At 70.6% G+C, this 56,186-nt stretch carries 51 protein-coding genes, 1 pseudogene and 1 riboswitch (1 of these 53 running past the window's edge); of the genes and pseudogenes, 26 read left to right on the top strand and 26 right to left on the bottom strand.

Annotation, left to right across the window (positions count from 1 at the left end; all coding sequences use genetic code 11):
* From ACWIFB_RS14125 to ACWIFB_RS14165, 9 genes and pseudogenes are all read left to right on the top strand, one after another.
* Positions 1-195, top strand: a pseudogene (locus tag ACWIFB_RS14125) (glucose-6-phosphate dehydrogenase (coenzyme-F420)); the annotation flags it as partial.
* Positions 192-830, top strand: coding sequence for a suppressor of fused domain protein (locus ACWIFB_RS14130; RefSeq protein WP_454058591.1), 639 nt, complete (start codon positions 192-194; stop codon positions 828-830). The pseudogene ACWIFB_RS14125 and the gene ACWIFB_RS14130, both read left to right, overlap by 4 nt.
* Before the next feature lie 13 nt (positions 831-843).
* Complete coding sequence (locus tag ACWIFB_RS14135) at positions 844-1,389, top strand: methylated-DNA--[protein]-cysteine S-methyltransferase (RefSeq protein WP_454058592.1); 546 nt, start codon at positions 844-846, stop codon at positions 1,387-1,389.
* Positions 1,390-1,545: 156 nt separating this feature from the next.
* Positions 1,546-2,901: an ergothioneine biosynthesis protein EgtB gene (gene egtB, locus ACWIFB_RS14140; protein WP_454058593.1), complete on the top strand. Its 1,356-nt coding sequence runs from the start codon at positions 1,546-1,548 to the stop codon at positions 2,899-2,901.
* A 23-nt stretch (positions 2,902-2,924) separates the two neighbouring features.
* Entirely contained in the window at positions 2,925-3,887 is a 963-nt protein-coding gene (gene egtD / locus ACWIFB_RS14145) for an L-histidine N(alpha)-methyltransferase (RefSeq protein ID WP_454058594.1), read from the top strand.
* A 223-nt stretch (positions 3,888-4,110) separates the two neighbouring features.
* A complete protein-coding gene (locus ACWIFB_RS14150; protein ID WP_454058595.1) occupies positions 4,111-4,893 on the top strand; it encodes a hypothetical protein in 783 nt (260 codons plus the stop codon).
* A 59-nt stretch (positions 4,894-4,952) separates the two neighbouring features.
* Complete coding sequence (locus ACWIFB_RS14155; RefSeq protein ID WP_454058596.1) at positions 4,953-6,233, top strand: DUF222 domain-containing protein; 1,281 nt, start codon at positions 4,953-4,955, stop codon at positions 6,231-6,233.
* A 194-nt stretch (positions 6,234-6,427) separates the two neighbouring features.
* Positions 6,428-8,785 carry a phosphate acetyltransferase gene (pta, locus tag ACWIFB_RS14160; RefSeq protein ID WP_454058631.1) on the top strand — a complete coding sequence of 786 codons (2,358 nt, stop codon included), beginning with the start codon at positions 6,428-6,430 and terminating at the stop codon, positions 8,783-8,785.
* A complete protein-coding gene (locus ACWIFB_RS14165; protein WP_454058597.1) occupies positions 8,782-9,999 on the top strand; it encodes an acetate kinase in 1,218 nt (405 codons plus the stop codon). The genes pta and ACWIFB_RS14165 overlap by 4 nt, the downstream gene beginning before the upstream one ends.
* A gap of 70 nt (positions 10,000-10,069) precedes the next feature.
* On the opposite strand, the gene ACWIFB_RS14170 is transcribed toward ACWIFB_RS14165, so the two are convergent.
* The 3 genes from ACWIFB_RS14170 to ACWIFB_RS14180 form a co-directional block, all read right to left on the bottom strand.
* Positions 10,070-12,568: a tetratricopeptide repeat protein gene (locus ACWIFB_RS14170; protein WP_454058598.1), complete on the bottom strand. Its 2,499-nt coding sequence runs from the start codon at positions 12,566-12,568 to the stop codon at positions 10,070-10,072.
* Complete coding sequence (locus ACWIFB_RS14175; protein ID WP_454058632.1) at positions 12,565-13,611, bottom strand: glutamate ABC transporter substrate-binding protein; 1,047 nt, start codon at positions 13,609-13,611, stop codon at positions 12,565-12,567. Before ACWIFB_RS14175 ends, ACWIFB_RS14170 begins: the two co-directional genes overlap by 4 nt.
* Positions 13,612-13,703: 92 nt before the next feature.
* Positions 13,704-15,101, bottom strand: coding sequence for a hypothetical protein (locus ACWIFB_RS14180; RefSeq protein ID WP_454058599.1), 1,398 nt, complete (start codon positions 15,099-15,101; stop codon positions 13,704-13,706).
* A gap of 164 nt (positions 15,102-15,265) precedes the next feature.
* On the opposite strand from ACWIFB_RS14180, the gene ACWIFB_RS14185 reads away from it, so the two are divergent.
* A complete protein-coding gene (locus ACWIFB_RS14185; protein WP_454058600.1) occupies positions 15,266-16,348 on the top strand; it encodes an NUDIX domain-containing protein in 1,083 nt (360 codons plus the stop codon).
* A gap of 142 nt (positions 16,349-16,490) precedes the next feature.
* Positions 16,491-18,395, top strand: a complete 1,905-nt coding sequence (locus tag ACWIFB_RS14190) for an alkaline phosphatase D family protein (RefSeq protein WP_454058601.1) — start codon at positions 16,491-16,493, stop codon at positions 18,393-18,395.
* A gap of 164 nt (positions 18,396-18,559) precedes the next feature.
* Here the strand turns inward: ACWIFB_RS14190 and ACWIFB_RS14195 are convergent, their stop codons facing one another.
* Positions 18,560-19,363: a thiamine phosphate synthase gene (locus ACWIFB_RS14195; RefSeq protein ID WP_454058602.1), complete on the bottom strand. Its 804-nt coding sequence runs from the start codon at positions 19,361-19,363 to the stop codon at positions 18,560-18,562.
* Positions 19,364-19,402: 39 nt separating this feature from the next.
* Here ACWIFB_RS14195 and thiO point away from each other — a divergent pair, with 39 nt between their 5' ends.
* The 3 genes from thiO to thiG all read left to right on the top strand — a co-directional run bounded on the left by thiO (position 19,403) and on the right by thiG (position 21,763).
* Positions 19,403-20,617, top strand: coding sequence for a glycine oxidase ThiO (thiO, locus tag ACWIFB_RS14200; protein WP_454058603.1), 1,215 nt, complete (start codon positions 19,403-19,405; stop codon positions 20,615-20,617).
* Between the two features lie 41 nt (positions 20,618-20,658).
* The gene (thiS, locus tag ACWIFB_RS14205; RefSeq protein WP_295647725.1) at positions 20,659-20,859 is read left to right on the top strand and encodes a sulfur carrier protein ThiS; all 201 of its coding nucleotides are present in this window, start codon (positions 20,659-20,661) and stop codon (positions 20,857-20,859) included.
* Positions 20,860-20,992: 133 nt separating this feature from the next.
* Positions 20,993-21,763: a thiazole synthase gene (gene thiG, locus ACWIFB_RS14210; RefSeq protein WP_295647757.1), complete on the top strand. Its 771-nt coding sequence runs from the start codon at positions 20,993-20,995 to the stop codon at positions 21,761-21,763.
* Positions 21,764-21,858: 95 nt separating this feature from the next.
* Here thiG and ACWIFB_RS14215 read toward each other — a convergent pair whose 3' ends face one another.
* Positions 21,859-22,539: a DUF1707 SHOCT-like domain-containing protein gene (locus tag ACWIFB_RS14215; protein ID WP_454058604.1), complete on the bottom strand. Its 681-nt coding sequence runs from the start codon at positions 22,537-22,539 to the stop codon at positions 21,859-21,861.
* Between the two features lie 127 nt (positions 22,540-22,666).
* Between ACWIFB_RS14215 and ACWIFB_RS14220 the strand changes: the two genes are divergently transcribed.
* Genes ACWIFB_RS14220 through ACWIFB_RS14230 form a run of 3 tightly spaced genes read left to right on the top strand, consistent with a single transcriptional unit; the run spans position 22,667 to position 24,942 of the window.
* Positions 22,667-23,218 carry a hypothetical protein gene (locus tag ACWIFB_RS14220; RefSeq protein ID WP_452099866.1) on the top strand — a complete coding sequence of 184 codons (552 nt, stop codon included), beginning with the start codon at positions 22,667-22,669 and terminating at the stop codon, positions 23,216-23,218.
* 48 nt (positions 23,219-23,266) lie between these two features.
* A complete protein-coding gene (locus ACWIFB_RS14225; RefSeq protein WP_454058605.1) occupies positions 23,267-24,181 on the top strand; it encodes an ABC transporter ATP-binding protein in 915 nt (304 codons plus the stop codon).
* Complete coding sequence (locus ACWIFB_RS14230; RefSeq protein WP_452099864.1) at positions 24,178-24,942, top strand: ABC transporter permease; 765 nt, start codon at positions 24,178-24,180, stop codon at positions 24,940-24,942. Before ACWIFB_RS14225 ends, ACWIFB_RS14230 begins: the two co-directional genes overlap by 4 nt.
* Positions 24,943-25,324: 382 nt before the next feature.
* On the opposite strand, the gene thiC is transcribed toward ACWIFB_RS14230, so the two are convergent.
* Complete coding sequence (thiC, locus tag ACWIFB_RS14235; protein ID WP_454058606.1) at positions 25,325-27,157, bottom strand: phosphomethylpyrimidine synthase ThiC; 1,833 nt, start codon at positions 27,155-27,157, stop codon at positions 25,325-25,327.
* Positions 27,153-27,268: riboswitch (TPP riboswitch) on the bottom strand. Its footprint overlaps the gene before it by 5 nt.
* Positions 27,269-27,346: 78 nt before the next feature.
* On the opposite strand from thiC, the gene ACWIFB_RS14240 reads away from it, so the two are divergent.
* Positions 27,347-27,643 (top strand): GNAT family N-acetyltransferase, encoded by a 297-nt coding sequence (locus tag ACWIFB_RS14240; RefSeq protein WP_230928530.1) that lies wholly within the window; start codon positions 27,347-27,349, stop codon positions 27,641-27,643.
* An 88-nt stretch (positions 27,644-27,731) separates the two neighbouring features.
* Positions 27,732-28,196 carry a CD225/dispanin family protein gene (locus tag ACWIFB_RS14245; protein WP_454058607.1) on the top strand — a complete coding sequence of 155 codons (465 nt, stop codon included), beginning with the start codon at positions 27,732-27,734 and terminating at the stop codon, positions 28,194-28,196.
* An 81-nt stretch (positions 28,197-28,277) separates the two neighbouring features.
* Here the strand turns inward: ACWIFB_RS14245 and ACWIFB_RS14250 are convergent, their stop codons facing one another.
* From ACWIFB_RS14250 to ACWIFB_RS14275, 6 genes are all read right to left on the bottom strand, one after another.
* Positions 28,278-30,668, bottom strand: a complete 2,391-nt coding sequence (locus ACWIFB_RS14250; protein WP_454058608.1) for an arylsulfatase — start codon at positions 30,666-30,668, stop codon at positions 28,278-28,280.
* 109 nt (positions 30,669-30,777) lie between these two features.
* Entirely contained in the window at positions 30,778-31,194 is a 417-nt protein-coding gene (locus ACWIFB_RS14255; RefSeq protein WP_454058609.1) for a CoA-binding protein, read from the bottom strand.
* A gap of 286 nt (positions 31,195-31,480) precedes the next feature.
* Positions 31,481-32,374 (bottom strand): polyphosphate kinase 2, encoded by an 894-nt coding sequence (gene ppk2, locus ACWIFB_RS14260; protein WP_452099859.1) that lies wholly within the window; start codon positions 32,372-32,374, stop codon positions 31,481-31,483.
* Between the two features lie 62 nt (positions 32,375-32,436).
* The gene (locus ACWIFB_RS14265; protein WP_454058610.1) at positions 32,437-33,237 is read right to left on the bottom strand and encodes an exodeoxyribonuclease III; all 801 of its coding nucleotides are present in this window, start codon (positions 33,235-33,237) and stop codon (positions 32,437-32,439) included.
* Between the two features lie 105 nt (positions 33,238-33,342).
* Positions 33,343-34,440 (bottom strand): GNAT family N-acetyltransferase, encoded by a 1,098-nt coding sequence (locus ACWIFB_RS14270; RefSeq protein ID WP_454058611.1) that lies wholly within the window; start codon positions 34,438-34,440, stop codon positions 33,343-33,345.
* Positions 34,433-35,107: a peptide deformylase gene (locus ACWIFB_RS14275; RefSeq protein ID WP_454058612.1), complete on the bottom strand. Its 675-nt coding sequence runs from the start codon at positions 35,105-35,107 to the stop codon at positions 34,433-34,435. The genes ACWIFB_RS14270 and ACWIFB_RS14275 overlap by 8 nt, the downstream gene beginning before the upstream one ends.
* Positions 35,108-35,267: 160 nt before the next feature.
* Between ACWIFB_RS14275 and ACWIFB_RS14280 the strand changes: the two genes are divergently transcribed.
* The 3 genes from ACWIFB_RS14280 (at position 35,268) to ACWIFB_RS14290 (ending at position 36,877) form a co-directional block, all read left to right on the top strand.
* On the top strand, positions 35,268-35,630 hold the full coding sequence (locus ACWIFB_RS14280) for a DUF3263 domain-containing protein (RefSeq protein ID WP_452099855.1): 363 nt from the start codon (positions 35,268-35,270) through the stop codon (positions 35,628-35,630).
* Between the two features lie 15 nt (positions 35,631-35,645).
* The gene (locus tag ACWIFB_RS14285) at positions 35,646-36,398 is read left to right on the top strand and encodes a LytR C-terminal domain-containing protein (RefSeq protein ID WP_452099854.1); all 753 of its coding nucleotides are present in this window, start codon (positions 35,646-35,648) and stop codon (positions 36,396-36,398) included.
* A 122-nt stretch (positions 36,399-36,520) separates the two neighbouring features.
* Positions 36,521-36,877, top strand: coding sequence for a hypothetical protein (locus ACWIFB_RS14290; RefSeq protein WP_452099853.1), 357 nt, complete (start codon positions 36,521-36,523; stop codon positions 36,875-36,877).
* A 140-nt stretch (positions 36,878-37,017) separates the two neighbouring features.
* On the opposite strand, the gene ACWIFB_RS14295 is transcribed toward ACWIFB_RS14290, so the two are convergent.
* The 8 genes from ACWIFB_RS14295 to ACWIFB_RS14330 all read right to left on the bottom strand — a co-directional run bounded on the left by ACWIFB_RS14295 (position 37,018) and on the right by ACWIFB_RS14330 (position 44,914).
* On the bottom strand, positions 37,018-37,386 hold the full coding sequence (locus ACWIFB_RS14295; RefSeq protein WP_452099852.1) for a cation:proton antiporter: 369 nt from the start codon (positions 37,384-37,386) through the stop codon (positions 37,018-37,020).
* Positions 37,383-37,676 (bottom strand): monovalent cation/H+ antiporter complex subunit F, encoded by a 294-nt coding sequence (locus ACWIFB_RS14300; protein ID WP_452099851.1) that lies wholly within the window; start codon positions 37,674-37,676, stop codon positions 37,383-37,385. The genes ACWIFB_RS14295 and ACWIFB_RS14300 overlap by 4 nt, the downstream gene beginning before the upstream one ends.
* Positions 37,673-38,302 carry a Na+/H+ antiporter subunit E gene (locus ACWIFB_RS14305; protein WP_452099850.1) on the bottom strand — a complete coding sequence of 210 codons (630 nt, stop codon included), beginning with the start codon at positions 38,300-38,302 and terminating at the stop codon, positions 37,673-37,675. Before ACWIFB_RS14305 ends, ACWIFB_RS14300 begins: the two co-directional genes overlap by 4 nt.
* 1 nt (position 38,303) lies before the next feature.
* Positions 38,304-39,926, bottom strand: a complete 1,623-nt coding sequence (locus ACWIFB_RS14310) for a Na+/H+ antiporter subunit D (protein WP_452099849.1) — start codon at positions 39,924-39,926, stop codon at positions 38,304-38,306.
* Entirely contained in the window at positions 39,926-40,516 is a 591-nt protein-coding gene (locus tag ACWIFB_RS14315; protein WP_452099848.1) for a Na(+)/H(+) antiporter subunit C, read from the bottom strand. Before ACWIFB_RS14315 ends, ACWIFB_RS14310 begins: the two co-directional genes overlap by 1 nt.
* Positions 40,513-43,557: a Na+/H+ antiporter subunit A gene (locus ACWIFB_RS14320; RefSeq protein ID WP_454058613.1), complete on the bottom strand. Its 3,045-nt coding sequence runs from the start codon at positions 43,555-43,557 to the stop codon at positions 40,513-40,515. Before ACWIFB_RS14320 ends, ACWIFB_RS14315 begins: the two co-directional genes overlap by 4 nt.
* A gap of 105 nt (positions 43,558-43,662) precedes the next feature.
* A complete protein-coding gene (locus ACWIFB_RS14325; protein WP_452099846.1) occupies positions 43,663-44,244 on the bottom strand; it encodes a hypothetical protein in 582 nt (193 codons plus the stop codon).
* Between the two features lie 175 nt (positions 44,245-44,419).
* Complete coding sequence (locus tag ACWIFB_RS14330) at positions 44,420-44,914, bottom strand: TetR/AcrR family transcriptional regulator (RefSeq protein ID WP_452099845.1); 495 nt, start codon at positions 44,912-44,914, stop codon at positions 44,420-44,422.
* A 45-nt stretch (positions 44,915-44,959) separates the two neighbouring features.
* Between ACWIFB_RS14330 and zapE the strand changes: the two genes are divergently transcribed.
* Positions 44,960-45,943 carry a cell division protein ZapE gene (gene zapE, locus ACWIFB_RS14335; RefSeq protein ID WP_452099844.1) on the top strand — a complete coding sequence of 328 codons (984 nt, stop codon included), beginning with the start codon at positions 44,960-44,962 and terminating at the stop codon, positions 45,941-45,943.
* Positions 45,944-45,945: 2 nt separating this feature from the next.
* Here zapE and ACWIFB_RS14340 read toward each other — a convergent pair whose 3' ends face one another.
* From ACWIFB_RS14340 to ACWIFB_RS14350, 3 genes are all read right to left on the bottom strand, one after another.
* Complete coding sequence (locus tag ACWIFB_RS14340; protein WP_454058614.1) at positions 45,946-48,309, bottom strand: AAA family ATPase; 2,364 nt, start codon at positions 48,307-48,309, stop codon at positions 45,946-45,948.
* A 101-nt stretch (positions 48,310-48,410) separates the two neighbouring features.
* Entirely contained in the window at positions 48,411-49,637 is a 1,227-nt protein-coding gene (locus tag ACWIFB_RS14345; protein WP_454058615.1) for an alpha/beta hydrolase, read from the bottom strand.
* A 130-nt stretch (positions 49,638-49,767) separates the two neighbouring features.
* The gene (locus tag ACWIFB_RS14350) at positions 49,768-51,231 is read right to left on the bottom strand and encodes a M20/M25/M40 family metallo-hydrolase (protein ID WP_454058616.1); all 1,464 of its coding nucleotides are present in this window, start codon (positions 51,229-51,231) and stop codon (positions 49,768-49,770) included.
* Positions 51,232-51,312: 81 nt separating this feature from the next.
* Here ACWIFB_RS14350 and ACWIFB_RS14355 point away from each other — a divergent pair, with 81 nt between their 5' ends.
* Complete coding sequence (locus tag ACWIFB_RS14355) at positions 51,313-51,999, top strand: hypothetical protein (RefSeq protein WP_454058617.1); 687 nt, start codon at positions 51,313-51,315, stop codon at positions 51,997-51,999.
* A 68-nt stretch (positions 52,000-52,067) separates the two neighbouring features.
* Here ACWIFB_RS14355 and ACWIFB_RS14360 read toward each other — a convergent pair whose 3' ends face one another.
* Genes ACWIFB_RS14360 through ACWIFB_RS14370 form a run of 3 tightly spaced genes read right to left on the bottom strand, consistent with a single transcriptional unit; the run spans position 52,068 to position 53,869 of the window.
* A complete protein-coding gene (locus ACWIFB_RS14360) occupies positions 52,068-52,790 on the bottom strand; it encodes a hypothetical protein (protein ID WP_454058618.1) in 723 nt (240 codons plus the stop codon).
* A 7-nt stretch (positions 52,791-52,797) separates the two neighbouring features.
* Positions 52,798-53,271 carry an SRPBCC family protein gene (locus ACWIFB_RS14365; RefSeq protein WP_344993834.1) on the bottom strand — a complete coding sequence of 158 codons (474 nt, stop codon included), beginning with the start codon at positions 53,269-53,271 and terminating at the stop codon, positions 52,798-52,800.
* 52 nt (positions 53,272-53,323) lie between these two features.
* A complete protein-coding gene (locus tag ACWIFB_RS14370; RefSeq protein ID WP_452099838.1) occupies positions 53,324-53,869 on the bottom strand; it encodes an SRPBCC family protein in 546 nt (181 codons plus the stop codon).
* Between the two features lie 254 nt (positions 53,870-54,123).
* Here ACWIFB_RS14370 and groL point away from each other — a divergent pair, with 254 nt between their 5' ends.
* Together groL and ACWIFB_RS14380 are read left to right on the top strand one after the other, a co-directional pair.
* Positions 54,124-55,746: a chaperonin GroEL gene (gene groL / locus ACWIFB_RS14375; protein WP_452099837.1), complete on the top strand. Its 1,623-nt coding sequence runs from the start codon at positions 54,124-54,126 to the stop codon at positions 55,744-55,746.
* A 426-nt stretch (positions 55,747-56,172) separates the two neighbouring features.
* A protein-coding gene (locus tag ACWIFB_RS14380) for a hypothetical protein (protein WP_452099836.1) crosses the window boundary here: on the top strand, positions 56,173-56,186 show its 5' end (the start). The gene runs 139 nt beyond the window's last position; only the first 14 of its 153 coding nucleotides appear in the window; its start codon is at positions 56,173-56,175; its stop codon lies beyond the right edge, outside the window.

Consider the following 56,186-nt stretch of genomic DNA (forward strand, 5'->3'; position numbering starts at 1 on the left):
GACGAGTTGCCCATCGAGCAGGTCGCCAAGCGCTGGATCGTCGCCTCCGACCCCGACGACGCGGTCGAGCAGGTCAAGCAGTACGTCGACGCCGGTCTGAACCACCTGGTCTTCCACGCCCCCGGCCACGACCAGAAGCGCTTCCTGGACCTGTTCAAGACCGATCTCGAACCGCGATTGAGGAACCTGGCATGAGCGAAGAGAACGAACTACCCGGCCCGGTGTCGGCCGACCTCGCCGGCCTCGAGGGCATCCTCGGCGGCAAGGCCTCCGTCCGCGTCCTGCGCTATCCGCACGAGACCGAGCCGGATGAGGAGGGGAACACCACCGAGTGGCACTGCGACATCGTCGTCGTCGACGACATGCCCGCCCCCGGCTTCTCCACCTACGCCACCATCGGCGCGCGCGAGCTCCCCACCAACGTCACCACGCCCGAGGGGCGACAGATCCGCAGTGAGTTCGTCACCGTCGGTCGCACCGAGCACCGCGCCATGGCCGACGTGCTCGACGCCTGCGCGCTTGCCGTCGCCACCGGCTCCATCCACGTCGCCCCCGGCGCGGTGATCCCCAACGCCGTGGGACTCGTCGACTCCGGGCGACGCTGCGAGCACCTCGTCCTGTCCCCGCCGTTCCTGTGGCCCGACCTCGAGGTGGTGGACGAGTCCGGCGGCTCCGACGGCACCGGGCCGCTCCTCACCCGGCTGCAGGCCGTGCCCATCACCACCGCCGAGATGTCCGCGATCGTGAAGGAGGGTGCCGACGCGCTGTTCGAGAAACTCGACACCGCGGACGCCGACGTCACCAACCCCGACCGGCCCAGCGTCGTCTGACGAGGCGACGGGCATGAGCGCCGCGCTGGTGCGCGTCGTCGACACCCTCGCCGGGCGCCTCGTGGTGGAGGCCACCGCGCGGGGCATCGTGCGGATCGACCGCGTCGGGTCGGACGTGGTGGTGGGGGACGACGACGACAACGCCGGCCGACCCTCCACCGACCCGGCGGCGGACCATCTCGCCCGCCTGGCCGAGCACCTCGACGGCTACCTCGCCGGGACCCGGCGCGATATCGATGTCCCGCTGGACCTCGAGGCCGCCGGGGTTCACGACGAGTTCTCCCGCGAGGTGTACCGGGAGATCCAGCACATCCCGTACGGCGAAACCAGCACGTATGGGCAGATCAGCGTGGACGCCGGGCGCCCGCGGAATGCGCGTCGCGTCGGGCGGTTGTGCAGCCTTGTGCCCGCGCAGTTCCTCATCCCCGTGCACCGCGTCATCCGCGCCGACGGCGGGCTCGGCGCCTGCCCCGAGCACCGGTTGCAACTCCTCGAACACGAACGGCGCAACCTCCACGCGGGCCGGCCCGTCGCGTTCCCGCGGGGCTATAGCGACTAGCGGCGTGGCCAAGAGCAATGCTGTGCCTACGGGACTCCCGGCAAATCTGATGCTCTGCCGGGGTGGACCCGTTAGCGGTGTGACACCCGCCGCGGTGTGGTTACGGTGGCCCCAACGCACGGGCCCGCCCGCCGTCCACAACGCACAGGGGAGCACATGACCGTCGGATCAGTGACCAACGCGCCGCGCACGCAGAGCGCCGCCGACAGATTCCTGCAGGTCCGAGGCCTGACCGACCTGCTCGCCTCGCGGCTGAGCGCGGAAGACCAGGTGCCGCAGTCCATGACCGCGGCCAGCCCCGCCGCCTGGCACCGCGCCCACACCACCTGGTTCTTCGAGGAGTTCGTACTCGGCCGCGTGCCCGGCTACGAGTCGCCCGAACCGATCTTCCGGTTCCTGTTCAACTCGTACTACGAGGCCGTCGGCCCGCGGCAGCCCCGGCCCGAGCGTGGGCTCATCACCCGCCCGTCGGTGGCCGAGATCGGCGACTTCCGGGCGCGCATCGACGAAGCCGTCGTGGACGCCCTCGAGGCCGGTCGTATCGACGAGCGCGGGCTCGAACTGCTCGAACTGGGGTGCCACCACGAGCAGCAGCACCAGGAGCTGTTGCTCATGGACATCAAGCACCTGTTCTCCCACAACCCGGCCGATCCCGTTTATGTGGCCCGGGACGTCGACCCCGCAACCGCGACGCCGGGGGAGACGGACTGGCTCGTCGTCGTCGAGGGCGTCGCCCAGATCGGTGCCGAGGGCGACGGCACCACCCGCGTCGGCACCCATCCTCACGGCGGCACCCATCCCGCCAGCGCCGCCGCTGCCGGCGGCTTCTCCTACGACAACGAACGGCCCCGTCACCGGGTGTGGATCCCCGGCGGCGAGGTCGCCACCAGGCAGGTCACCGTCGGCGAGTGGAAGCAGTTCATGGCCGACGGCGGGTACTCCCGCCCCGAACTGTGGCTCTCCGACGGCTGGGCCACCGTGCAGGCCGAGGACTGGGACGCGCCCGGCTACTGGCGGCGCGAGGCCGAGGACGGGTCGGACCGGCCACCCGGAGCCGCCGGCCAGGTCGACACCGAGTGGACCACCTTCACCCTCAGTGGACGGCGGCCGGTCGTCGACGCCGAGCCGGTGGTGCACGTGTCGTTCTACGAGGCCGACGCCTACGCGCGCTGGGCCGGGGCGCGGCTGCCCACCGAGTTCGAATGGGAGACCGCTACCGTCGGCTGGGAGGTGCGCGACGAGCTCGACCCGGCGCGCTGCCACCCGCGACCCGTGACCGAGCGCACGATCGGCGGCGTGTGGGAGTGGACGTCCAGCGCCTACCTGCCGTATCCGGGGTTCGTCACCGAGGAGGGCGCGGCCGGCGAGTACAACGGCAAGTTCATGTCCGACCAGCACGTCCTGCGCGGCGGGAGCGCGCTGACCCCGGCCGGCCACACGCGCCACACCTACCGCAACTTCTTCCCCGCCGCGTCGCGCTGGGCTGCGGCCGGCCTGAGGCTCGCGCGGTGACGCGGGCGCGTGAGGCCGGGAGGATGACGACGACGAAGCCCGTCGCCGACCCCGCGGACACCGCGGCCCTGGAGGCTGATCTGCTCGCGGGGTTCTTCGACGATCCGCCGACCGTGCCGCCGCGCTGGTTCTATGACGAGAAGGGCAGCGTGCTCTTCGATCGGATCACCCGGCTGGAGGAGTACTACCCCACGCGGGCGGAGGCGGAGATCCTGCGCGAGCGGGCGGCCGAGATCGTCAGCGACACCACCACCCTCGTCGAGCTGGGGGCCGGTACGTGCGAGAAGACGCGCGTGCTGCTGGACGTGCTGGCCGGCCGGGAGGGCGGCGCGACGTACGTGCCCGTGGACATCAGCACCGAGATGCTCGAGGACTCGGCGCGGTCGCTCGCCGCCGACTACCCGGGTCTGAGGGTCGAGCCGGTGGTCGGGGACTTCCTCGCGCTCGACGGGCCGTTGCCGGGGGAGCCAGGTGGGAGGCTGGTGCTGTTCCTCGGCGGTACCGTCGGCAACTTCACCGAGGCCCAGCGCGCCGAGTTCTTCGCCATGCTGCGCGGCGTCATGGATCCGGGCGATCGGTTTGCGGTGGGCTTCGACCTGGTCAAGAAGCCGGAGAGATTGGTCGACGCGTATGACGACGCCGACGGCCTCACCGCCGAGTTCAACCTCAACATGCTCGACGTGATCGCCGCGACCGTGCCCTGCGAGGGGCTCGATCCCCGCGACTTCCGCCACGAGGCCGTGTGGAACGAGCGCGAGAGCCGGATCGAAATGTGGCTGCGGGCCGTCCGCGACGTGCGGATCGAGTTCCCCGGTCTCGGGCTCGCGCGGACATTGGCGGCCGGGGAGGGCATCCGCACCGAGATCGCACGGAAGTTCGGGGCGAGAGGTCTGGTCGAGGAACTCTCCGGGCTCGGGTTCGGTCGCCCGAGTGTCTGGACCGACCCCGCGGGCGATTTCGGGGTGGGCGTGGTCGTCGTCGACTAGGTGCTGGCTTCGCGCACACCCGCACTGAACTGCGGTTCTCCCCGCGGCGGCGAGGTGGTGTCGTACCCGCGGCGTAGGTTGTGGGCGTTCGGATCGCTGTGACCTCAGGCGGTTCCGGCATGTCATGCTGGGCGTCGACACCTCGTCGCCCGCACCGCTGTCGGCGCTGTGTCGCCGGCCCCGTCGTGCCACCTGCTGCGACGGCTGTCGAAGGGGGTACTCCATGACGTCTCCGGACAAACCTGATCCCGGCGAGCCGGATCGCCCCGATAGCCCAGATCGCTTTGATCGAGCCGAGCGCTCCGAGCGCTCCGATCGCTCCGATCGACCCGATCGGCTTGATGGCCTCGGCCGTACCTCCCCCGGGCACAACCTGCACACGACCTACGGGCACCCCGGCCCGGGCGAGGCGCCGGGGCTGGCGCGCGAGCTTCTCGCTGAGGCCCAGAACCTCGAGGAGGTGATCGAGGACGTCGGGCGGGACGTCCTGGCCATCGCCCAGAGGATCAGTAGGGCCACCGACCGGCGTAGAGCGGCGCTGTACGCACCGGCGCTCCTGGCGGGCCGGGACGTGCTGGACTCGTTCCTGGAGGACCTGACGGCCATCGCCGACTGCGTCGAGGCGCTGTCCACCGCGCTCGGGCCGCTGACCGATGACGATGAGCCGGACGCCGCGGACGCCCGCATCGCGCTGAGCGCCGTCCGCTGCATCGTGAAGACGGCCGGCGACCAGGGGCGCGAGCATGCGCACATCGGCCGGCTCGCGACCGAGCGGGTCAGCGATTTCGCCGAGTTCGAGATGCTCTACCAGCAGATGATGCGAGACCTGGGGCGGCGGGATCTCGCGGCGGTCGACGCGCGGATGCCGCGGTTCGCGGAGGTGGAACGGAATCTGGTGACGAAGCGGGCCTCGGCGATGTTCGTGGACGTGCGGCGCCGGCGGGAGGAGCTGGGCGTAGTCGGGCGTGAAGACCGGGGCGACGACGACAACGACTTCATCATCTGACCTGCACTGATCGCGCTGGCGATGAGGTCGTGTCGTACGTGTGTTCTAGGTTGTGGGGCATGACACAGGGAGTGCGGGACACCAGCGGGCCGGGCGCCGTCATGGCCCCGTTGGACGACGTACTCGCGTTCCTGGAGGCCTCCATCGAGACGCTGTGTGCCGTGGACTGGGCGGGCTACGACGCCGACCAGTTGGCGGATGCGGTGACGCGGACCGAGATCGTGGCCAGGCGGCTCGAGTCGGCGGGGTCGCGGGCCACGGCCGAGTTGGCCGGGTTGCACCAGCAGAAGGGGCGCAGCCCGGGCGGAATGGCCGCGCTGCTCGCCGCGAAGCTGGGGCTCGCTCGGGGGACGGTGCACGGCCGGATCGAGGCCGGAGGTCGGCAGGCCACGCCGGCCGGACGGGCGGCCGCGCGTGGAGTGATCTCGTGCGAGCACGAACGGATCATCGCCAAGGCGGTCGCCGGGCTGCCCGGGAAGATGGGCGGCGCGGCCAAGACCAGGTTCGCCGAGGAGCTCACGCACTTCGCGCGCACCGCTGCGCCTGCTGATCTACGGGCCGAGGCCGCCCGCCGGCTCGCGGAGCTGTGCCCCGATCGCGGAAAGGACCGCGAGAAGCACCAGGAGCGTCAGCGCTCGGCGCGGCTGGGTGCGGTGCGGTCGGACGGCACCAGCATGCTGACCATGACCCTCACCCCGCGGGGGCGGGCCCTGGTGGAGCGGGCGCTGTGCGACTTCGGCGGGCCCGGCGGGGCGGTGGGCTGCGAGCCGGGCTCGGACGAACGGGCTCCCGAGCAGCGTGCCCACGACGCGCTTGTGCATCAGTGGGCCCTGGGCTCGACCGTCGACCCGGCCCGGCCCAAGGGCATCGCGACGATTGTGATCCGGCTGACGCCCGAGCAACTCGAGGATCCCCACGCGCTCGTCCGCACCGACTCCGGCACCCAGCTCAGCGTGCGCCAGGCCGTCTCGATGGCCGGCGGCATGCCGTGGTTCGTCTCCGTGCTGCGTGACGGCCGCGAGGAGCTGCATCGCATCGACGTGGACGCCCACCCCGGGCGCAGGCTGGCCTCGGCCATCCAGAGGTTGGTCCTCTACGCCGCCCACGGGGGGTGCACCTTCCCGGGTTGCACGGTCCCGGCGAGGCGAAGCCAGTTCCACCACGTGCTCGAATGGTCCAGAGGTGGGCCGACGACCATCGCCAACGGTGCACTCGGATGTCATGTCCACCACGGGTTCGTCGGCGGTGGTCCGTCCAGTTGGAAAACCATCGCGAACCCGGACAGTCCCGGCCGCTGTACCTGGCTGCCACCCGGCACCGATCGACTCACCGCCGCCTGATCCGCGTCTCCGCGGCGGTCACACCTGGTGATTCCCCGTTCGTCGGGTGTGCTTGTGTGGTAGTCCGAGCGGTACAAGGTGTGGGAGTTCGCGAGCGCTGACACAATGCCCTCGTGCCCGAATCCAGCAAGTCCGATTCCCGCCCGACCGCATCGACCGACGCCGACGCGCCCGACCAGGACGCCGCGGCACTCATGATCCCCGCCCAGTCGAGCGCGGCGCCGCTCTCGTCGTCGGCGGTGTTCGTCGCCGCTCCCGAGGGTGACACCGGTAAGTCCACCGTCGCGCTGGGGCTGCTGCGCATCCTCGCCGGCACCGTGCAGCGCGTCGGTGTCTTCCGCCCGGTCACCGTCGCGCCCCGCGCCAACGGTGAGGAGCCGACCCGGGACCGGATTCTCGAGATGCTGCTCCAGCACACCACCGTCGATCTCGACTACGAGGACTGCATCGGCGTCACCAACGCGCGCGTCCACGAGGACCGCGACGCGGCGCTCACCGAGGTCGTCGACCGGTATCAGGTGGTGGCCCGCGAATGTGACGTCGTGGTGATCCTCGGAACCGACTACACGGGAGTGCCCAGTCCTGCCGAGTTCGATTTCAACGCGACCCTCGCGGTGAATCTCGGCGCCCCCGTCCTGCTGGTCCTCCGCGCTTCGGGTCGCGAGCCGGAGGAGATCGCCACCAACGCCCGCCTCACGCTCGATCAGCTCCGGGCCGACCATGCCCACCCGATCGGCGTGGTCGCCAATCGGTGCGATGTCGACGATCTCGAGGCGATCCAGTCCGAGCTCGACTCTCTCGACGTGCCCGCCTGGACTCTTCCGAACCTGCCCTTCCTCACGGCGCCCACGATGGGTGAGCTCATGGAGGCGGTGGGCGGCTCGCTGTACTCGGGCGATCCCGCGCTGCTGGACCGCGAGGTCATGGCGGTGATGGTCGGCGGCATGACCGGTGACCGGATTCTCGAGCGTCTCGTCGACGGCATGGTGGTGATCGTCCCCGCCGACCGCACGGATGCGGTGCTGGCGATCATGGGCGCGCACGCGGCCGAGGGCTTCCCCGCGCTGGCGGGGATGATCTGGAACGGCGGGCTCCGGCCGAACGAGGCCATGGATCGGCTGGTCCACGGCATGCGGTCGACGCTGCCCATCGTCTGCACCGAACACGGCACCTACGACACCGCGCGCCTCGCCGCGGACACCCAGGGCCGCGTCTACTCCGGTTCGGGCCGCAAGGTCGAGACGGCGCTGAGTCTGATGGAGAAGCACGTCGACACTGAGGAGTTGCTCGCCCGCCTGCGCGTCGACACCCCCGACGTGATGACGCCGCAGATGTTCGAGCACCAGCTCCTCGAGCGTGCGCGTGCCGATCGTCGTCACATCGTTCTTCCCGAGGGCGACGACGACCGCATCCTCCACGCGGCCGGCCGTCTGCTCCGTCGTGACGTGGCCGACCTGACGATTCTCGGAGATGTGGACGCCATCCGGCGCCGCGCCGACGAGTTGGGCATCAACCTGTCGGGGGCGCAGCTCCTCGACCCGCGCACGAGCGAGCACGCTGAGAAGTTCGCGGTCGAGTACGCCGAGCTGCGCAAGCACAAGGGCATGACGATGGACGTGGCCCGCGACCGCATTCTCGACATCTCCTACTTCGCCACGATGATGGTCCACACCGGGCTCGCCGACGGCATGGTCTCGGGCGCCGCCCACACCACCGCGCACACCATCCGTCCGGCGCTGGAGATCATCCGCACCCGCCCGGGCGTCAAGACCGTGTCGAGCGTGTTCCTCATGTGCCTGTCGGATCACGTGCTGGCCTTCGGCGACTGCGCGGTCGTGCCCGATCCGACGGCCGAGCAGCTCGCCGACATCGCGCTGTCGTCGGCGGAGACGGCGTCCCGGTTCGGGATCGATCCCCGGGTCGCGCTGCTCTCGTACTCCACCGGTGATTCCGGCAGCGGTGCCGACGTGGACAAGGTCCGTGACGCCACCGCCATCGTGCGCTCGCGTATCGCGGAGGCCGCGGCCGACGGTGACTCCGCGGCCGACGGCGAACCAGCCACCGACTCGGACCCCGGCTCCGAACCCGCCACCGACCCGGACGCCAGCTCCGACCCCGCCACCGACCCGGACGCCAGCTCCGACCCCGCCGCTGCCGCGATCGCCGCGGCGGGCGACTCGTCCGCCTCCGCGGCCGACCTCCTCGTGGACGGTCCATTGCAGTTCGACGCGGCCATCGACCCGACCGTCGCCAGGAAGAAGATGCCGGACTCCCCGGTCGCGGGCCGCGCCACGGTTCTGGTTTTTCCGGACCTCAACACCGGTAACAACACCTACAAGGCCGTACAGCGTACGGCGGGCGCGGTGGCGATCGGCCCGGTCCTGCAGGGCCTGCGCAAGCCGATCAACGACCTGTCCCGCGGCGCGCTGGTCGAGGACATCGTCAACACGGTCGCCATCACGGCAGTCCAGGCCCAGGGCGTCGCCGAGAACCCCGCCCCCTCCGGTGACACCTCCTCCGGCCCCGCCGACAAGAACGGAAGCCGCTCATGACCCGCGTGCTCGTCATCAACTCCGGATCGTCCTCGCTCAAGCTGCAGATCCTCGACACCGCCGGGGAAGACGAGCTCGCGTGGGCGTTGGTCGAGCGGATCGGTGAGCCGACCGGCTCCCTCACGGTTCGCCGCACCGCGATGACCGGGGAGTCGGCCGACGAGCGCACCGCCGAGGGGGCGTTCCCGGACCACACCGCCGCCCTCGGCCGCGTCCTCGAGCTCGCCGGGGAGTTGCACGTCCACCCCACGGACCTGGGCGTCGAGGCGATCGGCCACCGCGTGGTCCACGGCGGGCCGGAGTTCCACCAGCCGGTCCTCGTGACCCCCGAGGTCGAGGCGGACATCGAGAAGCTCGAGCTCCTCGCCCCGCTTCACAATCCGGCCAACCTGCGTGGCATCCGCGTCGCCCGAGAGCTGCTCCCGGGCCTGCCGCACGTGGCGGTGTTCGACACCGGCTTCTTCCACACCCTGCCGGCCGCCGCCCACACGTACGCGATCGATCGCGAGACCTCCCGCCGCTGGGACCTGCGCCGCTACGGCTTCCACGGCACCAGCCACGAGTTCGTCTCCCGTCGGACGGCCGCCGTCCTCGACCGTCCCTACGACGAGCTCAACCAGATCGTCCTCCACCTCGGTAACGGCGCCTCGGCGTCGGCGATCGCTGCGGGCCGCGCCGTCGACACCTCCATGGGCCTGACGCCGCTGGAGGGCCTGGTCATGGGCACCCGCCCCGGCGACCTGGACCCGGGCCTGATCATCCACCTGATCCGGGACCGCGGGATGTCGCCGGGCGATGTCTCGACCCTGCTCAACCGCCAGTCCGGGTTGGAGGGCCTGTCGGGCGCGCGTGATTTCCGCGAGCTGCTCTCCCGTGTCGACGACAACGACGACGACGCCGTCCTCGCCTACGACGTGGTGATCCATCGCCTGCGCCGCTATATCGGCGGCTACTGGGCGGTGCTCGGTCAGGTCGACGCGATCACGTTCACGGCCGGCGTCGGCGAGAACGTCGCCCGGCTCCGCGCGGACGCGCTGTCCACGATGGGGGACTGGGGGGTGCAGATCGACGCGGAGGCCAACGAGAACGGTTCCGGCGAACGCCTCATCTCGGCTCCGGACAGCCGCGTGAAGGTGCTCGTCGTTCCCACTGACGAGGAGCTGGCGATCGCCCGCGCCTGCGACGACGTCCTCGGCCTCGGCCCCGACGCCTGACACCCTGGCCTGACCCGCCGACCTGGCCCCGGCCAGGTCGGCCCGTCGAACGTCGACACGTCCGAGGGCTCTAGAACAGGGTGCGCGGCCGGATGCTGTTGGCCTGATCCACCAGCCGGAACCGCTGCTGGCGGGTCTCGGTGGACCTGGCGAGCGTGCGCAGCACGGTCTCGGCGCCGCTGCGCAGCCCGAAGTCGGTGAACGGCACCCCCCGCATGAGCGGCGACGGCGACGGCTCGTTACCCGGCAGTTTGGTCCAGTCCAAGGCCGTGGTGAGCACGGTGAGCCGGATCTGGAAGGCGCGGTGCTCGCCGGCGGGCAGCGAGTTGACCCGCCGGGCGGCTTCGCGGAGGTGCGATTCCTCGGTCTCCTCCAGCGGCCGTCCCTGGCACAGCAACAGGATCGAGGTCAGGCTGGCCAGTGAGGAATAGCGGGAGCTGGGCGAGACCCGGTCGAGTTCGGCGATGGCGGCCGCGACCTCGCCGCGTCGCTGCAGTTGCCGGGCCAGGCCGAATGCGGAGCTGATCACCGAGCGATCCACCGACCACACGGTTCGGTAGAAGTGCTCGCTGGAGCGGGCCCAGCGGTTGCGGTCGCTCTCGGGGCACACGTCGAGGATCAGCTCGGCGGTCGCGGCCAGTGCGAGCTTGGGGCCGTTCTCGCCCGGCATGGCGGTCAGCACCTGTTGGAACTTCGGGTAGGCCCCCACCGGGTTGCCCTTGAGGAGGTCGATCACCCCGACGTACCAGATCAGCCGCCATTCCGATGCCAGTCGGTCCGAGTTCGACTCCAGCAACGCCTCGGCGGCCGCGAGGTCCCCGCTGTCGAGGTAGGCGCGGGTGAGGGACATGATGACGCCCACGCTCTCCCGCGCCTCCGAATCTTCGGCGGAGTACAGCTCGAGCAGTGTGTCGATCCGCTGCTCGACGGAGGTGTACGAGGTGGCGGCGAGGATCCGGCTCGCGGGGTCGGTGGATTCCATGAGCGGCACGGGTAGGGCATCGACGAGCTCGGCCCCGGTGAGGGTCGTGTCGCGGGCGTGGCCGTCGACGAGGAAGTCGGTCGGCTCGACGGTGAACAAAGTGCCGAACGTCGATCGCTGGGGCGAGAACACCTGCGAGAACGCAGGGTGCGGAACCCCGGTACGCAGCGCCAACACCTCGCGCAGCACGCCCATGAGCTGCCCGGCCATGCCGGTCGCGCTGCGGAACCGCATGGTGGGGTCGTCGTTGGTGGAGCGCAGCAGGAACCGGTACAGGGAGTCGTACCGGCTGAAGACGGGCTCTTCGACGGGGGAGGGGATGCCGTGCGCGTACCGGCCGTCCACCACGGGCAGTCTCACGATCAGCGACGCCAGGGTGCGGCCGACGGTGTAGAGGTCGGAGGCGATCGTGGGGCCGGTCTCGGGGATCTCGGGCGCCTGGAAGCCGGGGGTGCCGTAGATGTGACCGTAGTCGCCGACACCGGAGACGGCACCCATGTCGATCAGCTTCACGTGATCCTCGGTGAGCATGATGTTCTCGGGCTTGAGGTCGTTGTAGACCAGCCCCACCGAGTGCAGGTACGAGAGGGCCTGGAGGACCTCGAGCACGTACGCGATGGCCTTCTCGACCGGCAGCACCCGCCCGGGCGCGGACCGCCGAACGTCCCGCAGGCTGGGGCCGCCGACGTACTCCATGACGATGTAGCCGCCGTGGGAGGGTGAGGTGGCCCAGTCGTCGTGGATGAAGTTGTAGATTCGCACGATCGACGGGTGGGACAGCTCGGCGAGGATCTCCCGCTCGGCGACGGCCACCTCCTGCGCCTCGGCCTGATCGGCGTGGAGCAGGCCCTTGAGGACGACCCACCGGTCGGAGACGTTGTGGTCGACCGCGAGGTAGATCCAGCCCATCCCGCCGTGTGCGAGCGCGCCGCGGACTTCGTACTGGTCGGCCACCAGGTCGCCGTAGCGCAGCTCGGGGCGGGGGAGACGACCGTTCGAGGCAACGCATTCGGCTTCGATCTCTTCGGGCGTGAGCATGGCCGAGGTGGGGTCCACCGGGATGATGTACGGCAGGTCGACCAGACCCTCGGCGGCCAGACTGGGCTTGTCCTCCGGCTTGTCGGGGTGGCGCAGCCGGAAGGGGCCGGTGCTCGACCGCTCGCCGGGGCTGGTGTCGGTCGTGCGGCTCGACGACGCCGGGCCGGGCACGGCTTCGGTGAGGGGCTCGGGGTCGTCGTCCTCGTGCCGGCGGCCGGGGTCGGTGTCCCCGAGGAAGCCGGTCATGGAGACCGCGCCCGTGACGTCCACGGTGCCGGTCGAGGGCATCGCGCCGGTGTGTTCCATCCCGCCGGTGGACGGCATCCACCCGGTCGCCTCCATCGCGCCGGTGTGTTCCATCCCCCCGGTGGACGGCATCCCACCGGTCGACGCCATTCCGCCCGACGCCCCGGCGCCCCCGGTCGCCGCTGTGCCCCCCGTGGCCTCGACGGAGCCGGTCACGGTGACGGCCTCCGTGTGCATCGTGGCCTGTGTGCCGACGCTGGGCTCGTCGCCCTCAGGCCCCTCATCCCACTTGCGGTAGCTCATTGCTGCGGCTCCGGGAGGTAGGTCGGCGCCGGCATGCCGGGGCTCGAGCCCAGGCCGGAGAGCCACGTCGAGTACATGCGGTTCCACGTGCCGTCGGCGCGGATCCGCGCGAGGGTCGAGTTGACCTGCCGGACCAGCCCGTCGGTGTTGTGGCTCGGCGTCGACTTGGCGATCCCCACCCCGTACGGCTCGGCCGCGAGCTGCGGGCCCACGATCTCCAGGTACGGGTCCTGGGCGGTGATGCCCACGAGGATCGCGTCGTCGGTGGTGATGGCGTCGACCTGGTTCTGTTGGATCGCCACCAGGCAGTCCGCCCACGTGTTGACCGACAGCACCGTGATCCGGTCCAGCTCCGCCCACAGCCGCGCGGCGGACGTGGTCCCGGAGGCCACGCAGACGCGCTTGCCCTCGAGATCCTCGAGGTCCTCGATCCCGGACCCGCGCACCGCCAACACCCGCTGATAGGCCTGGTAGTACGGGGCGGAGAAGGCCACCTGCTCTCGCCGCTCACACGTGATGGACATCGACCGGATGACCAGATCCACCTGGTTGTCCTCGAGCGCCTCGATGCGGTTCGCCGACGTCAGCGACCGGAACTCCACCTGGTCGGGATTGCCGAAGATGTCGTCGGCGATCTCGCGCGCCAGGTCCACGTCGAAGCCGGTCAGCTCGCCGGTGGCGGGGTCGCGGAAGGAGAACAGATTGGATCCCTGGTCCAGGCCCACGATGAGCCGCCCGCGCTCGATGATCTTGGGGACGCGTTCCTCCGGGTCGGCGTCGTCGGGCCGCAGGCTGGCGAGGGGATTACAGGAGTCGTCCTCCGCCGGCAGCTCACCCGGGATTCCGGTGCTGATCACGGCCCCCGCGGGCAGCGGCATCACCGCGTCGACCTCGGGGATCCCCGCGTCGGCCGAGTCGATCGACGTCGAGTCCGCGGGGGCGTCGGGGAGGCCGCCCTCGTCGTCGTCGACACCACAGGCGCTCGTCACCGCCAGCGCCGCCACCAGCGCACTCCCGACCAGCCCCCGCACGGCGCGGCCCACCACGACGCGGCCCCGCGCCGCGCCGCCCAACACATCGCCAACCCGCACCGCGCCGCCCCGCACTGCGCCGGCCCGCACCCCACCCCGCCGACTCACAGGTACTCCCTGATCCGCGGCGCGACCCCCACCACGACCGCGAACGCGGCGAGCGTGGACAGCGCCATGATGAGATCCGGCCCGGCCGACGACGTGCGGCGCGCCTTGTCGATCCGGGTGCGCAGCGTCTCCCGCGCCTCCTCGATGGCCTCCTGCATCGACTGGTCGAACTCGTCGAACGCCGCGCCCGAGTCGCCGGCCTCCTGCCCGGACGAGATGCTGATCGCGCCCTGGTAGTCGCCCTGCTGGTACAGCGAGTCGGCCCGGTTCTGCGCGGCCACCCACTGGTCGAGGAACTCGATCGCCGCGGTGACCGCACCGTTCTCGTCGAGGCTGATGTCAGTGCCGCCGCCGGGCTCGTCGTCGCCCAAATAGACCGTGAGCGTGTCCCGCACACCGCCCAGCGTGGCGGCGCGTTCGGCGGCCGAGCCCTCAGGATCGGTGCGCCGCACCAGGTTGAGCGTCTCCTGCGCGCGCACCTTCTGCGCGTTGATCCGCTGCCGGGTCAGCTCGTTCATCGGCGCCGCCCCCTCGGACAGCCCGCGCGCGTTGTCGTTCGCGGCGAGGAACCCGGCGATCATCGTCAGCAGCATCGTCGCCACCATGAGCAGCGACGCGAGCGCCAGCGCCGGATTGATCCGCCGCCCGGTGAGCCGCCACAGCCACTGCTGCAGCACCACCAGCACGGTGATCGCCAGCCCCAGCAGGAAGAACGACCCCCACGGCGGCGATGACCACTCCCGGTCCGACTCTCCCACGGATGTGGACTGCCGGTCGTACAGGTCGGCGGCGGCGGGCAGGATCGTGTCCTGCATCAGCGATGACGCCGACGCCAGGTACGCCGAGCCGACCGGATTGGCGACGCGGTTGTTGGTGCGCGCGGTCTCCACGAGCCCGGTGTAGGTGGCCAGCTGCGCGTTGATGTTGGCGAGTTGGTCGATGGATTCGGAGTCGGTGCGGTCGAGGCCCTGGGAGGCGGCGATGATCGCGGCCGACGAGGAGGCGATGGCCTGCAGGTAGCGGTCGCGCAGCTCGGCCGGCTCGATCCCGCCGGTGATGAACGCCGTGTTGGCCGCGGAGTCGGCGATGGTCAGCGAGCTGTACAGGGTCTGGGAGGCGTTGGCGACCGGCTCGACCTCCGCGAGCAGCGTCTCGTGGTGGCTCTGCCGCTGCGTGATGGTGCCGGACGCGACGATCCCGCCGGCCAGCACCGCGATGAGCGCCAGCACCGCGAACACCGACATCCGCCCCGGCGTGGTGAGCACGTCCGACCACATCCGGGCCGCACGCCGGCGCACGTGGCGGCGGGGTTGGACGAGCGTGGAGGACTCCGCTTCCGCGCCGGAACCGGTGCCGACGGGGTACTTGGCTCGGGGCAGGGTGGGGGCGCTCATCGCGTGGTTCACCTCCCCGGTCCCGGCCCGCCGGGACGCGGATCCGACGGGAGTGTGTCCCAGGTTAGTGAAGTGGCGGCGCCGCGTCGGGCAGACTGGTCGGCGAGTAGGCAAGGTCGCGCCCGAACAGTGGGGCGGGCAGCGCGCAGGAAGGTGGTCGGCCGGTGGTCGTGCAAGAGGGAGACGGCAACGGCTGGGTGGTGTCCGACGCGGGCGACCGCCGGTGGGGGCGCTTCGGCGCGGCCGGGTTGTTGCTGCGCGCCGCCGACCCCACCGACCCCGACATCCCGCTGGTGTTGCTGCAGCACCGCGCGGTGTGGACGGCGTCGGGCGACACGTGGGCGCTGCCGGGCGGCGCGCGGGATTCGCACGAGGACGCGGCCGTGGCCGCGCTGCGCGAGACCGAGGAGGAGGCGGAGATCCGCCCCGCCGACGTGGTGGTCCGCGCCGAGCGGGTGACCTCCCGGATGCCGGGCACGGTCTGGCACCGCCCGGGGCTGGACATGCGGCATGTGGCGCGGATGTTGAGCCGCCTGCGCCCGGATCAGAACCACCCGGAGTCCGACGACGACAACGCCACCACCGACACCCGGTCCACGTCCGGGGCCGCGGCGCAGGCCTCCTCCGGGCAACCCACGCGGGGCGGTCCACGGATCCCGCCGCTCGTGCAGATCTCCGAGGACCGGGTGGAGTGGACGTACACGACCGTCGTGGCGGATGCGCCCAGCGCGCTGGAGACGGTGCCGAACAACGAGAGCCTCGAGCTGCGCTGGGTGCCCGAGACACTGGTCTCGGAGTTGCCGCTGATGCCCGCGTTCGCCGCCGCCTGGGCGGACGGATTGCGCACCGAGCCGGTCGAGCTGGTCGTGGACGTGGCCAACGTGCTGGGCTCGCGGCCCAACGGCTGGTGGAAGGACCGCGCCGGCGCCACCGCCACACTTCTCGACGAGCTGGGGGCCGGAATGCCCCGCACGATCGAACTGCCGGCGGACGGCGACGCCCCCGTTCGCTTCGGCTGGGTGGCCCGCGCGCACGCCGTGATCGAGGGCGCCGCCCGTGCGGCCGAGCACTCCGGGCCGTTCGTCGTGCACCGCGCCACCGGCGAGGGCGACGACTCGATCGTCGGCCTGGCCACCGAGCTGGACGGCGGGCCCCGACGAGTGGTGGTCGTGACGGCCGATCGGGGACTGCGGGCCCGGTTGCCGGAGGGTGTTGTCGTCGTCGGGCCCCGCGCCCTGCTCGGCTGACCCGCGCCCGCTCACCCGCGCTCGTTCCACGCCGACAACCCACCGCCTGCGCCGCCCGTCGCGCGCCGCTCACCTGTCCGGGCCGTCGCCTCCCACCCCGATCCGAGGGCCGTCCGCGTCGCGCGCGTGCACACTGGTCGTCATGAGTCCGAGTCCCGAGATCCTCGTCGGCCCGCTGCTGCGGTACGTCGACGCCACCGATGCCACGGTGTGGGTCGAGGTGTCCGACCCGTGCAGGGTGACGATCCGTGCCGGCGGCGAGGAGGTCACCGAGGCGAGCTGGGGCGTGTTCGGGCATCACTTCGCGGTTCTGCACCTGCGGCAGCTGCGCGCGGGCGTCGAGACGCCGTACGAGCTGGAGCTCGACGGCCGGGCCGCCTGGCCGCTCGACCCCGACCGACCCAGCGTGATCCGCACGCCGCGCGCCGACGACACGGTGCGGCTGGCGTTCGGCTCGTGCCGGCGCGGCGAGAGCCAGACCCCGGCGGCGCTGCGCAAGATCGGCGCGGACGCGCTGGTGGCGCTGTCGCATCAGATGGCCCACACCGACCATGACAACTGGCCCGACGCGATGCTGCTGCTCGGCGACCAGGTGTACGCCGACATCCCCAGCCGTGAGATCGCCGAACGGCTGGCCGAGCGTAGGCGTGCGGGTGGCGGCCCACAGGCGGTGCGCGACTCGGCCGGGGCGGGCGGCGACCGCGACGTCTCCGGCGAGATCTGCGACTTCGAGGAGTACTCGTGGCTGTACCACGAGTCGTGGCGGGACCCGGACGTGCGCTGGCTACTGTCGACGGTGCCCAGCTGCATGATCCTCGACGATCACGACCTGCGCGACGACTGGAACTCCTCGCACTCGTGGCGCCGCGAGATGACCGCGCAGCCGTGGTGGCGCGACCGGGTGATCGGGGCGTTCGCCAGCTACTTCGTCTACCAACACCTCGGCAACCTGGCGCCGGACGAGCTCGACGAGAACTCCGTCTACCAGGCGATCAGGACGGCCGACTCGGACGCCGAGCGCGAGCGGATCCTGTCCGACTTCGCCGTGGCCGCCGACTGCGAGCGGGGCGCCTCCCAGTGGAGTTTCAAGCGCGACTTCGGCCGGGTGCGGGTCGTGATGCTCGACGTGCGCGCCTCCCGCCACCTCGAGCCCGGGGATCGCCGCGTGATGGACGACGGCGAGTGGGAGTGGACGCGCCGCGCCTGCCTGGACGCGGACGTGGACCATCTGGTGATCGGCTCGTCGTTGCCAGCGTTCATGCTGCCGGCGCTGCATCACGTGGAGGGTTGGAACGAGGTGACGGCGCGGGATCGGCCGAACAAGCCGGTCAGCGCGCGGGTCGGGGAGTGGATACGACTGACGGTCGACCTCGAGCACTGGGCCGCGTTCCGCAGCAGCTTCGACGACCTCGTCGGCCTGCTCACCGAGGTCGCGGCTCGCGAGGGCGGGCGCGCGCCGGCATCGATCCTCATGCTCGGCGGCGACGTCCACTGCTCCTACCTCGAGGAGATCGACCTCACCGCTCCGGCCGCGGCCGACTCGCCGACGCGTGTACACCAGCTGGTCATGTCGCCGTTCCGGAATCCGCTGCACCAGCCGATCCGCGTGGTGAACCGCCTGTCGGTGCGGGAGCCGGTGCCCGCGCTCACGCGCCGTCTGGCCCGAGCGGTCGGCGTGCGCGAACCCGCCGTGCGGTGGCGGGTGACGGATGGGGTGTGGTTCGACAACGGCGTCATGACCCTCGTCCTGCGCGGCCGTCGCGCGTCCGTGCAGGTCGACCACGCCGTCGTGGAGTGGCCCGCACGCGGCCTCGGGAAGCTGCTGACGCTGGTGCCGAACCTGGCGCCGGACTCGTGGGGCCGGCGCGGTGGCGGCGGGGCCGAGGGTGGCGAGCGCGGCGGTGGCGAGCGGGGCGGTGAGCGCGGCGGTGGCGCACCGCGGCAGGGCGGGACGAGCCCGAGGGCACGACGACAAGACGGCGATTCCCTCGAGCGCAAGCCACGTCAGGTGCTTCGTCGCACGGTGACCAAGGATCTCACCGGGTAGCGGAAGCGTTTCGCGCCCCGCCCGGGAACTGTGTCTGCATGGCTGCGAGAAGCGTCGGCGCCACGTTGAGGATCGAGGCGAATCTTCGCAGTGGTGCCAACAAGGTTTCGCCAGCGGCCAGCGGCCAGCGGCCGGGCGGTCCGGCGGGCTGCGGTCGTGGGCGGTCAGCCGAGGGCGTCGCGCAACCGGCGGGCGGCGGCAGTGGGGTCGGCGGCGTCGGTGATCGCGCGGACCACCACGGCCCGGCTCGCGCCCGCGGCCAGCACCTCGCCCAGGTTGTCGGAATCGATCCCGCCGATCGCGAACCACGGCTTCCCCGCCGCAGTCGCGCCCGCGACAATGCCTGCCTCCGCGCCAGCACCCACATCTGCACCCGCCCCCGCTCCAGGCTCCGCGCCCGCACGGCTGCCAAGCCCGGCGGCGTGCCGCACCAGCTCCAGCCCCGGAGCGTGCCGCCCCGGCTTGGTGGGCGTGGGCCAGACGGGCCCTGTGCAGAAGTAATCGAACAGCGGGTCCGCGGCGGCGGCGTCGACCTCGTCGGACGCATGGCAGGAGATGCCGAGAATCATGTCGTCGCCGATGATCCGGCGCGCCCATTCCTCCGGGAGGTCGTCCTGGCCGATGTGCAGGATGTCGGCGCCGGCGGCCGCGGCGATGTCGGCGCGATCGTTGACCGACAGCAGCGCGCCATGGGCGTCGCACACCTCGCGCATGACGGCCAGGGCCTGAAGCTCGTGCCCGGCCTCCAGCGGACCCTGCTCCCGTTCACCGGCCGAGTTCTTGTCCCGTAGCTGCACGAGGTCCACCCCGCCGGCCAGCGCGGCGGTGACGTCACGCCGCAGCGCCGGATACTCGCCCGTCCAGCCCTGTTCGCGGGCCTGCTCGTCGAGATGCCGTCGCGCGTCAATACAGAGGTAGAGGCGGGCATCGGCGAGGCGGGCGCGAAGGCTGACGGCGCGGGAGGTCATGGGCTCAACCGTAGGCCACGCCCCACTAGGCTGGCCGTCATGACCGCGCCCGACCCCATCGCCGACCCAGCGGCCGCCGAGGCCGTCCGCGAGGCCGCCGTCGACGCTGACGCCGGCACCGGCACCGGCGCCGCCCGTGTTGCGGTGATCGGCGGCTCGGTGATCGGCCTGGCCTGCGCCTGGACGATCGCCCGCTCGGGCCTGGCCTCCGAGGTCGTGGTCCACGAGCCCGACGACTCCGGCCCCGACGGCGTCCCCACCTCGGGAGCGGGATGGGTGGCTGGCGGGATGTTGGCCCCGTTCAGTGAGGCCTGGCCGGGCGAGGAGTCCGTCTTCGCGCTGGGTGTGGCCTCACTGCGCCGATGGCCGGAGATGCTGAGCGCACTGGAACCGCACACGCCGCCCGGCCCGCCGATCCGCAGTGCCACCCACACGCACATGCTCGCCGTGGACGACGCGGACGCGCGCGACCTGGACATGGCCATGTCGTGGGCGTTGGGCAACGACGTCGTCGTCGGGGGAATCAACGACGCCGACCTGCGGCGCGTCACCCGCCGCGAACTGCGCGAGGCCGAGCCCTCCCTGGCGCGCGTCGCGCGCGCCGCCTACCGGATGGACTCCGAGGGCGCCGTCGACAACCGGATCCTGCTCGCCGCGCTGACCCGGGCCTGCCGCGCAGAGGGGGTGACGTGGGTGCGCAAGGAGGTGACCTCGCTGGACGACGACATCGACGCCGACCGCGTCGTCCTGGCCGCGGGCTCCGGCTCCGCGGTTCTCGCCGGGCTGCCGATCCGGCCCGTCAAGGGGGAGGTCCTGCGGCTGCGGGCCAGGCCCGGCTGCGAGGACCCACCGCGGGGAGTTGTCCGGGCGTTCGTGCGGGGGCGGCCGCTGTACCTCGTGCCGCGCGACGGCGGACTCGTGGTGGGCGCCACGCAGTACGAGCACGGCGATGACCGGCAGGTCACCGTGGCCGGCGTGCGCGACCTGCTGGCCGACGCCGAGACGATCTTCCCCGGCATCGGCGAGTACGAACTGGCGGAGATGATCGCCGGGCTACGGCCCATGACGCCGGACAACCTGCCGATCCTCGGCGTCGACCCCGACGACCCGCGGCTCATCCACGCCACCGGGCACGGCCGCAACGGGATCGCACTGACCCCGATCACCGCGGCCACCGTGGCGGCAGAACTGCAGGGGGCGCCCGTCCCGGAGGCGGCGCGGGCGGCCCGGGCCGACAGGTTCCGCCGCGGGTGACTACCGTGGTGGACAGGCACTTGTCGTATCCAGGAGGCTTCATGATCGTCACCGTCAACGGTGAGGACCGCACGCTCACCGACGGCGCCACCGTCCGCACCCTGGTCACCGCGATGGACCTGCCCGACGATGGTGTGGCCATCGCTGTGAACGGCATGGTTGTGCCCGGCTCGAGCTGGGACGACACCCCGCTGGGCGCCGGCGCGGAGGTGGACATCCTCACGGCGGTCCAGGGTGGCTGACCCGGCCGGCTCCGCCGCAGTCTCCGCCGCAGGCTCCGGGTCGAGTTCCGTGTCGAGTTCGGTGGCGGGTTCCGTGGCCACCGCGCCGAGCGGGGCGTCCCTCGACTCGAACGTCGCCTCGCAGGTCGCCGCGGTGCTGGACTCGCCGCTGGTGATCGCGGGCGAGGAGATCAGCTCGCGGCTCATCACCGGCACGGGCGGGGCCGGAAACCAGGAGGTGTTGCGCGAGGCGCTCATCGCCTCCGGCACCGCGCTGACGACCGTCTCGATCCGTAAGGTCGACATGCGGCTGGGCGCCGGCGGGCCGGGCCTGCTGGGGATGCTGCGCGAGCTCGGCATACGCGCCCTACCCAACACGGCCGGCTGCCGGGGCGCGGCCGAGGCGGTCAAGACCGCCCGGTTGGCTCGCGAGGCGCTGGGCACCAATTGGGTCAAGCTCGAGGTGATCGCCGACGAGCGCACCCTGTTGCCGGATGCGATCGAACTCGTCGAGGCGGCGGAAGACCTGGTCGATGACGGTTTCGTCGTCCTGCCCTACACCACCGACGACCCCGTGCTCGCCCGCCGTCTCGAGGACGTGGGCTGCGCGGCGGTCATGCCGCTGGGCGCGCCGATCGGCACCGGGCTGGGCATCTCCAACCCGCACAACCTGGAGATGATCGTCGAGCGTGCCGGCGTGCCGGTGATCTGCGACGCCGGGATCGGCACCGCCTCCGATGCGGCCCTGGCCATGGAGCTCGGCTGCGACGGCGTCCTGCTGGCCACCGCCGTGACCCGGGCCGAGAACCCGCCGCTCATGGCCGCCGCGATGCGCGAGGCCGTCCGTGCCGGGCACGCCGCCAGGCTGGCCGGCCGCATCCCCAAGCGGTTCTGGGCGCAGGCCTCGAGCCCGCCGATCGACTGACGCTCCGGGCGGGGCCCGGCGTGCCCGGCGGGGTGGGTGCGTCGGCGCCGGTCAGCGAGGCCGGTCCACCGCCGGGGCGGGTGCGTCGGCGCCGGTCAGCGCTCCGGGCGCGGCACGCGTCGCACCCCGACGCCGCCCATCAGCGCCAGGCCGGTCACCCGGACGGTCGGCGCTCCGGGCGGGGCCTGCCGTACCGGCCGCGGGTCCTCCTTCCAGGTGCTTCGGTCCTCGGCGAACCCGCCCATCAGGCCGAACCCGTCCATCACGAGGTGGATGTCGTCGGGGACGATGATCTCGATCCCGCCCCACACGGCGAACGCGCGGATGGTGGTCTCCCGCGACTGCAGGTCGGCCTCCCGCAGGTCGATCGAGATGCCGCCCATGACCGCCACCGCGGTGTGGGAGTCGGCGATGGTCCACACGGCGGAGCGCTCGCATCCGCTCATCACCGCCACCGACGCGCTGGTGCCGGGCTGGCCGCTCACGCGGTTCGCGGGCATCCAGTCGTGGCGCGGCTCGGGGCGCACGTCGGACTCTGGAGCCGGTCGGGGGTCGAACTGCCGCCGGGCCGGCGAGAGGTCGACCGTCAGCTCAGCGAGGTCGGCCCGGAACAGTGCCCGGTAGGCCTGGGTGGTGCGTTCGTCGAACTCGGCGACGGTGAGCCGACCCTCGGAGAAGGCCTCCTGCAGGATCCGGGCGGTCTCGTGGCGCTCGGCATCCGAGGCCCGCACCGCGGGGATGTTCCGGCCGGGGTCCGAGGTGGCGTCGTCGTCCATGCTGAGAGTTTAGGCTCCGCAAGCCGGGCCGCGGGCCCGGTGCGCATCGGATACCCGTTCACTGCCACCGCCGTGCCCCGCGTCGAGAACCGCCGATCGGCGAGGAGAATGCAGCATAATAAGGACCGTGAACATTGCCACGAATCCTGTTCCGGGACCGCTGCGACGCCGCGTGCGCGGAACGAGATTCGTCCCGGTCGCGTCACTGGCTGTCCTCCTGACGAGCGGGTGCGTTGTCTCGGAGGTCACGCACACGCAGAACGGCGAGACCGTCACCGAGAGCGTGAGCGAGGCGCCGAACACCGAGGACATCGATCCGTGCGGACTGGATGAGTCGTTCCTGGTCGGACTCTCCTTGGATCCCGCCGACCTGGTTCGGGGTCGAGGGGCCAGTTCCTCGCCCACGTGCACCTGGGAGGAGGGCCCGTACAGCGAGACCAGTCTCTATTACTGGGTCGAGGGCCAGACCCCTGCGGACCCGGCGAACGAGGTCACAACCCTGGACAACGGCCAAGAAGTCGAGGTCTTCTACGATTCGCCGGGCATGGCGAGGTACATCCTGCGGAACGACGACCTGACGTTGAATGTCAACTACTCGGCCCCCGCATCCCTCGAGCCCACGGCGCCCGAGGGAGTGGCCGCGGTGATGGACCAACTCCTGTTGATGTACGGCGGTTGATGAAGGGCGGCTCCCTGTCACGCCGCCGGGGCAGGCACACTGGACCCCATGATCGAGGTACGGAATCTCACCAAACGCTTCGGCGCGGCCACCGCCGTCGACGACCTCTCCTTCTCGGTGCGACCAGGTGTCGTCACCGGATTCCTCGGCCCGAACGGGGCCGGAAAGTCCACGACGATGCGCATGATCGTCGGTCTTGACACTCCTACTTCAGGGGAAGCGCTGGTCAACGGTGTCTCGTTCCGGGAGCTGGACGCTCCCGCGCGGACGGTGGGCTGTCTGCTCGACGCGTCCTGGACCCACGCCAACCGTTCCGCCGGCTCACATCTGAAGATGATCGCCGCGGCGGCGGACATTCCCGTCTCGCGAGTCGACGAGGTGCTGACCCTGGTCGGTCTGGCCGACGTCGCCGGTCGCAAGGTCGGCGGTTACTCACTGGGTATGCGCCAGCGCCTGGGCCTGGCCACGGCCATGCTCGGCGATCCCGAGATCCTCATGTTCGACGAGCCAGTCAACGGCCTGGACCCGGAGGGCATCCTCTGGATCCGCCGGTTCATGCACGCCCGCGCGGCGGAGGGCCGCACGGTGCTGGTGTCCTCGCATCTGCTGTCGGAGATGGCGCAGACCGCTCAGGACCTCGTGGTGATCGGCCGCGGTCAGCTGCGCGCCCAGACGTCGGTCGAGGAGTTCCTCTCGCAGGCGAGTTCGGCGGTCGTTCTCCGTACCCCGCACGTCGACGAGTTCGCCTCGGCGGCGCGCGAGGAGGGGATCAATGCCAACTTCGACGCGCAGCAGGGCGTGTTCCTGATCGACGGCCAGAGCGCCCGCCAGGTGGGCGATCTCGCCGCCAGCCTGGGAATCACGATCCACGAACTACACGAGAAGCGGGCGTCGCTGGAGGAGGCCTTCATGGCCCTCACCGACCAGGACGTCGAGTACCACGGTCAGGAGTCCGCCCGATGAACCTTCTCAAGTCCGAGTGGATCAAGGTCACCACCACCAAGAGCGCCTACTGGCTGTACGGGATCGGGATCGCCCTCGCGCTGGGGATCGCCGTTCTCCTGGGCCAGCTCGAGCAGTCCTCGGGCGGCGAGCCGGTCGCGGGCGCACCGGGTGGCGGGAGCTCACCGCTGTTCGCGATCACAGGCGTCAGCGCCTTCACGGTGCTGCTGGTGTGGATCGCGGCGATCGTCGCGGTCACCGGCGAGTACCGCTACCACACGATCCGGTCGACCTTCCTGGTCACGCCCGCGCGGTGGCCGGCCGTGGTGGCCAAGACGGTGCTGTTCGTCGTGCTGTCGATGATCGTGGTGGCCGTCGCGGTGATCGTCTCGCTTCTCGTGGCGGGCGTGCTGTCCGGCAACGACGAGTGGACCCCGTTCTCCGGAGAGGGGCTGACGCTGCTGTGGCGCTTCCCGGTTTATTCCGCGCTGGGCACGGTCGCGGTGATGGGCCTGGCGTACCTGATGCGTAACGCGGCCGGCACGATCTCGTTGTTCCTCGTGTGGATCCTGGCGGTCGAGGGCATGGTCTCGCTGATCCCCAGGATCGGCCAGGATATCGCCGCCTGGATGCCGTTCTCCAACGGTGACTACTGGACGCAGGGCGAAGCCATGCGCGGGTTCGTCACCTGGGGCCAGTGGCCGGCGTTTGCCTGGTTCGCCGCGGTGTGTATTGCCCTGTGGGTCGTGGGGTTGGTGGTGACCCTGCGCCGCGACGCCTGATCCCGGCCCCCGCGGCCCCGCCGCCGCCCACCCCCGCCGCTCTGCCGCCGCCCAGCCTCTGCCGGCGTCCCGCAGCCGCCCCGCCGGCCGGTAGGTACGACTTACGCGCCCGGAACGCCCGATCTTGGTGCACTTACGCGCCCGGAATGGACCATTCCGGGCGCGTAAGTGCAGGTGATGTGTGCATTCCCGGCGCGCACGTCCCGCCGGGGCCGGGCCGAAGCTGGGCGGGGCTTGCGCGGACCACATTCCGCCGAGTGGTCTGACCCGCTCACAATTTCCCAGGGCAGGTCCCGGCGTCAGCATGATTTGCGACCACGCGAGACAGAACGGTCGGCAGCCGGTTAGCTCGAGCTGGCGCCGGGCCGGCGGCGGGGCCGGGTCAGGCGCCGCTGAGGGGCAGATAGACGCGCCCGCCGGCGTCGGCGAACTCCGCGGACTTCTCCGCCATCCCCGCCTCGATCGCCTCCACCGTCTCCAGCCCGTGCTCGGCGGCGTAGTCGCGGATGTCCTGCGAGATGCGCATCGAGCAGAACTTCGGGCCGCACATCGAGCAGAAGTGGGCGGTCTTGGCGGGTTCGGCCGGCAGGGTCTCGTCGTGGAACTCCCGAGCGGTGTCCGGATCGAGGGCCAGCGCGAACTGATCCTTCCACCGGAACTCGAACCGGGCGCGGCTCAGCTCGTCATCGCGCTCCTGCGCGCGCGGATGCCCCTTGGCCAGGTCGGCCGAATGGGCGGCGATCTTGTAGGTGATCACGCCGGTCTTGACGTCGTCCAGGTTCGGCAGCCCGAGGTGCTCCTTGGGCGTGACATAGCAGAGCATCGCGGTGCCGGCCTCGGCGATCCGGGCGGCCCCGATCGCGCTGGTGATGTGGTCGTACCCCGGCGCGATGTCGGTGGCCAGCGGCCCGAGCGTGTAGAATGGTGCCTCCTCGCACCACTGCTCCTCAAGTCGCACGTTCTCCACGATCTTGTCCATCGGCACGTGGCCGGGCCCCTCGATCATCACCTGCACGCCGTGCGCCTTGGCGATCCGCGTGAGCTCGCCGAGGGTCCGTAGTTCGGCGAACTGGGCCTCGTCGTTGGCGTCCGCGATCGACCCGGGCCGGAGCCCGTCCCCCAGAGAGAACGTGACGTCGTAGCGCGCAAGGATCTCGCACAGCTCGGCGAAGTGGGTGTAGAGGAACGACTCCCGGTGATGGGCCAGGCACCACGCGGCCATGATCGACCCGCCCCGCGAGACGATCCCCGTGACCCTCGTGGCCGCCAGCGGGACGTACCGCAACAACACCCCGGCGTGGACGGTCATGTAGTCCACGCCCTGCTCGCACTGCTCGATCACGGTGTCGCGGTACAGCTCCCACGTCAGCGCGGCCGGGTCGCCGTTCACCTTCTCCAGCGCCTGATAGATCGGCACGGTGCCCACCGGTACGGGCGAGTTCCGCAGGATCCACTCCCGGGTGGCGTGGATGTCCTTGCCGGTGGACAGGTCCATGATCGTGTCGGCGCCCCAGCGGGTGGCCCACACCATCTTCTCTACCTCTTCGGCGATCGAGCTGGTCACCGCCGAGTTCCCGATGTTGGCGTTGATCTTGGTCATGAAGCGTTTGCCGATGATCATCGGCTCGCTCTCCGGGTGGCGGTGGTTGGCGGGGATGACGGCCCGGCCCGCGGCCACCTCCTCGCGGACGAGCTCCACGTCGACGCCCTCACGTGCGGCGATGAACCGCATTTCCGGCGTGATCAGACCGGCACGCGCCCACGCGAGTTGGGTGCGGACCAGGGGCGCAGGCGCAGGCGCGGGAGCGCCCGACGACGTGGCTACGGGCGACGGTGACGAGTGTGACGACGACGCCGTCACCGACACCGACGCGGGAACCGGCCGCGGGTGTGGCCATTCCTCACGGGTGCGGGGCAGGCCCACCGCGAGATCGTGGCAGTCGGCGGCGGTGGTGTAGCCGGTGTACGGGCCCGAGGTGTCGTAGACGTCGAACGAGGTGCCGTCGGTCAGCTCGATCCTGCGGGCCGGCACCTGCATGGTGACGCCCGGACCGTCGGTGGTGTTGTCGGTGAACGGGGGCGGGGTGGTGGCGTTGTCGTCGTACCCCGGTGCCGCTACACCCAGGTACGTCTTGTGGCTCGCATAGATGGGGCCGCACGTCACGTCCTCGACAGAAGTAGATGGGCGCGCGTCAGTAGATGCGTGATCAATCATGAGATTTCCAGAACTCCCTACGCCGGCATGATCCGGACAGGTTCTACGGTCGACGACCCGGCCGGTCGTCCTCTCAGCCCGCGCTCCGAGGCGGGCTCCCGTGTGGATGGGTTATGAAGTTGTGCCGTCCGAGGGTAGCGCGGGGAGTAGGGTCTCCGGAAGTAGCACCGTCGGCCCGAAGGAGTCGAGATGTCCACCGCCACGTCGTTGAAGCTGGTCCACAACTCGGATCGCGATCGGTTCGAACTGTGGGACGATGAGACGTTCATGGGGCTCGTCGGCTATGAGATGGACGGCGAGGTCTTCATCCTTCTCCACACCGTCATCGAGGAGCGATTCGGGCAGCAGGGCATCGCGCGGCTGCTGGTCAGCCTGGTGCTCACCCGGATGCGGCTCGACGGGGCCAGGATCCGTCCCGTGTGCAGCTACGTGCGGCGCTTCCTCGTCCGGTTCCCCGAGTATCAGCTACTCGTCGCGGCCAACTGACGCGCGCGGGTCTCATGCGCGCGGCTGAGACGCAGGTGGCGGGCGTAGTCTGGGCGTTCGAGTGAACCGCCACGAACGAAGGATCGACATGACCTACCCGCCCCAGGGTGACAACTCCGGCCAGGACAACGGCTACACCGACTACTCGTCGCAGACCGGGTACAAGGCGCAGTCCGCGTACGGGCAGGGGGCGCCCGGCCAGTCGGGCTACGGGCAGTCGGGTTTCGGCCAGCCGGGCTACGCCCAGGCCGACTACGCCGCACAGAACCCGTCGTTCGGCAGCGCGGGTGCGACGCAGATCGGTCCGCCATCGAACGTGGGATGGGCGGTCGCCTCGATCCTGTTCTTCTGGCCGCTGTCGTTCGTCGCGATGACCCGCGCACTGCAGGTCTACCCGCTGTGGGCGGCTGGCCGGCACGCCGAGGCGGAGGCGGCCAGCGCGACCGCCAAGAAGCTCGGGATGATCTCGCTGGCCCTGGTGGTACTGCTGATCGTGCTCTACGTGGTGTTCATCTTCGTCCTGGTCGGCGCGGCTGCGACGGCCGGGTACTGACCCGAGACGCCGTCTGACGACGAAGGACGGGGCTGCTCCGGGTACGGAACCCGGGGCAGCCCCTTCTGTTGTGTGGCCGCCCTATTGCGTGGCCGCGCCCATCGTCCGGATGACATCGAGGAGCTGAGACGGCGCGTCCGGCGAGAACGCACCAGGCCGGATGGTCACGGTCTCCCACGTGCCCGAGTAGGGGAACATGCCGTGCGCACGGTAGAGGTCGGCGGACACCGGTGATCGGTGCATCCGGCCCGCCGAGATCCCGCTGAACGGCACCAGCCACGACAGCTGCGTCAACTCGATCCCCTCCGCGACCGGGACACCGTCGATCTCGAGAGCCACGATCCACCTGCTTCTGCCCGGAGCGTCGACGCGGAGGCCGAACCGTGTCGCGCCCGCCGGTATGTCGGCCGGCTCCGAGGTCAGGGCCCGGCCCCAGGCGTTCTGCTCCACCTGAAGGGCGCCGTCCTTCACGAAGAGGACCACGCCCGCCTCCTGGCCTCCATGGGCGTAAAGAACTCCCTCGTCACTGGCCCGGAAGCCGTCCGCGCCCAGCGCCACCTCGACGGTGAACCCGCGGCCGTCGATGAGCTGACTCGCCCGGAACCGCTCGAGCGGCGGGGTCTCCGGGACCATCACGGTCTCCACCGCCAGACGCTGCTCGGCCGGGTCACGCTGGAAGAAGTGCAGCGGACTGCCGTTGGACATCGGATACACCATGTTGTCCCGGGCCGCCGCCTCCCAGCGGGCCACGAGATCGGCCACCACCTCCGGGTGCTGGTCGGCCACGTTCTCGAGCTGCACCGCGTCGCTCTCGGGTCGGAAGAGCTCCCATCGGTCCGCGGAGAACGGCGTCGCCTTGGCGTGGCGGGCCACCAGCTCGAACTCGCCGGCGTAGTACGCGCGCTCACCGAGGCACTCGTAGTACTGGTCGCCGTGACTGCTCGGCGCGTCGGCGTCCTTCAGCGCCGCCACCATCGAGGAGCCGTCCAGCGGCCGCGCTTCCCGGCCCGCCCGGCTCCTCGGAATCTCCACCCCTGCCAGCTCGGCCACGGTCGGAAAGATGTCCGTGACATGCGCGTACTGGTGGCGGATGGCGCCGTCGTCGTCGTTCTCTTCTCCCAGTTCCCCGAGCCCGGCGGGCCAGGACATCACACACGACACCTGGTGCCCGCCCCGGTACGTACTGAACTTATGGCGCCGGAACGGGGTGTTGGCGACCGTCGCCCACGCCGAGGAATAGTGCGGCCAGGAGGCGGGGCCGCCGAGCTCGTCGATCCGGCCGATCTCCTCCGCGATGCGCTCCTCGGTGGTGAGGGTGCGGCTGCGGTCGAGGTTGGCGAGGAAGTTGAACATGCCGACCGTGCCTCCGGAACCCCCGGTGGCCGCGCCGTTGTCGGAGAAGAAGACGAAGATCGTGTTCTCCAGCCGGCCGAGGCGGCGTTGGATCTCGCGGATGCGGCCCACCGACTCGTCGATGCTCACGACCATGGCCGCGTAGTTCTCCATGTGGCGGGCGGCAAGCCGCTTGCCGTCGTCCGACAGCGAGTCCCACTCGACGACGTCCGGTCCAAGCTCCTCGTCCATCGGTCCGGTCCCGGCGGCGGCCGGCACCACGCCCAGATCATCCTGCCGGTGGCGGCGCTCGGCGCGGATCTGATCCCAGCCCGCGTCGTAACGGCCCCGGAAATCCTCGGCCGCGCCGTCCTTGATGTGCATCGGGCTGTGGACCGCCGCGTGCGCGTAGTACATCATCAGCGGCTTGCCGGGATCCGAGGCGTGGGTCTCGGCGATCATCTGCACGGCGCGGTCGGTGAGGTCGTCGGTGAGGTAGTAGCCCTCCGGGTACTCCTCGACGTGGACCGGACTGTTGCCCTCGTACAGCTGGGACGGCGCGTGCAGGTTGGCCTGGGCTTCGAGGAAGCCGTAGTACTGGTCGAAGCCGCGCTGCAGGGGCCACGAATGCCGGTTACCGGACGCGTGCATGTCCTGCTCGCGGCACAGGTGCCACTTGCCGATCGCCATGGTGGCGTAGCCGGCGTCGCGGAAGGCCTCGGCCATGGACGGCTGGTTGGGGGCCAGTTCGGCGGCATAGCCGGGAAAGCCGGTGTCCACGTTCGCGACCGCTCCCATCCCGACCGCGTGCGAGTTGCAGCCGGTCATCAGCGCGGCCCGGGTGGGCGAGCAGGTGGGGGTGACGTGGAAATCGGTCAGTCGGGCGCCCTCCGCGGCCACGGCATCCAGGTTCGGGGTGGGGATCTCCGAGCCGAACGCACCGATGTCCGAGTAGCCCATGTCGTCCACGAGCATGACGATCACGTCCGGTGCCCCGCCGGGTCCCCGTCTGTCGGGACGCGGGCGTGCGGGCCACGCCGGCTGCGCGGAACCCAGGTCCTCCGTGATGGTGCCGGCGAATCCGGCTGGGGCCCCGAACTCGCCTGAGGGGGAGGGGGAAGCGTCGTTCGCACTCGTCATGACGGCGATCGTATACACGTTCTGCCGAACTTGTAGACATTTGTCTACAGATGGGCCGTGAAGCGCCTGGAGCGTGACTCCACGGAGTGAGACCCTCCGGGTTCAGCCGTCAGATCAGGCCCAGCCGCGGAGCCTCGATCGCGGGGCAGGTGTCCATGACGACGTCGAGGCCGGCATCCTTCGCGCGCTGCGCCGCGGCCTCGTCGATCACGCCCTGCTGCAGCCAGACGGCCTTCGCACCACTGGCGATGGCGTCGTCCACCACCGCACCGGCGAGCTGGGAGTTCACGAACACGTCCACCACGTCGATCTCACCGGGGACCGACGCGAGATCCGGGTATCCCTGCTGGCCGTAGACGGTCTCGGCCTTGGGGTGAACGGGCACGATCTGATGGCCCAGGTCCCGGACGTACCCCGCGATCCCGTAGGCGGTGCGCCCGGTGTTGGTGGACAGGCCGACGACGGCCCAACGGCCCTTGTCGGACAGCAGACGCTTGATGACATCGCGATCATTCAGATGGCTCATACCCCGTGCAATGCCCCGCGGCCGGCAGACATTCCCGAGCGTCGGCGTCGGCGGTGTGCCCCGAATCCGCAGTTTGATTGCACCACTGCGCAATCCAGGTCGATTCCTCGCAGTGACTACGTCAAGAATCGCCATGGTGTCGACAAACCAGTCGCCGATCGTGGGAAGGCAGGCTCAGTCAGTCCCCGACGGGTTCTGTGCGCGGGGCGCTTCCTTCGCAGGCTCAGTCAGTCCCCGACGGGTTTTGTGCGCGGGGGCATCGCTTCGCTCGCTGGCGCTCGCTGCGCTAGTCCCCGACGGCATCCTTGCCGCGCTGGACGATCTTGCCGTCCGGGGCGAACACCACCTGCGAGTCCTTCTCCGGATAGTCGAACTGGTTGAGGAAGTAGCGCATCGCGTTGATGCGGGCCCGCTTCTTGTCGTTGGACTTGATGGTGATCCACGGCGCGTGGTCGGTGTCCGTGCGCCGGAACATCTCCTCCTTGGCGTCCGTGTACTTGTCCCACTTGTCGAGGGACTCCAGGTCCATAGGCGAGAGCTTCCAGCGCCGCACCGGGTCGAGCTGGCGGATCGCGAACCGGGTCTTCTGCTCCTCGCGGGTGACGGAGAACCAGAACTTGGTCACCCCGATTCCCGATTCGACCAGCATCTTCTCGAACATCGGAGCCTGCTCCATGAACGTCTCGTACTGCGAATCCGTGCAGAATCCCATCACCCGTTCGACGCCGGCCCGGTTGTACCAGGACCGGTCGAACAGGACGAGCTCACCGCGGCTGGGCAGGTGGCTGACGTAGCGCTGGAAGTACCACTGGTGCATCTCGGTTTCGGTGGGCTTGATCAGCGCCACCGTGCGTGACTGCCGGATGTTGATGTACTCGGTGAACCGCTTGATCGTGCCGCCCTTGCCGGCGGCGTCGCGACCCTCGAACACGATGATCTGCCGGTGCCCGGTCTCGGCCTGCCACCGCTGGAACTTGAGCAGCTCGATCTGCAGCAGGTACTTCTCGACCTCGTACTGGTTCCGGTCCATCCGGTCGTCGTACGGGTAGTTCTCCCGCCACGTGTCCACGGCCCGGCCATTGATGTCGATGAGGTCGGGATCCTCGCCGTGGTCGTCGCGAACCGTGTAGCCCTCGGCGCGGAGCCGATCGATGTAGTGACGCAGCTGGAACGTGGACATGCGGTCGATCTCCTGGCGTGAGGTGGTGTCGAGCGTTTCAGGCGACTCGGGGGCGGCGGGGTCTAGTCGAGGTCCACCACGACGGGGGCGTGGTCCGAGGCGCCCTTGCCCTTGCGCTCCTCGCGATCGATGCTCGCGCCGGTGACGCGGGCGGCCAGTGCGGGGGAGTGCAGCTGGAAGTCGATCCGCATGCCCTTGCGCTTGGGAAAGCTCAGCCCCGTGTAGTCCCAGTACGTGTAGACGCCGGGCCCGGGCGTGTATTCGCGGGTGACCTCGCGGAAGCCGGCGCCGTCGAACGCGGCGAACGCCAGCCGCTCGGGATCGGAGACGTGGGTCTTGCCCTCGAAGACCTCCATGTCCCACACGTCCTCGTTCTGCGGCGCCACGTTCCAGTCGCCGACCAGCGCGATCTGCGCGCTCGAGTCGGCGGCCACCTCGGCGGCCGCGTGATCGCACAGCCGGGCCAGCCACTCGAGTTTGTAGGTGTAGTGGGGGTCGGCGAGCTCGCGGCCGTTGGGCACGTAGAGGCTGTACACGCGGACGCCGTCGCAGACCGCGGAGATCGCGCGCGCCTCGGGATCCTGCGAGACCTCGGGGTCCTTGTGGAAGCCGGGCATCCCGTCGAAGCCGATCTGCACGTCCTCCAGGCCGACGCGCGAGGCCACGGCGACGCCGTTCCACTGACTCAGACCGTGGTGTGCGACCTGGTAACCGATCTCCTCGAACGCCTCATGCGGGAACTGATCGTCCTTGCACTTGGTCTCCTGCATGGCCAGGACGTCGACATCGGATCGTTCGAGCCAGGACACCACCCGGTCACGACGAGCACGGATGGAGTTGACGTTCCAGGTGGCCAGGCGCATGGGCACCAGTCTATTACCCGTCCTCGTGCGGCGAGTGGTGCGTGGGTGAACACACGGGGACGACCACGGGACACGGCCCCGGGTCCGTCGCCCCGCGGGAGTGGATCAGGAGGGGTCGACGACGACGAGGTGCCGTAGCGAATGGTGCGGCTGCAGGCCGAGTTTGGTCCACAGCCCCCGTCCGGCGGTGTTGTCCGCGAAGACGTGGAGGTGACACTCGGTCGCCCCGAGGCCCAGGCCCCAGTCGACGAGCGAGCCGGTGACGATCTCGGCCAGGCCCCGGCGCCGATGGCCCGCGGCGGTCTGGACGCAGGAGACGGCGATCCGGGGCGCCCCGTCGGGCCCGGCGGTCACGGCGCCGCGGGCGATCGCGGCCAGTTCGCCACCGTCGGAGAGGCGGGCGAACACGGTGTGCCCGCCGGGGGCGGGGTCGCCGTCCGAGGCGTCGGCGGTGGCGAGCATCGCGGGCCGCACGCGCTCGGGGTCCAGGTCGGCGGTGGCGTGGTAGAGCTCCAGCCAGTCGTCGCCGGGGGTCTCGGCCAGCGTCACGGCGGGCCGGGAGTCGGCGGGGAACGCCGCGTCCACGATGCCCAGCAGCTCGCGGCTGTCCGCGGTGCACAGCATCAGCTCGCGGTCGGCCCGGAGGCGGGCCGGGTCGACGGGCTGACCGTCGAGCAGCATCTGTTCGGTCCTGACCAGCCGGTCCACGTCCACGATCCGCAGCGGCAGTCCGCGCGCGGCGTACCAGTCGCGGACCCCGTCGAGCCGGGCGCAGCTGGCCCACGGCAGCACCGGCACGGCGGAGTCGCGGCGGTACGACCAGTCGTCGCCGGCCCGGCAGAACCAGCCGTCGACGAGCTCGTACTCGGTGCCCGGCCAGGCCAGCGCGCCCGCGTACTCGTGCGCGCGGATCTCGCGGGCGCGTACCGGCCGCGGCGGCAGCACCTTGAGCACGGCGATGTCGGCGTCCGGGATCCGGACCTCCTCGCCGGACTCGCGGCGCACGACCAGTTCCGGCTCGAGCGTCACCACGTGGCCGATCACGTCGGTGTACAGGTGTGAGGTCTCGCCGGGAGCGAGATGACGGCGCACCGTCACCCGCTCGCCGATGGCCACCTCGCGACCGTTGTTCCAGCGCGATCGGCCTGATAGCCCCCGGTCGGAGTGAGCCGGGTCCGGGGAACCGTGCGGCTGCTCAGCCATGAAGCGGGCTGGCAATGTCGTCGTAGTCGTCGTCGGCACCGTCCTCGTCGGCGAAGGGGTCCGGGTCACGCGACGGGTCCCAGCTGAGGCCCGGCACGCCCCAGCCCTCGTCGCGGATGTGCCGCTTGGCGGCCTTGCGGTTCCGACCGATCAGGTGGTCGGTGTACAGGAAGCCGTCGAGGTGGCCCACCTCGTGCTGGAGGCAGCGGGCGAACAGGCCGTACCCCTCGACCGACACCGGCTCGCCGTGCTCGTCGGTGCCGGTGACCCGGGCCCACCAGGCGCGCCCGCGCGGGAAGTTCACGCCCGGAACGGACAGGCAGCCCTCCAGGTCCTCCTCGGGGTCGGGCATGGTCTCGGGGATCTCCGAGGTCTCCAGCACCGGGTTCACCACGCAGCCGCGCCGCGTGATCCACCCGCCGCGCGCCTCGACCTCCTCGCGGGACAGGCTGCCCCCGTCCTCGGTGTCCAGGTCGGGACAGTCGAAGACGAACAGGCGCTTACCCACGCCGATCTGGTTGGCGGCCAGGCCCACCCCGTTGGCGGCGTCCATCGTGTCGTACATGTCCTGCACGAGCGCGGCGAGCTCCTCGGGGGACTCGGAGACGGGCTCGGTCGGGGCGTGAAGCGCGGGGTCGCCGAGGATGACGATGGGACGGATTGCCATGGGCACAGATTCTAGTGCGCACCTGGCCTGTTCTCCCTTTCGCGTCTGGCAGGGTGTCGTAGCGGTGTGGTTCACTACGGGGGAATCACAACGGTGTGATCCGAGCGCAGGGTCGGCGCGGCCATGGTGCCAGCGCATCGCGAACCGAGGAGGCACGCACATGGGTCGAGCGGCCGCTACGGCACACGACGCGCAGGTCGGGGACGGGCAGGCTGGGAGCGGGCAGGCTGAGAGCGAGCAGTACGTGAGCGAACTCCACGCGGCCGACCCCGTGCTGTCGGATCGGGACCAGGCGATGCTCGAGTTCGAGCGCCAGTGGTGGAAGTTCGCCGGCTCCAAGGAGGAGGCCATCCGGCAGAAGTTCGACATGTCGGGCACCCGCTACTTCCAGATCCTCAACGACCTGATCGACCGGCCCGAGGCTCTGGCCACCGACCCGCTCCTCGTCAAGCGGCTGCGCCGCATGCGCAGCAGCAGGCAGAAGGCGCGCGCGGCCCGCAACCTGGGAATGCGCCTCGACTGACCTACACTCGGGCGCGTGAACACCCAGTCCGAGAACCCGCAGTACGACGACCGGCAGTTCGACGCGGAGCACGGCGGCGCCTACGCCGCCGGCTACGACGCCGACCCGAACGCGCAGGGTGACGGCCCCTACGCCGACGAGCCGAGCGGCCCGCCGTACCGGGCCATCGCGATGGTGCTGTTGTCCGCGGTGGTGCTGGCGATCGGCGTGGGATTGGTGCAGCTGTTCGGTGGCGACGACGACGAGGGCGTCAGCGCCGTCGAGGAGAGCACCTCCCAGGTCGAGCAGAACGGCCAGAACGGCCAGGGCGCCGAGGGGCAGGGGGCCGCTGGTCAGGGCTCCGACGGCCAGCCCGCTCCGGGCGATGGCGAGCCGCTGCCCCCGGGCGCGGACCAGGAACCCGCAGCCCCGGCCGACCCGGCCTCGGGGGAGAACGGCCAGCAGGGGCAGGCCCCCGACGCCGGCGCCCCGGCCGCGACCGCGGTACCCGTGCAGATCTACAACAACAGCACCGTCACCGGCCTCGCGGGCCGGACCGGTGAGCAGCTGCGGGAATCCGGATTCGCGGTGGGCGACGTGGCCAACATGCCGTCCAACCGGGGTGTCGTGGCGGAGTCGACCGCCTTCTACGGGACCGGCCCGGGCGAGCAGCAGGCCGCGCAGGCCATCGCGGGCCAGCTCGGCATCTCCGCCAAGCCGCGCCCCGCGGACATGGCCGCGGACGCTCCGGGCGTGATCGTGATCGTCACCCAGGACCTCGACCGCTGAGGCCTGTCGTCCCCCATGGCCTCGGGCGCGAAGGCCTGAGGATATGATGAGTCGACGGATTCCGCCGCGCGGGATCCGTGCACTGTAGAGACTTGCAGCCTCCCGAGATCGAAGGAGCCCCCATGGCCCCGCGTCAGACCGCCCGCCGCCTCCTGGTCGCGGCTCCCGCACTCGCCCTCGCGCTGGGCCTGGCCGCGTGCAGCCCGCCCAACGAGCAGCCTGCCGATCCGGACGCGCCGTACACGCTTCCCAGCTACACGCTGGATCCCACCACCGCCACCACCACGTCGCCGGCCCCCGAGTCCGCCGGTGGCGTCGACGCCTCCGAGGAGGAGTGGCTGGAGGGCACCCCGACCCCCACCACCAACCCGGGCCTGGGCCTCGATGGTGACCCGGTCGGCGTCGACGAGGCCGACGGCGTCGATGGCCCGGTGGTCCCGGAGGCCGAGCGCCAGCCGGGCGGCGTCGCCGGCAACTGATCTCTTCTGCGCCGGGCGTCGGCCCGGCAGCGGGCTGCGGCCCAGCGCCGAAGCGAGCCCCGTCTCCGGGTGGAGGCGGGGCTCGGGTCTTTCCCGGCTACCGGGTTATCGGCCGGGGATAGCCAGCGCGGGCTGTACGGCTAGCGACGGAAGCGGGGGTCGCTCGCCCGCTTGGTGTACTTCTCCAGAACCGGCGCCTCGTGGGTGATGGTGCCGTCCTCGACGCTCTCTCGGTAGGCGACGTTGCCCACGCGGTTGGCGATCACCGGCGCGGTACACACGGCGACGATGGCGGCGAGCACGAGCATGCCGAGGTCGGAACTCGGGAAGATCCGGATCCCGGCGCCGAAGAGGATGAGGACCAGGCCGAGCACCTGGGGCTTGGCCGCCGGGTGCATGCGGCTGAGGGTGTCGCGGAACCGCAGGAGCCCGATGGCGCTGGCGAGCGTCAGCAGGGCCCCGGCGAGCACGAACAGGGCGGAGATGATCTCGCGGGGGTCGTCGGTCATGACTTGGGCTCCTCGGGCACTCCGGTGGTGTCGCTGACGCGGAAGCGGGCCACGGACACCGAACCGAGGAACGCGACCAGCGCGAGGGCGACGAGCGCGGCGGCGCCGGTGGTGTCCTTGGTCCAGGCGATGTAGACGCCGAGCCCGCCCTGGGCGACGGCGGCCAGCATGTCCAGTGAGATCATGCGGTCGAGCGTGTTGGGGCCGCCGACGAGCCGAACCATCGTGACGAACAGGGCGGCGGTCAGCGCGATGACGGTCAGGGTCCACAGGACCAGGGTGAAGCTCATCGGGGCACCTCCTGGCCCGCGGCGGGGCCCGGGTTCCTCGGGCCGGTCTTCTGTGGCCCGCTGTCGGCGGGCGCGGTGTAGTGCTCGGGGTTCGGGTGCCAGTCCTCGGGCCGTTCGAACGCCCGCTGGAACAGCTGCTCGACGTGCCCGGTCTGGCGGTAGAAGGCCTCGACCGCTTTGTCGGTACCGGCGTCCAGGACGTGGATGTAGACGTACCGGGCCACCGGGTCCACCCGGACCACGATGCCACCGGGCATCAGGTTGAGGGAGTTCACCGCGAGCGCGAGCGTGAAGTCGGATTTCAGTCGCATCGGGGCCCGCAGCACGGCCGGTTCCGGCGGTGCTGCCGGCCGGACCGACTGCCACGCGACGATCACCGACGAGCGGACCAGGTAGTAGCCCACCATGATGACCAGCCACGCCGTGGAGATCGGGCGCAGCAGGCCCTCCACCGGGACCCGGGGCAGCGGCAGGACCGTCATGATGATCACGGCCACGCCCAGCCCGGCCACGATGGTCCCGAGCTCGAACGAGCCCCACAGGAGCGTCCACGCGAAGGCCAGCCACAGGGTCATGAAGACGCGTGAGCCGAACACGCGCGCGTCCATCTTCACCTTCTTGGTCATGTCAGCGCACCCCCGTCACGTTGCCGACGTACCGGCCGGGCGTCTCGTCCGTCGGGACGGTGTAGACGTACTCGCCGCGTTCCATCAGGCTCTCCGCGGCGCGGTCCGTCACGGCGAGCAGCGGGCCGGCGAACACGGTCATCAGGAGGGAGACCACGATGAGTGCCACGGTCGGGGCGAGCATGCTCATCGGCATCTTGCCCACGTCGTCGCGCTCGTCGAACTCGACGTACTCGTCCGACGGCAGCAGTGCGAGCGGCTTGGCGAGCGCCAGGGCACCCTCGGGGGCGTCCGCGCGGGGCCGCCAGAACGCCTTGGACCAGACGCGGGCCACCACGTAGAGGGTGAGCAGGCTGGTCGCCATGGCGCCGCCGATGAGGATCCAGTTGAGCGGTCCGCCGACCTCGGCGCCGGCCTGGACCACGGCGAGCTTGCCGATGAACCCGGAGAACGGCGGGATTCCGCCGAGGTTGAAGGCCGGGACGAGGAACGTGACCGCTAGGACCGGGCTGAGCACGGCCATGGAGCCGAGGCGGCGGAGCGAGGACGACCCCGCCTGCCGCTCGATGAGGCCCACGACCAGGAACAGCGTGGTCTGGACGATGATGTGATGGCCGACGTAGTAGATCGCGGCGCTGAGCCCCGACTCGGTGGACAGCGCCACGCCGAACACCATGTAGCCGATGTGACTGACCAGGGTGAACGACAGTATTCGTTTGATGTCGGATTGGGCGATCGCGCCGAGGATGCCCACGACCATCGTCAGCAGCCCGGCGACGAGCAGGACGTTGTCCATGCTGCCGCCCGCGAAGACCAGGGTGTGGAAGCGGATGATCGCGTAGACGCCGACCTTGGTGAGCAACCCCGCGAACACGGCGGTGACGGGCGCGGGTGCGGTGGGGTAGGAGTCCGGCAGCCAGGTGGACAGCGGGAAGACGGCCGCCTTGATGCCGAAGGCCACGAGGAACACGGCGAAGATGGTGTTCCGCAGCCCGTCCGGGACGTCCGCCATCCGGGTGGCCAGCTGCGCCAGGTTGAGGGTGCCGGCGGCCGAGTACGTCAGACCGATGCCGAGCAGGAAGACCATCGACGACACCATCGACACGACGGTGTAGGAGACACCGGCGCGGACCCGCTCCTGGCTGGCGCCCAGGGTGAGGAGCACGTATGAGGCGGCGAGCAGGATCTCGAAGCCGACGAACAGGTTGAACAGGTCGCCGGCGATGAACGCGCCGTTCAGACCTGCCGCTAGTGCGAGGTAGGTGGGCAGGAAGATCGACGTGGGCTGGTCGCCGTCGCCGTCGCGGACACCCTGCCCGACGGCGTAGATGATGACGGTCAGCAGCACCACGGCCGCGACGCACAGCATCAGCGCGCTGAGGCGGTCCGCGACCAGTGAGATCCCGACCGGTGCGTCCCACCCGCCCACCTGGACGACGTGCATGCCGTGTTGATCGGTCAGCACCAGCAGGAGACCGGAGATCACCAGCAGGATGAACAGCGTGGTGATCGTGATGATGTTCTGCACGTGCGGGCGGCGCGAGACCACCAGGCACAGTGCCGCGGCGAGCAGCGGAAGCAGAAATACGGACGGGATAAGGTAACCGAAGAGATCAGCGGACATTACTGGTTCTCCTCCTCGTCGTCCTTGGTGAGCTTCTTTCGCAGTGCTTCCACCCGGGCGTCCGCCTCCGCACGCGCTTGGGCCTCCGCGCGGGCCTCGGCCTCGTACTCGGCTTCGGCCTCCTCGAGGTCCTCGTCGTCGTAGTCGACGTGCTCACCGAGCTCGGTGGGCATGCCGGTGGTCGGGTCGTCGGAGGCGTCGCGGTCCGGGGCGGACGAGGCGTCCATGGGCGACCGCTTGGCGATCTTCGCGTCCTCGGCATCGTCCGCGACCTCGTCCACGGTGGTGAACTGGTACGAGCGGTAGGCCAGCGCGAGGATGAACGCGCCGACGCCGGCCGTGATGACGATCGCGGTGAGGATCATCGCGTGCGACAACGGATCGGAATCCACCGTGTTGTCGCCCCAGCCGCGGCCCCGGATCGGCGGGTTTCCGGGGGCGCCGCCGGCGGCGAGGATCAGCAGGTTGACGCCGTTGGACATGATCATGATGCCCAACAGGATCTTGATGATGGCCCGCTCCAGGAGCAGGTAGACCCCGGCGGCGCAGAGGATGCCGGCCAGGAGCAGGAGTGCGAAGTCGGCGGTCATGGCATCCCCTCCGGCGTGACGCCCTGGTTCTCTGCGGCCTCGTAGCGCTCGGCGCGGCGGGCGGACAGATCGGACCGCGGCCCGGGGAAGTCCACCCCGGGGACGCGGCGCAGGGCTGCGGTGGACGGTGAATCGGTGGCGTCGACGTAGATGGCGCGCAGCTCCTCGAGGTCCTCCTCGTTGAGGTCGAGTCTGGCGCCGAGACTGCGGAGGATGTCCAGGACCAGGCCCACGACGATGAGGTAGACGCCGGCGTCGAAGAAGAGGGCCGTGACCAGCTTGACGTGGCCGAACACCGGCATCGTCCACTCGATCGTGGCGCTGGACAGCGGGGGCGCCCCGAAGGCCATCGAGGCCGCCGCGGTGCCTGCGGCGAGCAGGAGGCCCGCGCCCAGGATGCGGCCGGCGTCGAACGGGATGGCCTCCCCGAGCTCGTAGCGGCCGCCGGCGAGGTAGCGCAGTACCAGCGCGAGGCCGGCCACGAGTCCACCCGCGAAGCCGCCGCCGGGATTGTTGTGTCCGGCGAAGAAGAAGAACAGGCTCAGCACCATCATCGTGGGGAAGATGAGCCGGGTGGTGACCTCGAGGACCAGCGAGCGGGCACGCGGGTCGCGGACCGTGGCGCCCACGAGCCAGCGGCCGGGGGAGGCGCCGGGCGCCTCGATGACGATGCGGGCGGCCTCCATGCCGCGGCGACCCGAGAGCGTCTTGTCGGCGTCCGCGATGCGGGGTCCGGAACCGTAGCGCCGGTTGCGGAAGACGAGGCTGGCCACGCCGGTGGCCGCGACCAGCAGCACCGTGATCTCGCCCAGGGTGTCCCAGGCGCGGATGTCGACGAGCGTGACGTTGACGGCGTTGGAGCCGTTGCCGATCCGGTAGGCGATGTCCGCGAAGACGGTGGACACTGCCGGGTCCTGGCGGGCGTTGATGGCGTATGCGCCGACGATGATCACCAGCAGGCCCACGCCGATGCCGAGCCAGGCGCGCAGGCGCCGGAAACCGTTGGACAGCGGGACCTCGGCGGGCATGGTGCGCAGGACCAGGACGAACGCGACCATCATCAGGGTCTCGACGAGGACCTGGGTCAGCGCCAGGTCCGGGGCGCCGTGGAACGCGAAGACCACGGCCACGCCGTAGCCGGTCACGGACATCGCGATGACGGCCGCCAGACGATTGCGCAGCAGGGTGGCCGCGATGGCCGCGATCGTCATGGGGATCATGACGATCAGCACGACCGGGTTGCTCGACAGCTCCATCTGCAGCCCCTCGCGGGTGCCGACGAGGAGCGAGACCAGCGGGAACATCACGAGCGTGAAGAGGATGATCCCGAGGGTCAGCGGGAGCGAGCCGCGCTGGGTGGAGCCGGTCAGGCGCAGGGAGAGCACGTCGAAGAAGCGCAGGACCGCGTCGTAGATGCGGTCGGCGTTACCGAGGGCGGGCGACTGGAACTTCAGGCGCTCGACGGTCCGCTGGGCGACGTAGAGCATCATGCCCAGCACGTAGACGACGAACGTCAGCGCCAGCGGGATGCCGATGCCGTGCCACAGGCCCAGGTGGTAGGTCTCCCCGGCGGCCCAGGGACTGCCGGGCGGGAACGCCGTGTCGACGAAGCGGGAGAGCAGCGACTCGACGGGGGCGGACCACAGGCCCAGCACCAGGCCGGCCGTGGCGAGAACCGCGGGCACCGACAGGAAGAACACTCCGGCCGGCCGCGACTCGGCGACCGCGGGGCTGGCCTTGCCGTCGAAGATCCGCTTGGTGCGGAACGCGCCCATGACCAGGCGGGCCGTGTAGGAGAACGTGAGGATGGAGCCCACCACGAGGCCGGCGGTGACGACGAGCGACGGCATGCCGTGCAGCCGGCCCTCGTCGAGGACGGTGGCGAACGCGGCCTCCTTGCCGACGAACCCGAGGAACGGCGGCAGGCCGGCCATCGACGCGGCGGCGAGGGTGAAGAACACCGCGAGGGCGGGGCGCTTGCGGCCGAGCCCGGACAGTTCGCGGATCTCGCGGGTCCCGGTGGTCTTGTCGATCACGCCGACGGACATGAACAGCGCCGATTTGAACAGCGAGTGCGCCAGCAGCATCGTCAGCCCGGCGAGCATGGTGTCGCGCGAGCCGATACCCACCAGGGTCAGTAGGAAGCCCAGCTGGGAGACGGTGCCGAAGGCCAGCACCAGTTTGAGGTCGCTCTCGCGGAGCGCCCGCCAGCCCGCCATGAGCAGGGAGACCAGGCCCAGGCCGACGAGCGGCAACTGCCACGTGGACGAGCCCGACAGGCCCGGGCTCATGGCGGCGACCAGGAAGACGCCGGCCTTGACCATCGCCGCGGAGTGCAGGTAGGCACTGACCGGGGTCGGTGCGGTCATGGCGCCCGGGAGCCAGAAATGCAGCGGCGCGATGGCGGACTTGCTGGTCGCGCCCACGATCACCAGTCCCAACGCCCAGTGCACGAGTGCGCCGGAAGGCGGCGAGGCCACGATGTCGCTGAGCAGGTACGACCCGGTCTCCTGGGCCAGGATGATCATGCCGACGAGCATCGCCAGCCCGCCGAGCGTGGTGACCAGCAGTGCCTGGGCGGCTGCCCGGCGGGACGATGCACGCTCCGCGTAGTGGCCGACCAGCAGGAAGCTCAGGACGGAGGTGATCTCCCAGAAGATGTAGAGCAGGATCAGGTTGTCGGCCACCACGAGGCCGAACATGACGCCGGCGAAGGCCACCATCTCCGCCGCGAAGAGGTGCAGGCGGGGCTCGGAATCATCGAAATACCAGGTGCAGTAGAAGAGCACGAGGGCGCCGACGCCGAGCGCGATGAGCGCCATCAACGCTGATAGCGCGTCCATCCGCAGGTCGAGCGCGAGATGGATGGCGGGAGCCCATTGGAGGGTCTCCGTGGGAGTAGTGTCCAGGTTGGCCGCCACCCACACCGTGCTGAGGGCGGGCACCAGGGCCAGTAGCGGGAACGCTCGGCGTCCGAGCCGCAACACCAAGGGGATCGCGATCAGGGCGGCCACGGCGTGGGCCGCGAGAATCACGATCACCGGCGGCTCCTCTCCTTGCGTCGATCGGACGACGACATGTGGACGGACCCGCCTTTCAGGGACGGGTAGCCGGTGGTCGACCGGGGCGTGGTTTCTGTGGCTACTTTACAGAACAGTGTTTCGTGCTGGTCGTCCGCGCAGGTGAAGCCTGGTGGCCGCGTTGAGTAGAGCCGCGATCGACGCCTCGGACGAGCTCTGGCCGAAGCCCATCGCCCACGCCTCGCGGCGCCCGCAGGTGGCGCGCAGGATGGTGCACCACGACGTGTTGCCGGCGAAGGTGGTGCCCTCGTGGCGGTGGCCCTCGTACTGGTGGAACCGCTCGATCTCGACGCGCGCACCGACGCGGCCCAGCATCTCGGACATCGCCGTGAGGTCCCCGCACGAGGAGGTGGTCAGGCGGCGGGTGGTGAAGTCACCGGGCGCGTCCTCCGGGCCCCGCGTGGCCAGGATCGCCTCGTAAGCGGTGATCCCGCGCCCGAGCGGGCGGCGGGAGAAGTCGGCCAGGTGGAAGTGGTCGGAGGAGGGGGCGAAGGTGTCGACCATCGTCCGCCAGTCCATGCCGGCCGCCTCGTCCGCGAACCCCCGAGGGAGACGACGACGATAACGCTCGGTGAAGGGACTTCGCGCACCGGCCGGTGCGGCGACGGACGCGGTGGTCCGGGGGTACGGGTGTGCGGAGGCGTTCATGGTTCTCTCGTGTCTCTCGACGTCGGTGCGGCGACCGACGGAGGACGAGCAACCACGCAACGGGGATGCCGGTCTGTCAGACCCCGTTACGTCCGATTACTACGAGTAGATTCCGCATGGCCCGCACTCTAGCCGCGCCCGGGCCGGACCGGCAAGGACCACGGACCGCCGTAGATCAGTGGAGCACGAGGGTTCGCAGGATCCGACCCTCGAGGCGGTCGAGCAGCTCGGACGCGCCGGATGCGGGATCCGGATGGGACCGCGATCGCATCAGCTCGATGGCGGCCTCTCTGGAGAAGAGGCATTCGGCCAGTTCGCGCCGCTGTTCGGCCGCGCAGTCGGCGTCCAGCGCCAGAGCCAGCCGCGCGCGAACATGATCCCGCCGCGTGGCGGCGAGATCGGCGAGGTACGTATCGATCACCGCCGCTGGATCGGCGTCGGCGTGGCTGTCCAGAAGGTCATGGAAGACCGCTCGTGACTGCGCGGTGAGGTACTCGGATACGGCGGTGATCAGGTTCGCGCGGGTTCGGTAGTAGTACGAGGTCGACCCTTTTGCGATGCCGAGCTCTCGGTCGATCGCCTGGTGGGTGAGGGCGTGGCTGCCTCCGCGGGAGGCGAGCGTGATCGCAGCCCGGCAGATCTGGTCTCGTCGCGAGGGGCGATTGGTCATGCCCGCACCCTATCCATTGACCCTCTAGCAATATAGAGTCGGGGCATGTGGAAGACGCCGACCGATGCGCGACCGCTGGATTCAGTCCGACTCTCCACACGTCAGCGCGAGGTGCAGGACTCGATGAGCGGGCGGGACAACGTCTACGTCTTCGGCCCGCCGGGAACCGGCAAGACGACCTTGCTCGACGCGGTGCATCGGGCGACGAGGCGCTCGGTGAGATGGCATTGTGCGGAGTTCTTCCGGGCGGTCCACGACGAACTTCCTCGGCAGGGAAGGGATCTGGACGCCACGGTGAAGACGCTGACAGGGAAGGCCGGCGCCGTGTTCTTCGACGAGTTCCACGTCCACGATGTCGCCGACGCGATCTACCTGCATCGCGCCCTGGCCTGGTGGGACTCCCGCCGGGTGCGGGTGGTCGCCACCTCGAACTACGTGCCGGAGGGGCTTCTTCCCAACCCCCTGCTCCACGACGCTGCCCAGCCCGTCATCGCGCGGATCCGGTCACATTTCGACGTGATCGACCTCGATGAGGGGGTCGACCACCGCGCCGGCGCCACCGGGCGGGAAGGCGGGTTCGCCTCCGGCAAGTGGTTGTCCCTCGTCTCGCACGGGCAGGCGAACGGATCGCTCGTCCTGGGCGGCCGAGCGCTGCCGGTCCTACCCCGCCCGGTCGGGACGCGCGCCATCGAGACGACGTTCACCGCATTGTGCGAGAGCCCGTGGTCGACAAGTGATTACCTGGTGCTTCTCGCGGGCCGGGAACCTCTCGTCCTCCACGACGTCCCCCATCCCGCAGAAGTCGGTCGTGAACCGGGGCAGCGGTTGGCCAACCTCGTGGACGTCGCCTACGACCGGGACGTTCCACTGACCATCCATTCCCCCGGAGTGCCCGATGACCTCCGCTCGTCGGCGTTCCCACCGTTGGACGTCGATCGAACCGTCAGTCGTCTTTCCAGCCTCGGCACAGCTCACGATCAGACCCCGGCTCACGGAGAGGCCCCGCCCGGCCACGACTCCGCGCCGTAGGGTCAGCTCTCCCGCCGGTCGGCATACTGCCGCAGGTTCTCGACCTGGCCCGGGTCGAGTGAGGGTTTGACCGCGTCCCGTGCGCGGGCCACGTCCTCGGCGGTGACCTCGGCCGCGTCGATGTCGCGGCGCATCGCGGTGAGCGCGGACTCGCGCAGCAGTGCGGCGCAGTCGGCCGCGGAGTAGCCGTCGAGCTCCTCGGCCACCCGGGCCAGATCCACGTCCTCCGCGAGTGGGACGTTCCGGCCGGCCGCGCGGAGGATGTCGGCGCGGGCCTCGGCGTCCGGCGGCGGCACGAACACCAGGCGCTCGAGCCGCCCGGGCCGCAGCAGGGCGGGGTCGATGAGCTCGGGGCGGTTGGTCGCACCGAGGATCACCACGTCGTCGAGCGGCTCCGCGCCGTCGAGCTCGGTGAGCAGGGCCGCGACCACGCGGTCGCCGACCCCGGAGTCGCCGGTCTGGCCGCGGCGCGGGGCCAGCGCGTCGATCTCGTCGAGGAACACCAGCGACGGGGCGGAATCGCGGGCCTTGCGGAACAGGTCGCGTACCGCCTTCTCCGACGAGCCCACCCACTTGTCCATGAGCTCGGCGCCCTTCACCATGTGCACCGTCAGGCGCCCGCTCGCCGCCAGAGCCCGGACGACAAAGGTCTTACCGCAGCCGGGAGGCCCGTACAGCAGCACGCCCTTGGGCGGCTGCACGCCGAGGCGCTCGAACGAGTCCCGGTGCTGCAGCGGCCACAGCACCGTCTCGGTGAGGGCCTGCCGCACCTCCTCCATGTCGCCCACGTCGTCAAGGGTGATCGAGCCCAGGCTCAGCTCCTCGGTGCCCGACCGGGACAGCGGACGGATCACGCTGACCGCGCCGGTCAGGTCCTCCTGCTCCAGCCGCGCGTCGACCGCGGTGGTGGCCGCGGAGGCCGTCGAATCAGGGTCCGCGGAATCAGGGTCCGTGGCGGGGGATTCCGTGGCCCGGGCGGCCGCGCGCAGTGCTGCCTCCCGGGTGAGGGCGCGCAGGTCGCCGGCCACGTAGCCGGGGGTTCTCTCGGCGACGGCGGTCAGGTCGAGTTCGCCGGCGGGCACGTCCCGCAGCATCACCTCGAGCAGCGCTGCGCGGTCCGCGGCGTCGGGCAGCGGTAGATCCAGGACCCGGTCGCAGATCTCGGGCTCGCGCAGTCGGGCGTCGGCCTCCTCGGGCCGGACACACGTGGCCACCAGCACGGAACCCGGGTGCGCCACGACCGACCGCAGCCGGTCCAGGATCAGCGTCGACACCGGCTCGGTCTCGGCGGGCAGGAGCGCGTCGATGTCCGTGACCAGCAGTACGCCGCCGTTCTCGCGGGTCCGCTCGGCGGCGGCACGGACCGCCTCCAGACGCGCGGCGGGGTCGATCGCGCCGATGGACGGGCCGTCGATCACCTCGAGACGGCGGTCGCCGGTGACCGACCGGACCATCGTCGCCTTGCCCACCCCGGGCGGGCCCGCGACCAGCACCCCGAGGTGAGGTGAGGTGCCGAGCGAGCGCAGCAACTCGGCGCGGTCCAGGGCGAGTGACAGCCACTGTGCGAGGACCTCGGCCTGGTCCGCGACGCCCACGAGGTCCTCGCGGGCGACGGCGGCGATGGCCTCCGAGCCGCCGCCGGGTGTGGAGGAGCCCCCGGGTGACGTTGCACGGCCGGAAGCCGACCCACCGGGAGAACCCGAGGGCCGGGAGTTCATTGGCGCCGCACCGCCGGTGGACGAGTGCGGGGTGGGGGTCGTCGTCGTCGAACCGGGCCGGGCTCCCAGGGCCGGCGCGGCACCGGGGCCGCCCGCCTCGATCACCGCGGTGGTGGGCTGTACCGACACGACCCCGTCCGGGACGGTCGCGGTTACGGTGAGCAGCTCGGTGCTCCACTGCGCGCCCATGGAGTTGCGCAGGGTGCGGGTGGTGTCGGCGGTGGGGAAGTCGGGGCCCAGGTCGCGGGGGAGCAGCGTGACGGAATCGCCCACGCGCACCACCTTGCCCAGCAACGCCGAACGCAGCACCCGCTCGGCCACGCCCCGGCCCGCCGGCGGCAGCCCCTGCACCTCGATGCTCTGCGCGCCCGTGACCTGCGCGGCCCGCACGGTCACGCGCGCGTCCTCGCCAAGTCCGCAGTTCGCGGCCACGACCTCGTCCACGACCAGCACCCCGCTCGGCGAGCCGGCGGCGGCCGCCGCCACGACCGCGCCGGTGGTGCGCGCGCCGACGATCTCGATGGCGTCCCACTCGCGCATGCCGAGAGCGAGAATCACCTCCGGGTGCGCCCGCACGATTCCGCGGCGGGCGTCGGCGGCCGAGGCCGTCAGACGCAGGGTCAGGTCCAGATCCGGGCGCGGGTTCACGCATAGAAGCCTAACGGCGGCCCGCCGGTCAGGGCGGGCCGCCGTCAGGGGCGAACGAGGTGGGCCGTTTGGCCCGTGGTGTCAGTGCACCGGGGCGGTGATCATGCGCCCACCGAGTGCTTGATCGAGTTCCAGGCGACGGGGATCTGCTTGGAGTAGTACGACCAGTTGTGCATGCCGGTGGGCAGATGGTCGATGTCCGCGGGGATGCCCAGGTCGGCCAGGCGCCGGTCGGCGGCGTGGGTGCACTGGCCCGTGGCCTGCTCGAGCGCCATTCCGGCGACGAAGTTGGCGGCGTCGTTGTTGTACGCGGCCCAGTCGCCCGGGTTCGCCACGCCGGTGCCCGAGGACATGTAGATGGCCTTGCCGCGCAGCTTATCGGCATTGATCATCGCGTCGTGGGCGACCCACTGCTCGTTGCCGGGCTCACCCCACATGTTGTTCAGCGTCGCGCCGCGGCTCTCGACGGTGAAGCGGGTCAGGATCTGGCCCAGCGCGTCGGTGGAGTAGCAGCCGGAGACGCCGAACACGCCCTTGTAGAGGTCCGGATGGCGGGTCGCCATGGTCACGGCCGCTCCCGCGCCCATGGAGATGCCGCCGATCGCGCGGTTGGTGTTGGTGCTGATGCGCGGCTCGAGCAGCCGCGGCAGGTCGCCGGTGATGAACTTCTCCCACTTGCTGATGCCCAGCACGGGGTCCTGCTGGTTCCAGTCCGACCACATGGAGCCCTGGCCGCCGGTCGGGATGACGAGGTTGACGTTCTCGTTCGCGAACTGCTCCTTCGCGCCCCACTGCATGAAGCCGCTGGGCAGCTCGGATCCGACGCCGTCGAGCAGGTAGAGGAACGGCGCGCCCGGGTTGGCGGCGCGGTAGACCTCGACCGTGATGCCGCGCTTCATGTCCCCGGAGTCGATGAGCCACCGCTCGTAGCGGCCGTCCACCACAGGCTCACCGACGATCTTCGTCTCGGTGATGTTCGGGTTGGGCTGCGGCGACGGCGGCGGCGGGCCGGCGAACATGTTGGGCGAGAAGCCGAGCGTGTTGGCGATGCCCATCATCGACGAGCCCGAGGAGCCGGGCAGGTTGCCGAGGTAGAGGATCTGGCTCAGGCTCTCCGGGGAGATCGTCCCGAGGGCGTCATTGGCGACCGACTCCGGACTGAGGGTGCCGACCTCCTGCGCGTTCGCGATCGACGGTGTGAGGCCGGCCGCCAGCGCGGTGGCGGCGGCGGTGGCGATCAGCGCGCGGCCGGCGCGACGCATGAGCGGGATGCGGCTCGCGGTGGTGCGCTGATCGGCACCGGTGTTCTCTGCACTCGGGACGGACATGGCAGCTCCTGACGGTCGGCGGCAGCGGGCGTTGCCGCCCCATTAGTCACTATCGCCACATCTCATCACACCGTTACTGCGTTCGCACCTGCAGGTTTGCGGGTGCAGGCCGCCGACAGCGCAGGCGGGCTCACCGGTAGCGCTGGAGGAACGCCGCCTCGGCGAGCGCGATTCGTTCGATCTCGCGCGGATCGACGCTCTCGTCGGGGGAGTGGATCGCGGCGGCCGGGTCCTCGACGCCGAACAGCGCGATGCTCGCCTCCGGGTGCGCCTGCTGCAGCGCCGTGCACAGCGGAATCGAACCGCCGGAACCGATCTCGGCGACCTCACCCGACCCGTACGCCTTTGCGAGGCACTCCGAGAGCAGCTCGTGCACCGGGTCGGTCCCCCCGGCCGCGACCGAGCGGAACGGATGCCCCACGGCCTCGGTCTCCACGGTAACCCGCGCGTTCCACGGTCGCCGCCGCTCGATGTGCTCGACGAGCGTGCGCTGCGCCTCGACCGGGTCCATGCCCGGCGGGACGCGCAGGTTCACCAGGGCGCGGGCACGGGGCTGGACCGCGGCGATGGCCCCCTCGACCGGCGGGCAGTCGATCCCCAGGACCGTCGCCGTGGGCCGCGACCACACCAGGTCCGCGACGGGCGCCGCCGAGGACAACTCCACCCCGTCGAGCACGCCGGCGTCGTCGCGGAACGTCTCCTCCGGGTAGGCCTGCCCGTCCCACTCGCCGGTGAAGTCCAGGCCGTCGATGGTGGTGGCGCCGGTGGCGGGATCGCGCAGCGAGGCCAGGATCGAGACCAGCGCCGCGAGGGCGTCGGGTGCTGCGCCGCCGAACTGTCCGGAGTGGACCCCGGCCTCCATCGTGTCGACGACGACAACGATGTTCGCGATGCCGCGCAGACTGGTGGTGAGCGTCGGCACGCCCGCCGCCACGTTGCCCGAGTCGACGATCAGGATGGCGTCCGCCTCCACGAGGTCGGGCCGCTCGGCCACCAGGTCGTCGAGCCCGCCGCCGCCGGTCTCCTCGGAGCCCTCCACCACGAGGCGGATGCCCAGGCCGTCGAGCGGATCCGGACCGGTGTCGGTGGGGCCGGGCGCGGCCGCCTCGTCGTCCCCTTCCGCTCCCGAGCCCGAGGCGGCAAGGGCTCGCAGCGCGGTGAGGTGCACGACCAGGTTGCCCTTACAGTCGGCGGCCCCGCGGCCGTACCAGCGGCCGCCGCGCTCGGTCAGTTCCCACGGCGAACTGGTCCACGCCGCCGGATCGCCCGCGGGCTGCACGTCGTAATGGCTGTACAGCAGCACCGTGGGGCGGCCGGGCGCCGCGGGGCGGTGGGCGAACACGGCCCTGGAGCCGTCCGAGGTCTCGACGACCTCGACCGCGTCCGGACCGAGCCCCGGCACCGGTAGTTCGCCGAGCATCTCCCGGACCAGCTCGCAGGCCTCGGCGCACGCGTCCGGCTCCGCCTCGTGCACCGACGGCAGCGCCACGAGCGCGGACAGGTCGGCACGCGCCCGATCCATCTGCGCGGTGACCGCGGCGGCCAGCGGGGCGAGGTCGGGGTGGGGATCGGTGAACGCGGGGGAGTCGGCCATGGGGTCAGGATAGTGGCGCTATACGACACACGACGGCAGGTGAACTCAAAGTGAACGGAGAGTGAAGTATGGTGGTGAACTATGAGCTATGTGATTGTGGTCACTCCCGCTGAGGCGGAGCTTCGTGACGTCGACAGTGTGGATGCGCTTCCCGATCACGTGCGGGCCGATCTGGAAGGGCTGCGCGACGAGATCTGTGCGCGCTTCCCGGCGGCGGATGCGATCGGCGAGACCGGGGCGCTGTCGGCCCGGCCGGTCATCGAGGGCGTGGGCGTCGTCATCCGCCCCGAGGTCCTGACCCGGCCGCTCGTTGTGAACGCGGTCATGCGGTACGCGGCGCCCCGCCAGCTCCTGGTGACCGCGCCGGAACTGGGTCTGGTCGCGGATCCGCGGGACCGTATCGAGATCGATGTGCACCGGCGCCCCACGGTGGTGGGTGCGGCGATCACCGACCACGCGGTGCGCGGTCGGCCCTTCGGCACCCTGCCGTGGGTCAGTCGCGAGCTGCTGGGACAGCTGCTCGAGGCGCTCGAGGTGGACGGCGATCGGCTGGAGCTGGAGGGCGACACCGAACGTTGGTTCCTCTACGAGCGGGTGGGCGGGGTGTTCGAGGTCTCCGTCGCGGATGGACCCGACGTCCCGGTCCGGCGGCGCACCCTCACCTCACACGACCTGGGCACCGCGGCGGACGCGGGGTGGGCCTGGGCGCGCTGCGACATCGACTGGCCCGCGTTCTTCGGTGGTGCCGGCGGGGCCACCGCGGCCTGACCCTCAGGCCGGGCGGAGCGGGGTCGGCCGGCTCGATCTGGCCCCGGCCCGCGTGGCCCGGGCGGGTCCTAGACCGAGTTCTCGAACCGTAGGGACGCCACCACGGCGTCGATCGTCTCGCTGGGCACGGTGCCGGGCTCGCCCTCGTCGGCCATGAGCACAAAGACGAGCGAGGCGTCCCCGCCGTCCGGCGTCCGGGTGGACACCGCGATGGTGTCGAACCGGATCGTGGGCGGGGTGCAGATGTTGCGCGGCGGGCGGACCTCGCCCCGGAGCGAGACGTACCAGGCCGGCACCCCGGACACCCCGATGCTGCGCGCCTCGGGCACGGGCACCTCGGCCCCGGCCTGGGTGAAGCGCCGGTCGATCGAATCGGCCATCGCGCGCGACGCCGACTCCGCCTGCTCGCGGGCGTCGCCGGGCAAGGCCGTCTGGCTGACGCCGGACAGGACCCGGAAGCTCATCCCCGCCAGCGGGCAGTAGCCGGGGTCCGCGATCGCGTTGGCGACGGTGACGTAGCCCGACCCCCAGTCGCTACCGGCGTCCGGGCCGGACCCGGTGTCGCCGTAGGGGTCGCCGACCTCCCATTCCGGCGGCACGGAGTAGATCAGTCCGGACGTGCTGCGGACGTCCTTCCAGTCGGGCGGCGGCGGACCTTCGGCCAGCGTCGGTCCGGGCTGCTCACGGTCCGGCGTGTCCGACCCGTCGGACTCGCGGGAGAGCAGGGCGCAGCTCGTCAGTGACGCCACCAGGCAGCCGGCGACGACGGCGGCCGCAGCAGCCCGGACCATCGGGTTCTCAGCCCTGTTCGACGAGCGTCTTGATGCGCTGGAGGGAGAGCGAGACGCCCTCGCCCATCTCCGAGGTGAACGACGGCTGCCCGCCGAAGAGCTTGTCGGTGAGGAACTTCGAGATGAACGTCAGGCCCTCGGGGACCTCACGCCGCTCGGTCAGGCGGGTGCCGCCGTTGGCGGTGGGCTCGAGCTCGAAGACCCAGATCGTGGTGTTCTCGGAGATGCGGTTGGCGAACCTACGACCGGGCTCGAACTCCACCACGCGGCTGGTGGTGGGCCAGAACACCGGTCCGCGCTTGTTGATGTTCAGCGCCCAGGTCCCCTTGGTGGTGCGTCCGCCCGGGGTGAGGACCTTGACGGCCTGACTACTCCACTGGGGCGCGTTGCGGACGTCGGAGATAACCTCCCAGACGCGCGCCGGCGGGGCGTCGATCTCGATGGAACTCTCGATGCCGGCAGGGGTGTTCGCGGTGGTCATGTGGTGCCTTCCTGGTGGTTCGGGGGAGGTGGGCCGGCAGTGTGCGCCGGGGTCAGGACTGTTCGGCCAGGGCCTTGATGCGACGGAGGGAGCCGGAGGAGGACGACGACGGCGACGACGGCGTTGATGATGATGACGACGACGAGCCGCGTGTTCCGCCACGGCCCCCGGGCAGTGCGCTGGTGAGCTTGCGCACCGCGGCCACCAGGGCGGCGGGCGGCTCGCTGCGCTCGGTGAGGCGGGTGCCGCCGGACGGGGTGGGCTCGAGCTCGAAGATCCACTGCGTGCCGTGTCCGCCGGTGCGGTTGGCGAAGCGGCGCTCGGGCTGGAAGTCGACGACGCGGCTGGTGGTGGGCCAGAAGACCGGTCCCTGCCGGTTGATGTTGAACGAGCGGGTCCCGAGGGCCGTCGGCCCGGAGGTGGCCAGGACCTTGCGCGCCTGGGTGCTCCACCGCGGGGCGTTGCGGACCTCGGAGACGAGCTCCCACACCCGGGCCGGAGGGGCGTCGATCTCGATCGATCGCCCGCGCGGCGTCCCGGTCTCGGGGGCGGGGGTGTGGTCGGTGGACATCGGGCCCTCCATCGGGGTCTGGGTCACGGCGTCTCGATGGTAGGGCAGTGCCGGCCGCGGTGGCGGTCGTTCGCCGGTCGCGAACACCTGCCCGGAGCCTTTGCACTCGATGGGGGCGAGTGCTAGAAAAGCGATTGGCACTCGGTTACCCTGAGTGCCAGCAATACCTGAACGAGAAGGTCGCAAGGTGAGGGGCGGATCCGACACGGTCCGCGCCGTCCGTCGCGGGCACCGATGTGACCACACGCGTGTCACCCCATACCCGGAGGATGATTCACCCCATGGCAAAGATGATCGCGTTCGACGAAGAGGCCCGGCGCGGCCTGGAGAGCGGTCTCAATCAGCTCGCCGACGCCGTCAAGGTCACCCTCGGCCCCAAGGGCCGCAACGTCGTGCTGGAGAAGAAGTGGGGCGCCCCCACGATCACCAACGACGGTGTCTCCATCGCCAAGGAGATCGAGCTCGAGGACGCCTACGAGAAGATCGGTGCCGAGCTCGTCAAGGAGGTCGCCAAGAAGACCGACGACGTCGCTGGCGACGGCACCACCACCGCCACCGTTCTCGCCCAGGCGCTCGTGCGCGAGGGCCTGCGCAACGTCGCCGCCGGTGCCAACCCCATGGGCATCAAGCGCGGCATCGAGAAGGCCGTCGAGGCCGTCACCGCTCACCTGATCGACTCCGCCAAGGAGATCGAGACCAAGGAGCAGATCGCCGCGACCGCCGGCATCTCCGCCGCTGACCCGGCCATCGGCGAGCTCATCGCCCAGGCCATGGACAAGGTCGGCAAGGAGGGCGTGATCACGGTCGAGGAGTCGCAGACCTTCGGCCTGGACCTCGAGCTCACCGAGGGTATGCGCTTCGACAAGGGCTACATCTCGCAGTACTTCATGACGGATCCGGAGCGCCAGGAGGCGGTCATGGAGGATCCGTACGTCCTGCTGGTCTCGGGCAAGGTCTCCACCGTCAAGGACCTGCTCCCGCTGCTCGAGAAGGTCATCGGCGAGAACAAGTCGCTGCTGATCATCGCTGAGGACGTCGAGGGCGAGGCCCTGTCGACCCTGGTCGTCAACAAGATCCGTGGCACCTTCAAGTCCGTCGCCGTCAAGGCCCCGGGCTTCGGCGACCGCCGCAAGGCCATGCTGCAGGACATCGCCATCCTCACCGGTGGCCAGGTCATCTCCGAGGAGGTCGGCCTCTCGCTCGAGACCGCCGACGTCTCCATGCTGGGTAAGGCCCGCAAGGTCGTCGTGACCAAGGACGAGACCACCATCGTCGAGGGTGCGGGCGACCAGGGCCAGATCGAGGGCCGGGTCAACCAGATCCGCGCCGAGATCGAGAACTCCGACTCGGACTACGACCGCGAGAAGCTGCAGGAGCGCCTCGCCAAGCTCGCCGGCGGCGTGGCCGTCATCAAGGCGGGCGCGGCCACCGAGGTCGAGCTCAAGGAGCGCAAGCACCGCATCGAGGACGCCGTCCGCAACGCGAAGGCTGCCGTCGAGGAGGGCATCGTCGCCGGCGGTGGCGTCGCCCTGGTGAAGTCCGAGGCCGCGATCGAGGGGCTGTCGCTGCAGGCCGAGGAGGCCACCGGTGCGAACATCGTCAAGTTCGCGCTGAGCGCCCCGCTCAAGCAGATCGCCCTCAACGCCGGCCTCGAGCCGGGCGTCGTGGCCGAGAAGGTCCGTAACCTGCCGGGCTCCGAGGGGCTCAACGCCGCCACCGGCGAGTACCAGGACCTCCTTGAGGCCGGCATCAACGACCCGGTCAAGGTGACCCGCTCGGCGCTGCAGAACGCCGCGTCGATCGCCGCGCTGTTCCTCACCACCGAGGCCGTCGTGGCCGACAAGCCGGAGCCCGCCGCGCCGGCGATGCCGGGTGGCGACGAGATGGGCGGCATGGGCTTCTGATCCAGCCCTGACGCGCGCTCGCTAGAGCGATAGCCCTGTGGCCCCGTACCGGAGATCCGGTACGGGGCCACAGGCCATTTTGTCACGGGAACGTCATCTGAACGATCCTGTGTAAAAGGGCTATGACCTGGTGTTACATGTTCGTTGCGACCCTGGAGGCGCTGGGTCGGGGTCGATAGCGTCGTGGTCAGGCGCCGAGGACCGGCGCTGATCAACCCACTGTGAACGGAGACCCCATGCCGAACTTCGGTCAATTGTCAGACCTCATCGGAGGAGTGACGGACATTCTCGGAGCCTTGACGTTCTTCACGGGTTCACTCGCAGGGGAGGGCGGAGTCGGTGACTTCGTAGACGCCCTGTCCAGCATCAGCGCGAACTGACGACGATCACCCACTCTGGGCCACAACGACACAGGAGCGATACACGATGAATCTCGAATT

Source organism: Dietzia sp. NPDC055340, from assembly GCF_053645335.1.

Bases quoted from the DNA above. Each gene is read 5' to 3' on its own strand.
- ACWIFB_RS14130 (WP_454058591.1), top strand. From the start codon at position 192: ATGAGCGAAGAGAACGAACTACCCGGCCCGGTGTCGGCCGACCTCGCC.
- ACWIFB_RS14135 (WP_454058592.1), top strand. From the start codon at position 844: ATGAGCGCCGCGCTGGTGCGCGTCGTCGACACCCTCGCCGGGCGCCTC.
- egtB (WP_454058593.1), top strand. From the start codon at position 1,546: ATGACCGTCGGATCAGTGACCAACGCGCCGCGCACGCAGAGCGCCGCC.
- egtD (WP_454058594.1), top strand. From the start codon at position 2,925: ATGACGACGACGAAGCCCGTCGCCGACCCCGCGGACACCGCGGCCCTG.
- ACWIFB_RS14150 (WP_454058595.1), top strand. From the start codon at position 4,111: ATGACGTCTCCGGACAAACCTGATCCCGGCGAGCCGGATCGCCCCGAT.
- ACWIFB_RS14155 (WP_454058596.1), top strand. From the start codon at position 4,953: ATGACACAGGGAGTGCGGGACACCAGCGGGCCGGGCGCCGTCATGGCC.
- pta (WP_454058631.1), top strand. From the start codon at position 6,428: ATGATCCCCGCCCAGTCGAGCGCGGCGCCGCTCTCGTCGTCGGCGGTG.
- ACWIFB_RS14165 (WP_454058597.1), top strand. From the start codon at position 8,782: ATGACCCGCGTGCTCGTCATCAACTCCGGATCGTCCTCGCTCAAGCTG.
- ACWIFB_RS14170 (WP_454058598.1), bottom strand. From the start codon at position 12,568: ATGAGCTACCGCAAGTGGGATGAGGGGCCTGAGGGCGACGAGCCCAGC.
- ACWIFB_RS14180 (WP_454058599.1), bottom strand. From the start codon at position 15,101: ATGAGCGCCCCCACCCTGCCCCGAGCCAAGTACCCCGTCGGCACCGGT.
- ACWIFB_RS14190 (WP_454058601.1), top strand. From the start codon at position 16,491: ATGAGTCCGAGTCCCGAGATCCTCGTCGGCCCGCTGCTGCGGTACGTC.
- ACWIFB_RS14195 (WP_454058602.1), bottom strand. From the start codon at position 19,363: ATGACCTCCCGCGCCGTCAGCCTTCGCGCCCGCCTCGCCGATGCCCGC.
- thiO (WP_454058603.1), top strand. From the start codon at position 19,403: ATGACCGCGCCCGACCCCATCGCCGACCCAGCGGCCGCCGAGGCCGTC.
- thiS (WP_295647725.1), top strand. From the start codon at position 20,659: ATGATCGTCACCGTCAACGGTGAGGACCGCACGCTCACCGACGGCGCC.
- ACWIFB_RS14215 (WP_454058604.1), bottom strand. From the start codon at position 22,539: ATGGACGACGACGCCACCTCGGACCCCGGCCGGAACATCCCCGCGGTG.
- ACWIFB_RS14225 (WP_454058605.1), top strand. From the start codon at position 23,267: ATGATCGAGGTACGGAATCTCACCAAACGCTTCGGCGCGGCCACCGCC.
- ACWIFB_RS14230 (WP_452099864.1), top strand. From the start codon at position 24,178: ATGAACCTTCTCAAGTCCGAGTGGATCAAGGTCACCACCACCAAGAGC.
- thiC (WP_454058606.1), bottom strand. From the start codon at position 27,157: ATGATTGATCACGCATCTACTGACGCGCGCCCATCTACTTCTGTCGAG.
- ACWIFB_RS14240 (WP_230928530.1), top strand. From the start codon at position 27,347: ATGTCCACCGCCACGTCGTTGAAGCTGGTCCACAACTCGGATCGCGAT.
- ACWIFB_RS14245 (WP_454058607.1), top strand. From the start codon at position 27,732: ATGACCTACCCGCCCCAGGGTGACAACTCCGGCCAGGACAACGGCTAC.
- ACWIFB_RS14250 (WP_454058608.1), bottom strand. From the start codon at position 30,668: ATGACGAGTGCGAACGACGCTTCCCCCTCCCCCTCAGGCGAGTTCGGG.
- ACWIFB_RS14255 (WP_454058609.1), bottom strand. From the start codon at position 31,194: ATGAGCCATCTGAATGATCGCGATGTCATCAAGCGTCTGCTGTCCGAC.
- ppk2 (WP_452099859.1), bottom strand. From the start codon at position 32,374: ATGTCCACGTTCCAGCTGCGTCACTACATCGATCGGCTCCGCGCCGAG.
- ACWIFB_RS14265 (WP_454058610.1), bottom strand. From the start codon at position 33,237: ATGCGCCTGGCCACCTGGAACGTCAACTCCATCCGTGCTCGTCGTGAC.
- ACWIFB_RS14270 (WP_454058611.1), bottom strand. From the start codon at position 34,440: ATGGCTGAGCAGCCGCACGGTTCCCCGGACCCGGCTCACTCCGACCGG.
- ACWIFB_RS14275 (WP_454058612.1), bottom strand. From the start codon at position 35,107: ATGGCAATCCGTCCCATCGTCATCCTCGGCGACCCCGCGCTTCACGCC.
- ACWIFB_RS14280 (WP_452099855.1), top strand. From the start codon at position 35,268: ATGGGTCGAGCGGCCGCTACGGCACACGACGCGCAGGTCGGGGACGGG.
- ACWIFB_RS14290 (WP_452099853.1), top strand. From the start codon at position 36,521: ATGGCCCCGCGTCAGACCGCCCGCCGCCTCCTGGTCGCGGCTCCCGCA.
- ACWIFB_RS14295 (WP_452099852.1), bottom strand. From the start codon at position 37,386: ATGACCGACGACCCCCGCGAGATCATCTCCGCCCTGTTCGTGCTCGCC.
- ACWIFB_RS14300 (WP_452099851.1), bottom strand. From the start codon at position 37,676: ATGAGCTTCACCCTGGTCCTGTGGACCCTGACCGTCATCGCGCTGACC.
- ACWIFB_RS14305 (WP_452099850.1), bottom strand. From the start codon at position 38,302: ATGACCAAGAAGGTGAAGATGGACGCGCGCGTGTTCGGCTCACGCGTC.
- ACWIFB_RS14310 (WP_452099849.1), bottom strand. From the start codon at position 39,926: ATGTCCGCTGATCTCTTCGGTTACCTTATCCCGTCCGTATTTCTGCTT.
- ACWIFB_RS14315 (WP_452099848.1), bottom strand. From the start codon at position 40,516: ATGACCGCCGACTTCGCACTCCTGCTCCTGGCCGGCATCCTCTGCGCC.
- ACWIFB_RS14325 (WP_452099846.1), bottom strand. From the start codon at position 44,244: ATGAACGCCTCCGCACACCCGTACCCCCGGACCACCGCGTCCGTCGCC.
- ACWIFB_RS14330 (WP_452099845.1), bottom strand. From the start codon at position 44,914: ATGACCAATCGCCCCTCGCGACGAGACCAGATCTGCCGGGCTGCGATC.
- zapE (WP_452099844.1), top strand. From the start codon at position 44,960: ATGTGGAAGACGCCGACCGATGCGCGACCGCTGGATTCAGTCCGACTC.
- ACWIFB_RS14345 (WP_454058615.1), bottom strand. From the start codon at position 49,637: ATGTCCGTCCCGAGTGCAGAGAACACCGGTGCCGATCAGCGCACCACC.
- ACWIFB_RS14350 (WP_454058616.1), bottom strand. From the start codon at position 51,231: ATGGCCGACTCCCCCGCGTTCACCGATCCCCACCCCGACCTCGCCCCG.
- ACWIFB_RS14355 (WP_454058617.1), top strand. From the start codon at position 51,313: ATGAGCTATGTGATTGTGGTCACTCCCGCTGAGGCGGAGCTTCGTGAC.
- ACWIFB_RS14360 (WP_454058618.1), bottom strand. From the start codon at position 52,790: ATGGTCCGGGCTGCTGCGGCCGCCGTCGTCGCCGGCTGCCTGGTGGCG.
- ACWIFB_RS14365 (WP_344993834.1), bottom strand. From the start codon at position 53,271: ATGACCACCGCGAACACCCCTGCCGGCATCGAGAGTTCCATCGAGATC.
- groL (WP_452099837.1), top strand. From the start codon at position 54,124: ATGGCAAAGATGATCGCGTTCGACGAAGAGGCCCGGCGCGGCCTGGAG.